The following is a 57671-nucleotide window of genomic DNA, read 5'->3' on the forward strand; positions in this document are numbered from 1 at the left end:
TGTTTCGTCGCGAGGCCTGCGATGAAATATTCGGAGCAAAAAAGCCAATTATTTCAATATACGGGATTTGCGAGACTGCGGACTATGCGGAGGGCGGGAACGAATCTTCGGCTTCCGCGTTCGTGCGCGGCCGAAAATCTCGATGTCGTCCTGGCGAAAGCCAGGACGACGCCATGATGCGATGCGCGCGCTACGCCTTCTCGCCGGCCGGCGAGAACAGATAGCCGCCGCCTCTGATGGTGCGGATCACGGCGGGCTTGGTCGGGTCGGGCTCGATCTTGCGGCGGATGCGCATGATGCGCAGATCGACGGCGCGGTCGAAGGCCTCGGCGTCGCGCGCATTGGCCAATTCCAGGAGACGCTCGCGCGACAGCACGCGCTTCGGATTGGCCGCGAACACTTTGAGCAGCCCGAATTCCGATGCGGTCAGCGGATGCTCGTTGCCTTCGTCGTCGCGCAGCGCCTGTGCTTCGAGGTCGAGCCATTTGGTCCCGAAGCGCACCAGCTGATCCTTGTCGGATTTCGCTGCCGCCGTTTCCGCCGCCACCGCCTTCGCCGGTGTGCTCCGACGCAGCACCGATCGGATGCGTGCCATCAATTCCCTGAGCTCGCAGGGTTTGGCGACATAATCGTCGGCGCCGAGTTCGAGCCCCACGACGCGGTCGATCGGGCTCGCGGTCGCCGTGAGCATGATCACCGGAACGTTGATGCGGCTCTTGAGGTCACGGATGATCGACAGGCCGTCTTCCTCGGGCATGTTGAGATCGAGCACGACGAGATCGGGCATGCTGCCCTGGATCGCGGTGCGCAGGGATTTGCCGCCGTCGCACAGCGTCACGGTGAAGCCGTGCATCTTGAGGTAATCGCCGACCATTTCCCGGGCCGGGGCCTCGTCGTCGACGATCATGATGTGCTGGCTCTGGGTCATGTCATTCAGATCCTGGCACTCAAACTATGGCATTTCGGTCGCGGGTAAAGTGATGGTGAAGGTCGAGCCCTTGCCGGGGCCGCCGCTGGCGGCGGTCACCTCGCCGCCATGCATGTCGATAATACGCTTGACGATCGAAAGCCCAAGGCCTGTCGAGCTCTCGCCCGCGGTCGGTTTTGCGGAAAGTCGCTGGAATCGGCCGAAAAGACGGCCCAAATCCTCCGGCGAGAGGCCCGCGCCCTCGTCGTTGACGCGAATGACGGTGTCGTTGCCCTCATGCGTGACGGTCACGTTGATCTTGCCGCCGATCGGACTGTATTTGATCGCATTGCTGATCAAATTGTCGATCGCCTCGCGGATCCGGTCGGTGTCGCACATGGTGACGATGTTGGCGGGGGCGGTGACGCTGATGGTCTGCTGCTTGTTGACGGCGAGCGGCTGGTTGGCCTCGGCGACCTCCTGCACCAGGGATGCGACGTCAACCGGCTCGCGGCGGATCGTGATGTCGAAAGCGTCTGCCATTGCGTCCGAGATCAGGTGATCGACCATCGTGGTCAGGCGTTTGGTCGCATCACGGATGTGATCGACCTGGGCGATGACGCCGCCGCTCGAGGCGCCCGTGGTGATTAGCTCCTTCAGCATCTCGGTGCGGCCCAGAATGACACCGAGCGGATTCTTCAAGTCATGAGCGACGGTGCCGAGAATCTCGTTCTTGAAGCCGTTGGCGCGCTGGAGCCGCAGCCACTGCGCGGAGAGGCGCCGGTTGGCCTGCATCAAGGCCCGGGTGCGCTGGGCCACACGGTCCTCGAGCTGGGTATTGGCGTCCTGCAGCTGCTGATAAAGGATTACGTTGTCGAAGGCGATCGAGAGCCGGCTGGAGAAGATCTCGACCAGCGAGCGGTCGGTTTCCGAGAGCTCGCGCTCGGCCTGCAAGAGCACCACGACCTCGCGGCCGCTGCCGGTGCGCAGATAGATCACGCTGCGATGGTCGGCGAACTCGTTCTTGCGGCGCTGGAAGGCGGCTTCCACGAGCGCGCGCAGATCGGGGTCGAGCGCTTTCGACGTGGTGGTGCCGATGAAGCGGCTGTAGCAGCCGGAGCCGGCCAGCACCGACAGCTCGGCGCCGGCCGTACCGCCGTTGTCGCGCAGCACCAAAATACCGGCGCAGTCGACGTTGAGCAGCGAGGCGAGCTGCGTCAGCACGCCCTCGGCGAGCCGCTGCATCGACTTGAAGTCGTAGAGGGTGGAGGCGGCGTCGATGATGATCTCGAGCCCGCGCCTCGTCTGCACCATGCGCTCGAGCTGTTGATAGGAGCGCAGCGCCGCAGTCAGCGAGGTGAACAGCTTGTCGGCGGTGAGCTCGGTCTTCGCCTTGTAGTCGTTGATGTCGTACTGGACGATGACGCGTCGCTCCGGCGCCTGACCCGGCTGTCCCGTGCGCAGGATGATGCGGACGGTCTCGTTGCGAACCTCGTTGCGGATGAATTCGACGAGCTCGAGCCCCGCGACATCGGTCTCCATGATGACGTCGAGCAGCACGGCGGCGATGTCGTTGTGCTCACGCATCAGCTTGCGGCCCTCCGTCGCCGAATAGGCGGAGAGGATTTCGAGACCCTGGCCGTTCAGGCTGTAGTCGGAGAGCGCAAAGCGCGTGCCGTCGTGCACGGCCGGATCGTCGTCAATGACGGCGATCTTCCACTTCCGCGCAGTCGTATCCTCCGCCGCGGTGGCGGTGTCGTCGATCAGGTGGAGGACATCGTCCTGTTCGGCCATTGAGAAGTCCCGTCAGTCTCTGTGCTTTGCGCGCCGCCCTTGGCGACCCGGGGCATGATAATGCGAAAAGTGGTGCCTTGTCCCAGCTTGGATTCCAGCATCATCCGGCCGCCGAGCTGCTGGGTAACCAGGTTATAGACGATATGGAGGCCGAGACCCGTGCCGCCTTCATTGCGCCGGGTGGTAAAGAAAGGGTCAAAGGCCTGCCGCTGCACGTCCGGCGTCATGCCGGCGCCGTCGTCGGCAAAGCTGATCTCGATGTCGTCAGACCCGCGAGGCCGTGCCGAGATCGAGATGGTGCCGGCGCGGCCGTCGGCGAAGGCGTGGTTGGCGGCGTTGAGGAACAGGTTGGTCAGGATCTGGCCATAGGAGCCGGGATAGCCGTCGAGCAGCAGCCCCTCGGGCACGTCGACGTTGAGCGTGATCGGCGAGCGCTTCAGCACCGGGCGCAAGCTGGCGATGATCTGGTCGGTGGCCTCGCTCAAGCTGAACTGTCGCCGCTCGGCATGGGAGCGGTCGACCGCGACCTGCTTGAACGACTGGATCAGCTCGCCGGCGCGCGTGAGGTTGGCGACGAGTTGCTGCGAGGCGTCGCGCGAGGACTGCACGAATTCCTCCAGCTGCGAGCGGCGCAGGCCGCCATCGCCTTTGAGCTGCGCCTCGAAGATCTCGCTGCGCCGGGCAAAACTGGAAGCAACCGTGAGGCTGATGCCGATGGGGTTGTTGACCTCGTGGGCGACGCCCGCAACCAGGCCGCCGAGCGCGGCAAGCCGCTCGGCGTCGATCAGGTTCTGCTGCGCGGTGTTGAGCTCGAGGAGCGCGCTCTCGGCCTTCTCCTTCGATGCGCGCAACTCGTCCTCGGTCTTGCGCTTGGCGATCGCGTTCTCGCGGAATACCTCCACCGCGCGCGCCATGGCGCCGACCTCGTCGCGTGCCTTGATGCCCTGCACCTCGCGGTCGAGATCGCCGATCGTGATCGCCCGCATCGCGGTCATGATCTGTTGCAGGGGTAGCCGGATCGACAGCGCGATGAGCACGCCGACGGTGAGGATGATGCCGAGGAAGATCACGGCGATCGACAGCACCCGCCGCGAAATCTCCGACAGCGTGCGGTCGAAGGTCTCCTGCGCCCGCTGCTCGCGCTGGCGCATCTTGGTCGAGAGGTCGTCGATGGCGCCGATCGCCTCCGCCTGGCTCGCGTCGATGGTGTTGCGCAAGAGCTCGGTGCGACTCGTGAGCTGCTCGGAGAGGTTTGCAAATCCCTCGCGCAGCGCCGAGGTGCGGGTGGCGAGGCGCTCCAGCGCCATCCGCTGGAGATCGTTGTCGGCGAGATCCCTCATCACAGGGATGGTCTTCTCGATCGTCTCGGTGTTGCGGCGGGCGTCCTCGGCGGAGGCCGACGCCAGCGAGAGATAGTAGGAATTGGCCGCGACCAGCATGGCGGTGAAGGCCTCGCGGGACTTGCCGAGCGAGGGCCAGATCAGCGCGTCGCGATGGCCGGTGGCGCCTTCGATGATGGAATAGAGCCCGGCCATGTCCTTGGCGGGTCCCAGCACCTGGTCCTCATAGGTCTTGGCGATGGTCGCCTGCACGCTGCGCAATTCGCCAAAACCGTTGAGGAAGCGCTCGGTGGTGCGCTCGAGCTCCTCGACCGAGCCCGACAGCATCGGGTCCTTGGCGGCGCGGTTGGTCAGCGTGCCCAGCACGGCCTCGCGCAGCAGCAGGATCTCGGCGAACAGGTCCGGGCTCGGCTGGTTGATGTAGCGGTGGATGAGGTTTTGCAGGCGCCCGGTCTCGCTTTCGAGCAGCGCCAGGATCTTGTCGGACTCGCGCACCTGGCGCAGATCGTCCCAGGCCGAGGCCAGCACCTGCGCCCCGTTCCAGATCATCGCCACCAGCACCACGACCACGGCGGAGTTCAGCGCAGCGATCGACAGGATGCGCCAGCGGATCGGGACGGCGCGCAGCACGCCGACGATACGGGCGCGCAAGCGTCCGACCGGGCCGGGCGGCCTTTCCTTCTGCTCGCTGTATCCAAGCGCTGCCAAGAGGCCTCACTCCACCTTGCGAATACGTTCGATCAGCTCGGCTGCGGCAGGGTCCTGCGCGGCCTTGGCGTAGATCCCCGCCATCGCGTCCTCGAACGGCTTGCGGTCGATATCCTTGACCACGGTGACGCCGGCGGCCTGTGCCTTGCGCTGTGACTGCTCCTCCAGGTCACGCCACTTCTCGCGCATGAAGTGGCTGGAGCGCAGCGCGGCCTCGCGGAAGACCCGCTGGTCCTCCGCCGACAGGCTTCGCCACGCTTTTAGCGAGATCACCAGCACCTCCGGGCTCATCGTGTGTTCGGTCAGCGTGTAATAGCCGGCATATTTGTAATGGTCCGTGGTGACGAAGGACGGCCAGTTGTTTTCAGCGCCGTCAATCAGATGAGTCGCGAGCCCTGTGAGCACCTGCCCATAGGGCAATTCGATCGGCTCGGCGCCGAGCGAGCGGATCATCGCCGACATCAACTCCGACTGCTGCACGCGGATCCGCAAGCCCCTGAGGTCGGCCAAGCTCTTCACCGGCCGGACGCCGTTGTAGATCGACCGCGCGCCGGAATCGTAGAACGCAAGGCCCACGAAGCCGAAAGGCTCGAAGCTGCCGAGGATCTCGCGGCCGATCGGCCCGTCCAGCACTTTCTGCATGTGCTCGATGGAGCGGAACAGGAATGGCATGGCGAGCACATTCATCGACGGGACGAAGTTGCCGATCAGCGCCACGTTGGTCCGGTTGAGGTCGATCGCGCCGACCCTTGTCTGCTCGATCGTCTCCTTCTCCTCGCCGAGTTGGCGGGAGTGAAACACCTTGACCTCATGCCGGCCGCCAGTGCGTTCCGCGATCAGGGCGCCCATGTAACGCAGCGCCTGGACGGTCGGGTAATCCTCGGCCTGGGTGTCGGCGGCGCGAAACTCGCGCGCAAACGCCCCCGTCGCGCACATCGCGAACAAGAGCACGACGAAAATCACCCCGGTCCGCGAGAGTTCGGCACGGCTCAACACTGGCACACTCAACCCCTCAGTGATGGAGTCTAAGGCGGGAAGAAAAGGTTCAATGCAATCTAGCAGAAGGTCAGGGGAAGGCTATCCTGCTGCGATCGGCAAACGGGCCGATTGTGCAGCGCGGCCGGTTCTTCTTCCCGATTGAAACCTGCCATGCCTCGCCTTAAGCAGGTGCAGGGGCAGAAGTCGTCGCCTTTTGTTCGCGCAAGACGGGATGAACGATGGTGGTTAGAGCCTTGCGTCTTTTGCAGACCGTCGCAGTCACAGCGGCCTTCGCCTTGGTGCAGATTGTCCTGGCCTCGCCGGCCCGCGCCGCGACCGACATCCAGCTCTGGCACGCGATGTCCGGCGAGCTCGGCCGGCAACTGGACAAGCTCGTCTCCGACTTCAACGCCTCGCAATCCGACTACCGGATCGTGCCGAGCTACAAGGGCAACTACACCGAGACGGTGACGGCGGCGATCTTCGCCTTCCGCTCGCGCGGCCAGCCGGCGATCGTCCAGGTCAACGAGGTGGCGACCGCCACCATGACCGCGGCCAAGGGCGCGATCTACCCGGTGTTCAGCCTGATGCAGGATCAGAACGAACCGTTCTCGCCCGACGCCTATCTTCCGGCCGTCTCGGGCTATTACACGGACGCAGCCGGCAATCTGCTGTCATTCCCGTTCAACGCCTCGACGCCGATCCTTTACTACAACAAAACCATGTTCCGTGACGCCGGCCTCGATCCGGAGACGCCGCCAAAGACCTGGCCAGAGCTCGCGGCTGCCGCAAAGCGCCTGCGGGAGCGCGGGGCCGCCTGCGGCTTCACCACGTCGTGGCCGTCCTGGATTCATGTCGAGAATTTCTCGGCGTTTCACGATCTGCCGCTGGCGACCAGGGCGAACGGCTTTGCCGGGTTGGATGCAGAATTGAGGATCAACAACCCGGTCGTCGTGCACCATGTCGCTGAGCTTGCCGAGTGGCAGAAGGACAGGGTGTTCGACTATAGCGGCCGCGGCCAATCGGCCGAGCCGCGTTTCCAGAACGGCGAATGCGGCATCTTCATCGGCTCCTCCGGCACGCGCGCCGACATCAAGGCCAATTCGAAGTTCGATGTCGGCTACGGCATGATGCCGTATTGGCCCGACGTGAAGGGCGCGCCGCAGAACTCGATCATCGGCGGCGCCACGCTATGGGTGCTGCGCGACCGCCCGCGCAACGAGTACAAGGGCGTGGCGCGGTTCTTCGCCTATCTGTCGCAGCCGGGCGTGCAGGCGGCCTGGCACCAGAACACGGGCTACCTGCCGATTACCCGCGCCGCCTTCGAGCTGACCCGCGCGCAGGGCTTCTACGAGCGCAACCCGGGCAGCGCGATCTCCTTCGAGGAGATCACGCTGCATCCGCCGACGGAAAACTCGAAGGGCATCCGCCTCGGCTCCTTCGTGCTGATCCGCGGCGTCATCGAGGATGAGCTGGAGCAGGCCTTTGCCGGCAAGAAGGGCGCCCAGGCCGCGCTGGATTCGGCCGTCGAGCGCGGCAACAAGCTGCTCCGACAGTTCGAGCGCGCCAGCCCGGAGCGGTAACGAGGGATCTGGCCAATTCTGCTTGCGAGCCATAAGGACGGTGCGCTCCCTCCCCCGCTTGCGGGGGAGGGCTGGGGGTGAGGGTTTCTCCGCAATCGAGACTCTCAATGTGGAGAGAGCCCCGACCCGGCGCTTCGCGCCGACCTCCCCGCTAGCGGCAGAGATGAAGCGAGCCCGCGACCAGGCAATCAAACCCATCCTCTACTTAGTCTGCTTAATCCGGAGGCGTTGGTAGAATCGGCCTATTTAATGGGCTGATCAGGTTCTTTGTATGCAATCGAATTGGCGATAGACCAGCCCACGGAATGCGAAATTTTACGAATTTCTATGTTATATCAGTTGGTTATCCATATCTTAGCGTCTCGTTAAGCTTTGGCACGAACCTTGCGACTGCTGTTCCAACCAGAAACCTTTTCGCGTTGGAGCATTGCCATGAAGCGTCGCGATTTCCTGAAATCCGTCTCTGGATTGGCTGCCGGCACGGTGCTCCCGGCTGCGCCTCATGTGATCTCCCAGGCCAAGGCCGATGCGCGCTCCGAGACGTTGCTGATCGTCTCCGAAGGCGGGCCCAACAATCTCGACATCCACGGCGTCGGCACCAACGTGCCCGGCTATGAAGTGTCCTGGAATTGCTACGACCGCCTGATCAGCCACGAGATGAAGAGCGGTCCGGGCGGGGTGCCCTATTACGATCGCGACAAGTTCAAGGGCGAGCTCGCCGACGACATGAAGATCGACGACATGTCGGTCACCTTCAAGCTCAAGAAGAACGCCAAATTCCACGACGGCACACCGGTCACCGCCAAGGACGTGAAGTGGTCGCTCGACCGCGCCGTCAGCGTTGGCGGCTTTCCGACCTTCCAGATGAGCGCGGGCTCGCTGACCAAGCCCGAGCAGTTCGTCGTGGTCGACGATACCACCGTGCGCGTGGATTTCGCGAAGAAAGACCGTCTGACGATTCCCGATCTCGCCGTCATCGTGCCCTGCATCGTCAATTCGGAGCTCGTGAAGAAGAACGCGAGCGAGAAGGACCCCTGGGGCCTTGAATACACCAAGCAGCAGACCGCCGGCTCCGGCGCCTACAAGGTGACGAAGTGGACGGCCGGCACCGAAGTCATCATGGAGCGCAACGAGGAGTGGGTCGGCGGCCCCTTGCCGAAGATCAAGCGCGTGATCTGGCGCATGGTGCCGCAGGCCGGCAATCGCCGGGCGCTGCTCGAGCGCGGCGACGCCGACATCTCCTACGAGCTGCCGTTCAAGGACTTCCAGGAGATGAAGGCGAACGGCAAGCTCAACGTGGTGTCGCTGCCATTCTCCAACGGCATCCAGTACATCGGCATGAACGTGACCAAGCCGCCCTTCGACAATGTGAAGGTTCGGCAGGCGATGGCCTATGCGATGCCGTACCAGAAGATCATGGACGCCGTGCTGTTCGGGCTCGGCAATCCCATGTTCGGTGCGGGCGCCGACAAGGCGACGGAGGTCGCCTGGCCGCAGCCGCACAAATACGCGACCGACATGGAGAAGGCGAAGGCGCTGCTCGCAGAAGCCGGCTACGCCAACGGCTTCGAGACGACGATCTCGTTCGATCTCAACTTCGCAGGGGTCAACGAGCCGCTCTGCGTCCTGGTGCAGGAGAGCCTCGCGCAACTCGGCATCAAGACCACCATCAACAAGGTGCCCGGCGCCAACTGGCGCACCGAGCTGAACAAGAAGGAGATGCCGCTCTTCACCAACGTGTTCTCGGGCTGGCTCGATTACCCCGAGTACTTCTTCTACTGGTGCTATCACGGCAACAATTCCGTCTTCAACACCATGAGCTACAAGTCGGCCGAGATGGACAAGCTCATCGATGGCGCGCGCACTGCCGCCGCCAGCGGCGACAAGGCGGCTTACGATGTCGACGTGAAGGGTTTCGTCGATCTTGCCTACGCCGAGGTGCCGCGCATTCCGCTGTACCAGCCCTTCGTCAACGTCGCGATGCAGAAGAACATCTCCGGCTATCAATACTGGTTCCACCGCAGGCTCGATTATCGCGCGATGGCGAAGGGGTGAGGCGTCATGCTGAGCATGATCGGCAAGCGACTGATGTTCGCGATTCCCTCGCTGATCGGCGTCGTCATCGTCACCTTCCTGCTGACGCGCGCGCTCCCGGGTGATCCCGCCGCCTATTTCGCAGGACCCGCCGCGACGAAAGAGGCCGTCGAGCAGATCCGCAAGAAGCTCGGCTTCGACAAGCCGCTGATCGAGCAGTTCTTCCACTACGCCAATGATCTCGCGCATGGTGATTTCGGCAATTCGCTGACGACCGGCCAGCCGGTTGCGACCGAGATCCGCAATCGCCTGCCGGCCTCCGCCGAACTGACACTGCTCGGCCTCATCGTCTCGATCGCCATCGCCATTCCGCTCGGCGTGCTCGCCGCGACCCGGCCGGGATCATGGATTGACCATCTCTGTCGGGTGACGACGACGGCCGGCGTGTCGCTGCCGGTGTTCTTCACCGGCCTCGTGCTGGTCTATGTCTTCTATTTCCAGCTCGGCTGGTCGCCGGCGCCGCTCGGTCGCCTGGATGTGTTCTATAGCGCGCCGCCTACGATCACCGGCTTCTATCTGATCGACACGCTGATCGCGCGCGATTTCGAGGCTTTTCGTTCTTCCCTCAGTCAACTCATCCTGCCCGCGACCACGCTTGCGATCTTCTCGCTGGCGCCGATCGCGCGAATGACGCGCGCCTCGATGCTCGCGGTGCTCGCTAGCGAATTCGTCCGCACCGCGCGCGCCAGCGGCCTGGCCCCTGGCACCGTGATCGTCACCTACGCATTCCGCAACGCGATGCTGCCCGTCATCACCACGCTGAGCATGGTGTTCTCCTTCCTGCTGGGCGCCAACGTGCTGGTGGAGAAGGTCTTCGCGTGGCCCGGCATCGGCTCCTATGCGGTGGAAGCGCTGATCTCGTCGGACTTCGCGCCGGTGCAGGGATTCGTGCTGACCATGGCGGTCATGTACGTGCTTTTGAATCTCGTGATCGACATTCTCTACGGGGTAATCGATCCACGCGTGCGGCTGGAAGGGTAGCGCATCATGAGATTACGTCCGGTGCGTCGCGAGGACGGTGCGCTCCCTCCCCCGCTTGCGGGGGAGGGTTGGGGAGAGGGTGTCTCCGCAATCGAGAACCCCCAAGAGGAGAGAGCCCTCACCCGCGCCGGGGCCTGTCATCGGGCGCGCCTTCGGCGCGACCCGTTGAGCGCGACCTCTCCCGCAAGCGGGAGAGGCGAAGCGAGGTGGCGGGTCGTCGGTTCAGCTCAAAGTCATAAAGCTCCAGGGGTGAGGTTATGAGTTCCGTTGCGCCTGCTGTTGAGCCCGTGGGGCCCGCCCGGACCTCGGGACTATCAGCGATCCTCGAGCAGACCCGCTACGTCCTTGGCGAGAACAAGGTCACGGGCTTTGCCTTCGCGCTCCTGATCCTGATCCTCGTTGCCGCGATCTTCGGTCCCTATGTGGTGCCCTACGATCCGCTCGCGTCCGATACTGCTGCCGCGCTAAAGCCACCGTCGATGGCGCACTGGTTCGGCACCGATCAGCTCGGCCGCGACATCTTCAGCCGCGTCATCGTGGCGACCCGGCTCGATACGTTCATCGCGATCGCCTCCGTCGCGCTGGTGTTTCTGATGGGAGGCCTCGCCGGCATTGCGGCCGGTTATTTCGGCGGCTGGACCGATCGCATCGTCGGCCGCATCGCCGACACCATCATGGCCTTCCCGTTGTTCGTGCTCGCCATGGGTATCGTCGCTGCGCTGGGCAACACCGTGCAGAACATCATCCTCGCCACAGCCATCGTCAACTTTCCGCTCTATGCGCGCGTCGCGCGCGCCGAAGCGAACGTCCGCCGCAATGCCGGCTTCGTGCAGGCGGCGCGTCTCTCCGGCAACGGCGAATTCCGCATCCTCCTGGTGCACATCCTGCCCAACATCATGCCGATCATGACCGTGCAGATGTCGCTGACCATGGGCTACGCGATCCTCAATGCCGCCGGCCTGTCCTTCATCGGCCTCGGCGTGCGTCCGCCGACGGCGGAGTGGGGCATCATGGTCGCCGAGGGCGCGGGCTTCATGGTGTCAGGTGAGTGGTGGATCGCGCTGTTCCCGGGCCTTGCGCTGATGCTCGCCGTGTTCTGCTTCAACCTGCTCGGCGACGGCCTGCGCGACATCGTCGACCCGCAGCGGAGGACGTGAACGATGACTGTTTCCAAGTACACCGCTGTGCTCCCTCCCCCGTTGCGGGGGAGGGTTGGGGAGGGGGGCAGCCCCGGGCGAGATCAGAATTCGTGGCGACGCCCCTCCCTGCCCTCGAGAGCGAGCTTCGCTCGCCTCGGACCCCACAAGGGGGGAGCGAATGAGACAGCTTTGCCCGCCTCACACGCGGATTCCCGACCAAAATTCTCCAATGAATCCAATGTCATTCTACTGTGCATGGGGTTGTTTTCGAGGTTTTTGGTCAGCGCCCCCGCGCGGAGGCATTCATGACCGCCCAGCCGCTGCTCGACGTCCGGGACCTCACGGTCGAATTCACCACCCGCCGCGGCATCGTGAAGGCGGTGCAGCACGTCAACATCTCCGTCGCCAAGGGCGAGACGCTGGCGATCGTCGGCGAGTCCGGCTCGGGCAAGTCGGTGACGTCATATGCCGTGATGCGCATCCTCGACCGCGCCGGCAAGATCGCCGAGGGCTCGGTGATGTTCTCCGGCATTGACGTGAAGGCCGCATCCGAAGACCAGATGCGCGACCTGCGCGGCCGCGAAGTCTCGATGATTTTTCAGAACCCGCGCGCGGCACTGAATCCGATCCGCAAGGTCGGTGATCAGATCGAGGACGTGCTGCGCACCCATGTGCAGCAAGCGCAGGTCACAGGTCACGGCGAAAAGGCGATCGCGGCACTGGAGCAGGTCAAGATCGCCCGTCCGCGTGAGCGCTACCACGCTTATCCGTTCGAGCTCTCGGGCGGCATGTGCCAGCGCGTCGTCATCGCGCTCGCGCTCGCCTGCAATCCGCAGCTCCTGATCGCCGACGAGCCGACCACCGGTCTCGACGTCACCACCCAGAAGGCGGTGATGGATCTGATCGTCGAGCTGACCAAGCGGCGTGCGATGTCGACGATCCTGATCACGCACGATCTGGGATTGGCAGCCGCCTATTGCGACCGCGTCGTGGTGATGGAGAAGGGCAGGGTGGTCGAAACCGCCAAGGCCGCCGACATCTTCGCGAGCCCGCAGCACCCCTACACGCGCAAGCTGATGCGTGCGACGCCGCGGGTCGGCGTGTCGCTCAGGGATCTGCTGCCTGACGACGAGACGGCGATTGCGCCGGCCGTCACAAGCGCCGTGGCTGTTGAGGCAGCTCCGGCTCCGGCGAGTGTCGACGCAACCAAGCCCCTCCTCCTCGTCGACAAGCTCGTCAAGGAATACCCGCGCCAGGGCGCGACCGCCCTGCTCGGAAAACTGTTCGGCCGCAAGCCACCGGTGGAACCCGAGATGTTCCGTGCGGTCGACGGCATCAGCTTCTCGATTCGCCATGGCGAGAGCGTTGGCCTGGTCGGCGAGTCCGGCTGCGGCAAATCGACGACGTCGATGATGGTGATGCGGCTCCTGGACCAAACCTCCGGTCGTATCCAGTTCGACGGCGAGGAGATCGGCAGCGTCATGCCGAGCGCCTTTGCGCGCCTGCCGTTGCGCAGCCGCATCCAGATGGTGTTCCAGGACCCGACCGACAGCCTCAATCCGCGCTTCACCGCGGCCCGCGCCATCGCGGACCCGCTAATGCAACTTGGCGACATCAGGGGACGCGATGGCTTACGGGCGCGCTGCGAGGAGCTCGCGACCATGGTCGGCCTGCCGCACGATCTGCTCGATCGCTTCCCGCATCAATTGTCGGGGGGACAGAAGGCCCGCGTCGGCATCGCCCGCGCGATTGCGCTGCATCCAAGGCTCGTCATCCTGGACGAACCCACAGCGGCGCTCGACGTCTCGGTCCAGGCGGTGGTGCTGAACCTGCTCCAGGATCTCAAGGCGCGGCTAGGGATGAGCTACCTGTTCGTCTCGCATGATTTGAATGTAGTGCGCCTGTTGTGCGATCGTGTCATTGTAATGCGGACGGGTCGAATCGTCGAAGAGGGGACTTCCGAAAAAGTCCTCGGCGATCCGCAGGACGACTACACCAAGGAGCTGTTGACGGCGATCCCGCATCCGCCGTTGCCGGTGCACTGAGAGCCTTTTTGGGAGCGTGATGGCCGAGCCGCTGGACGACTATATCGACGCCGTCGCGCAAGCACTGGCGTTGCCGATCGAGGAGGCCTGGAGGCCGGCCATTCGCGCCAACTTGGACGTGTCGCTGCGGCTCGCCCGCCTCGTCGACGAATTCGCGCTGCCGGACGAGACCGAGCCGGCGCCCGTGTTCACCGCCTGATGCTGCCATGACGACAGCTCCTGAAGTGACGGCTGCGGACATCGCCAGGGCGGTGACAGGCGGCAAACTGTCCGCGCTCGCCGCGACTGAAGCAGCGCTCGCCCGCATCAAGCAGCATGACACGATCCTCAATTCCTTCACCGACGTCACTGCCGATCGCGCCCGCGCCAAAGCGCGCGCGATCGATGCCGACATCGCGGCCGGCAGAAAGGTCGGCCCGCTCGCAGGTGTCCCGTTCGCGGTGAAGAACCTGTTCGACGTCGCGGGCCTGCCGACGCGCGCCGGCTCGAAGATCAACCGCGACCGCGCACCCGCCGCGCGCGATGCCACGCTGATCGAGCGGATGGAAGCGGCCGGCGCCGTGCTGGTCGGCGCGCTCAACATGGGCGAGTACGCCTACGACTTCACCGGCGAGAACGTTCATGACGGCCCCTCGCGCAATCCGCACGACACGACGCGGATGAGCGGCGGTTCCTCCGGTGGCTCCGGCAGCGCCGTCGGCGGCGCGCTGGTGCCGATCGCGCTGGGCTCGGACACCAACGGCTCGATCCGCGTGCCGTCGTCCTTCTGCGGCATCTTTGGCCTGAAGCCGACCTATGGCCGGCTATCGCGGGCGCGCTCCTTCCCGTTCGTTGCGAGCCTCGATCATCTCGGCCCGTTCGCGCGCTCGGTCACCGATCTTGCGCTCGCCTATGACGCGATGCAGGGGCCGGATGCCGACGATGCCGCTTGCACCATGCGGCCGGTCCAGCCGGTGATGCCGCTGTTGTCCGAACCGACCTCCGGCCTGCGCATCGCGATCGCCGGCGGCTATTTCCAGAAGAACGTATTTCCTGAAGCTGTCGAGGCGGTCAGCCGCGTGGCCAAGGCGCTCGGCGCGACGCAAGTGATCGACATTCCCGAGGCCGCGCGGGCCCGCGCGGCCGCCTATGTCATCACCACGACCGAGGGGGCATCGCTGCATCTCGATCGCTTGCGCAGGCGTCCGAACGATTTCGATCCCGCGGTCCGCGACCGGCTGATCGCGGGCGCCATGGTGCCTGCGACGCTGGTCGACCGCGCGCAAAAATTCCGCCGCTGGTATCGCGCGCAACTCGCCGAGATCTTCAAATCGGTCGACGTGCTGCTCGCGCCGGCGACACCCTGCACGGCGCCAAAGCTCGGGCAGGTGACGTTCAAGCTCGATGGCGTCGAGTTGCCCGTGCGCGCCAATATCGGGGTCCACACCCAGCCGATCTCCTTCATCGGCCTGCCCGTGGTTGCCGTGCCGGTGCCGCTCGAGCCGTTGCCGATCGGCGTGCAGATCATCGCCGCGCCCTGGCGCGAGGACATTGCGCTGCGCGTCGCGCACGCGTTGGAACGGATGGGCGTTGTATCTGCGCCGTCGCCGAGAGGGATTTGAGATGGAGATCGATCTCCCCGACGTGATCGTGGAAGTCACAGCGGCGTTCGAACGCTACGAGAAAGCGCTGGTCACCAACGACGTCGCCGTGCTCGGCGAGCTGTTCCGCGATGACCCGCGCACGCTGCGCTATGGCATCGGCGAGAACCTTTACGGCTATGAGGCAATCTCCGGCTTTCGCGCCGCGCGCTCGCCGGTCGGGTTGAACCGCCGTACCGCGAAAACCGTGATCACCAGCTACGGCCGCGATACGGCGGTCGCCTCAACGCTGTTCTATCGCGACACCATGCCGGGCCGGGTCGGCCGGCAGATGCAGACCTGGGTCCGCTTCCCCGAGGGCTGGCGCGTCGTCGCCGCCCATGTCAGCATCATCGACGAGCCGAAAGAGACCTGATCGCATGACGCTTGACGACCTTCCGCCCGGAGCCCCGCCGCCTGAGACGATGGTGCCGCGCGTTGACCGGCCGCTGCCTTCGGTGGAGAAGGTCACGCGCGCCGAGGAGCTGCGGCTTCAGCTCGCGGACGAGATCGTGCGCGGCACGTTGCCGCCAGGTGCGCCGCTGGATGAGACCGATATCGCGCGACGCTTCAACGTCTCGCGCACGCCGGTGCGCGAAGCGCTGCGTCAGCTCGTGGCAAGTGGCCTCGTCGAGGCGCGCGCCCATCGCGGCGCGGTGGTGGCGCAGCCCTCGATCGAGCGGCTGACGAGCATGTTCGAGGCGATGGCGGAGCTGGAAGCCTTGTGCGCCGGACTTGCGGCCGAGCGGATGTCGGCGGGCGAGCGCCATGGTCTGGAAGCCATTCACGAGGAGCTGCGGGTGCTGAGCTATACCGGCAATCCGGAACGATTCCACGAGGTCAACGAGCGCTTCCACAATGCGATCTATGCCGGCTCGCAGAACGGCTACATCGCCGAAATCACGCTCGCCACTCGCGTGCGCGTGCAGCCGTTCCGCCGCGCCCAGTTCCGCAATCTCGGCCGTCTCGCAAAGTCGCAGGCCGAGCACGATCGCGTCGTCGTCGCCATCATGCGCGGCGACAAGCAAGGCGCCGCCGCCGCCATGCGCGCGCATATCGAGCTGGTGCGCGGGGAGTATGAGATCTACGCGGTGTCGGTGTGATGTCGTAGGGTGGGCAAAGGCGCGCAGCGCCGTGCCCACCACTTTTCTCGCGGTACCAATGGTGGGCACGCTTCGCTTTGCCCACCCTACGAGAGATAGCTACACTGTCGCCACTTCCGCCATATACGCGCGCCAGCCGCCGTAGTTCGTGATGTCGCGCGCTGCGCCCAGCGCCTCCGGCTCCACGATGAAGCCTTTCACGCTGCGGCCGTCGGCGAGCCTGATGCTGCCGACCGACAGCGGCGGCGGGATCGCGTTGACGAACTTGCCGAAGGCCGGCGCCGACAAGGACCAGATCTCCAGCTCGATCGCGGCCCCCTTGCCGGCTTCGACGCGCAGCATTCCGGGCTTTGGTGGCGTCGTGTCGAGTGCGTAGAGTTTGTAGTCCGGCGCCGTCTTCGTTACTTCGATCAGTCGAGCATTCAGCGCCCTCAACTCGCCGTTCAGCGTCATGCCGGACAGATGCGCGCCGACCACGGCAATCGGAATCTCGTCGGCGCTGTTGGCCGGCAGCGGAGCGAGCGGTGCTTGCGCAATGCCCTTCGCGCCGATGCTGAGCTTTGTGTCGGCGTGGAACACGCGGCCAATGCTCGCAAGGAATCCATCGCGACCAGCAGGTGCGAGCAGCGTGATGCCGAACGGCGCGCCATCGGGTCGCATCGATGCCGGTAGCGCCAGGCCGCAGAGATCGAGCAGGTTGACGAAATTGGTGTAGGTGCCGAGCCGGCTATTGAGCTCGATCGGATTGGCGAGCACCTGCGCGGTCGAATAAACGGTCGGCGCCGTCGGCAGCACGAGCGCGTCCAGATGCGCGAAGGCGCGCTCAGCGATCTTGCGCAGCCCTTGCAGGCGGTAGAGCGCGGAGAAGGTCTCGGCCGCGGTGAGCCGCGCACCGGCGGCGGTGATCTCGCGCGTCACCGGATGGATCGCATCTGGCGCGGAGGCGAGGAGATTGCGGATCACGAGATAACGCTCGGCGACCCAAGGTCCCTCATAGAGCAGCCGCGCGGTCTCGTAGAACGGCTCGAGGTCGAACTCGACGAGAACGGCGCCGAGCGCCGTCCAGCGCTTCAAGGCCTCGCCATAGGCAGCCTCCGATTTCTTGTCGCCGAAGAAGATCAGTTGCCCGTTGCGCGGTATGCCCAGACGAACGTTGGCCGGGAACGGCGTGATGGCGCCGAGCGGCCGGTCGCGCGAGAACGGATCGGCCTGGTCCGGCCCCGCCATCACGGAGAGCGCGAGCGCGGCATCGTCCACCGTCAAGGCGAAGACCGAAATGCAGTCGAGCGTGCGGCATGCGGGCACGAGGCCTGCGGTCGAGATCATGCCGAGGCTCGGCTTCAGCCCGACGATATTGTTGAGCATCGCCGGCACGCGGCCACTTCCTGCGGTGTCGGTGCCGAGCGAGAGCGGCACGAGGCCGGCGCCGACGGCCGTTGCCGACCCCGAGCTCGACCCGCCGGGAATGAGATCCTCGCGGATCGGATTTTTAGGAATGCCGTAAGGCGAGCGCACGCCGACGAGGCCGGTTGCGAACTGATCGAGATTGGTCTTGCCGATGATGATGGCGCCGGCAGCGCGCAGGCGCTCGACGGCGGTGGAGTCATGTGTCGGCGTGTAGGAGAAAGCCGGGCAGGCGGCGGTGGTCGGAAAGCCCAGCGCGTCGATATTGTCCTTCACCGCGACCGGCACGCCGTAGAGCGGCAGGCCTGCCGCATCCTTTCGCGCTGCGAGCTTCTCGGCTTCCGCAATCGCGTCCTTCTCGTCGCGCAGGCTGATGAAGACGGCATCATCGCCACAGTTGCGGATGCGCTGATAGCTGCGTGCGATCGTCTGCGCCGGCGTCATCGCGCCCGCGCGATGCGCGGCTAGAATCGCGGCGACCGTCTCTGGCTGGTCAGCCCCCATGGCAATAAAAAACTCCGGCAACGAATCCTCATCAGGCGTGAAGCAAACGATGTGCCATTGTGTACACAATCCGGGCAGGTCGCCTGATCCGGATATTACCGAAAGATCATGCAGTTACGAGAATAAGCGCCCGCCGGCAGTGGTGCGTGGGTAACGCCCGGGTGCGTGCATCTGCTCAAGTTTTGAGCAGATCGCTGGTCTCCCCGTTTGCCTTGCCGATCCTCTCCTCGACATGGCACTGGTGCTGCCCAACATTATCGCCAAAGCGGCCCGCACGAGGCCGCTGGCCAGGAGGACGACCCATGACCATGGCCGCCGCACGCGATGAGGCTTCCAGCCTGTTCGCAACGCCCAAGACGGTCGCCGAGCATCGCGCCGACGGCAGCATCGTGCTGCGCTCGCCCGAGCCCTTGCGTGAGGCCGCGCGCTGCATCGGGGACTGGCTGGAGCAATGGGCGCGGCAAACGCCGGACAAAGTCTTTCTCGCGGAGCGGGGCAAGCCCGATGCGCCCTGGACCACCGTCACCTACGCGCAGGCGCTGCGGCAGGTGCGCTCGCTGGCATCCTGGATCCTCGCGGAAGGCCTGAGCACCGAGCGTCCGCTCGTCATCCTCTCCGACAACAGCGTCGATCATGCGCTGCTTGCGCTGGCTGCCCAGCATGTCGGCGTGCCCTCGGCCGCGATATCGCCGGCCTATTCGCTGATGTCCAAAGACTTCGACAAGCTCAAGAGCATGATCGGCCTGCTTCAGCCCGGCGCGGTCTATGTCAGCGACACAAAGCCGTTTGCTGCGGCGCTCGCGGCGATCAGGCCGTTGCATCAGGCGGAGATCGTCAGCGGCAATCCCGACGACACTGAGGCGTTGTCCTTCCGCGCCCTCGCCGCGACGCCGGAAACTGCCGACGTCGCCAAAGCTTTCGCCGCACTGACGCCGGACACGATCGCAAAATTCCTGTTCACCTCGGGCTCGACGGGCACGCCCAAGGCGGTGATCAACACCCAGCGCATGCTGACCTCGAGCCAGCAGGCCAAGGCGCAGACCTGGACCTTTCTCGCGCAAGGCGGCGACCTCGTGATCCTGGACTGGTTGCCCTGGAGCCATACGTTCGGCGCCAACCACAATTTCAATCTCGTGCTGCGCAATGGCGGCTCGCTCTATATCGACGGCGGCAAGCCGGCGCCTGGCTTGTTCGCGACGTCGCTTGCCAATCTGAAAAGCGTGATGCCGACGGTCTATTTCAACGTGCCGCGCGGTTTCGACATGCTGATCTCGGCGCTGCGCAGCGACGAGGAATTGCGGCGGCGTTTCTTCGGCGAGGTCAAATTCGCCTTCTACGCCGGCGCGGCGCTGCCACAGAATCTCTGGGATGCACTCGAGGAGCTCTCGATCGCGACCGTCGGTCGCGCGCTGGCCATGGTGTCGGCCTGGGGCTCGACTGAAACCTCGCCGCTCGCGACCGATTGCCACTTCCTCGCCGAACGCTCCGGCAATATCGGCGTCCCGATCCCGGGCACCGAGCTCAAACTCGTCACCTCCGGTGACAAGCTGGAGGTGCGCGTGCGCGGGCCGAATGTCACGCCAGGCTATTGGAAAGCCCCGGACCTGACAAAGCAGGCCTTCGACGAGGAGGGGTTTTACCTCATCGGCGATGCCGTGAAATTCGCCGATAGCGCCCGCCCCGAGCGCGGCCTGTTCTTCGATGGCCGTGTCGCCGAGGACTTCAAGCTCAACTCCGGTACCTGGGTCAGCGTCGGCACCTTGCGCGTCGCGGGCATTACCGCGCTCGCGCCCCTGGCGCAAGACATCGTCGTCACCGGCCACGGCGGCGATGAGGTGCGCTTCCTGGTATTTCCCAACATTCCGGTCTGCCGTGCGCATGCGGGGCTTTCGGATACAGCCGCCGTGAGCGAGGTGCTCGGCCACGACAAGGTGAGGAGCGCGATCGCGCAGGGGCTCGCGAAGTTGAAGGCGCAAGGCGCAAATTCCTCCGGCCACGCCACGCGTGCGCTGCTGCTGGCCGAGCCGCCGTCGGTCGACGGCGGCGAGATCACCGACAAGGGCTATATCAACCAGCGCGCCGTGCTGATGCGCCGCGCCGAGGCCATGGCGCGGCTGGACGACGATGCGTCGGCCGAATGGATCGGCTGCGCCAGGTAAACTGAACATCTCGGCACAATCCCGTGCCCCGGACGCGGCGCAGCACCAAACGCGCGTCCACGCGCGTCTTCGACCCGCTATGGTGATGCGCTACAGAGCCGGTGCCCTGTCTTTGAAGACCGCACCTTGGGTCTCTGCTCTGCGTCGCATCGCCAAGGGCGCTGCGCCGCGTCCGCGACTTGTCAAAATATAGATCGTGTGTAATAGTTATCAAATATAATCAAATAGGGAGGCCGCCGTGAGGTCTGGCTTGATTTCGGCAGCCGCGCTGGCTGCCCTTCTTGGATCCACCGCGCTCGCTCGCGCCGAGGGCGAGGGTTGCTCGCCGGTCACCACGGCGTCGCTGTCCGTCGCCGGCGTCGAGATCGTCAGCTCCAAGCTTCAGGAGGCCGGCAACGGCCTGCCCAAGCATTGCATCGTGACCGGCCTTGCCAACCAACGCACCGGCGCGGACGGAAAGTCCTATGCCATCCAGTTCGAGCTGCGGTTGCCGGCCGAGTGGAACGGCCGCTTCCTGCACCAGGTCAATGGTGGCAACGACGGTGTCGTCGTTCCCGCACTCGGCGACAAGCCGGATGGCTGGGCCTCCGGCGGCACGGTGCCGCTCGCGCGCGGTTTTGCGGTGCTGTCGTCGGACAGCGGACATTCCGGCTCCGATCCCGCCAATAAATCGCTCGGGCTCGCCGCAGGTGCGGCCTTCGGGCTCGATCCGCAGGCGCGGCGCGACTACGGCTATGCCGCCGACATCACGCTCTCGCCGGTTGCGAAGAAGATGATCGCGCTGCATTACGGCCGCCAGCCGGATCGTTCCTACATGGCGGGCTGCTCGAACGGCGGACGTCATGCGATGGTGGCAGCCTCGCGCATGCCGGAAAATTATGACGGCTTCCTCGTCGGTAATCCCGGCTTCGATCTGCCGCGCGCTGCGGTCCAGCACGCCTGGGACGTGCAGGCTTTCCTGAAGGCCGATCCGGATCTGCGCAAGTCGATCACCAAGGAGGATGCGCAAGCAATCGCCTCGCGCATCACCGAGGCCTGCGACGCGCTCGATGGCGCCAAGGATGGCCTCACGGCCAATCTCGCCGCGTGCCAGAAGGCGTTGGATCTCAAGACTCTCGTTTGCGCACCGGGCCAGACCAATGCCTGCCTGTCGGAAGCCAAGGTCGACGCGCTGAAGACCAGCCTCGCCGGGCCGAAGAATTCGAAGGGCGAAGCGCTCTATTCGGACTGGCCGCTCGACGGTGGCATCGGCACCGGCAATTGGCGCGCCTGGAAGATCGAGAGCCCCGTCGCGCCCTGGAACAATTTTCCGATTATCGCGACCATGGGCGCCGCGTCGCTGAACTACATCTTCTCGACGCCGCCCGTTGCTGTGGAAGGAAGTAGCGACAAGCTCATCGACGCGCTGAAGGCCTATGACTTCGACAAGGACGCACCAAAGATTTTTGCCAAGGAGGGCACCTTCACGGAATCGGCGATGGACTTCATGACGCCGCCCGACGTCGACGATCCCAAGCTCGCTGGCCTGCAAAAGGCAGGGCGCAAGATGCTGATCTATCACGGCCAGGCCGATCCGGTGTTCTCGGTCAACGACACCATCCGCTGGTACGATCGGCTGAGCAGGAACGCGCAGGGCAACGCGAATAATTTTGCGCGCCTCTTCACCATGCCCGGTGGTACGCATTGTGGCGGCGGCGTCACGCTCGACAAGTTCGATGCGTTGACCGCACTGACCGACTGGGTCGAGCAGGGCAAGGCGCCGGAGTGGATCGTCGCCTCGATCAACCCCGCGAACAAGGAAGTTCCGGCGACGTGGAGCGCGAACCGCACCCGGCCGCTCTGTCCATATCCGTCCTATGCGGCCTACTCCGGCACGGGCAACATCGAGGATGCCGCGAACTTTGTCTGCAAGGCGCCGTAACTGAGAGACGAAGTGCGATCTCGTGCCCCGGACGCGGCGCAACACCAAAAGCGCGTTCACGCGCGTCTTCGACGCGCTATGGTGGTGCACCGTTGAGCCGGGGCCCATGCTGCCTGGTCCCGGCTCTGCGTCGTACGGGACGATGCTTTGCATCGCCCGGAATGCCGTGCCGCGTCCGGGACACGGAACATCGGACATCTTCACTAGGCCAACGCTCCTGTCTCAAAATGCACTTTGAAATTTTTGTTGCTTAAGCAACTAATTTATGCGAGTCCTTCGCAAGCAGGATGATGGCGGAGAAACCGCTGCGCTCAAATGGGAGGATTCATGTTCGGCAGGAATGCTGCCGCCGGCAATCGCCGGCGCATGCCAGGTGAACGCGACACGCCGCGCGCGCGGGGCGCGCCCTCACGTGTCGCCGGTGACCGCGCCGAGATTCTCGTGCAGCCGGCGCAGCAGATCGATCAGCACCTCCTGCTCGTTCTTGGACAGGCACGAGAGCAGCCGCCGCTCGCGCGCGAAGGCGGCGACGATCACCTTGTCATGGGTGGCGCGGCCTTTTGCGGTGAGCGAGATCGAGTGCGTCCTCCCGTCATTGGGATCGCTGCGGATCGCCACCAGCCCGCGCTTGTCCAGGCTGGCCAATGTCCGGCTCACCGGCCCCTTGTCGAAGCCGATGACGTGGCAGATGCGCGAGGCCGGAATGCCCGGCTCGATCGCCAGCAGCGACATGATCCGCCATTCCGTGACGTTGACGCCGAACTCGCGCTGATAGAATGCGGTGGCGCTGTTCGAGAGCTTGTTGGCGATGAAGGTGATGAAGGCCGGAACGTAACGCTCGAGGTCGAGCGTCGGCCCCGCTTCAGCGGGCGTCTTATGGCTTCGGGTCGAGGGCGCGGTCATCTCGGGGCTCGGTTCATGCGCGACAGAAATAAGGACATGCGCGTGCGCTCCACAAGCGCAAAATTGGGAGGATGTAAATGAGTGCAGCCAGCTCCGCTTCGACCGGCGGCCCGCCCGCCATCCCGCATCTCGTTGTCGATCCCTTCGCGATCGGGTTCTTCGCCGATCCCTTCCCCACCCATGACGTGCTGCGCGACGCCGGTCCCGTGGTCTATCTCGACAAATGGAACGTCTACGGCGTCGCGCGCTATGCCGAGGTCCATGCGGTGTTGAACGATCCCACGACCTTCTGCTCCAGCCGCGGCGTGGGCCTCAGCGACTTCAAGAAGGAGAAGCCGTGGCGGCCGCCGAGCCTGATCCTGGAAGCCGATCCGCCCGCGCATACGCGCACCCGCACCGTGCTCTCGCGCGTGCTGTCGCCGACGGTGATGAAGCAGGTGCGCGACCGTTTTGCTGCGGCGGCCGAGGAGCGGGTCGATGTGCTGCTGGAGAAGCGCAGTTTCGATGCCATCGCCGAGCTCGCCGAAGCCTATCCGCTCTCGATCTTCCCCGATGCGCTGGGCTTGAGGCCGGAGGGCCGTGAGCATCTCATCCCCTATGCGAGCCTGGTGTTCAACGCCTTCGGTCCACCGAACCAGCTGCGCCAAGAGGCAATCGAGCGGTCGGCGCCACATCAGGCCTATATCGCCGAGCAATGCCAGCGTGAGAACCTCGCGCCAGGCGGGTTTGGCGCCTGCATCCACGCCCGCGTCGACGAGGGCGAGATCACCGCGACCGAGGCGCCGCTCCTGGTGCGCTCGCTGCTGTCGGCGGGGCTCGATACCACCGTCAACGGCATCGGCGCCGCGGTCTATTGCCTCGCACGCTTTCCCGATCAATGGCAGCGCCTGCGCGATGATCCGACGCTGGCGCGCAATGCCTTCGAGGAGGCCGTGCGCTTCGAAAGCCCGGTCCAGACCTTCTTCCGAACGACCACGCGCGAGGTCGAACTCGGCGGCACCAGGATCGGCGAGGGCGAGAAGGTTTTGATGTTCCTTGGTGCTGCCAATCGCGATCCGCGGCGCTGGGATAAGCCCGATACCTACGACATCACCCGCCGCACCTCCGGCCATGTCGGTTTCGGCTCCGGCATTCACATGTGCGTTGGCCAGCTCGTCGCACGCCTCGAGGGCGAGGTGATGTTGTCGGCGCTGGCGCGACGAATCGCGAAGATAGAGATCACGGGCGAGCCGAAGCGCCGGTTCAACAACACGCTGCGCGGGCTCGACAGCCTCCCAGTCACCGTCACTCCGGCCTGAGGATCCTTGATGCCTGCGATCACCTTCATTCACTCCGGCGGCAAGAGCGAACGTATTGACGTCAGCGATGACGAGAGCGCCATGCAGGCCGCGACCCGCCACGGCCTCGACGGCATTCTGGCCGAGTGCGGCGGCAACGCAATGTGTGCGACCTGCCATGTCTATGTCGACGATGGCTGGCTCGCGCGCTTGCCGGCGATGGCTGATGACGAGGACGCTCTGCTCGACGGCGCCGCCGCCGAGCGTACGGCCAACAGCAGATTGTCCTGTCAGATCAAGATCACGCCCGAGCTCGACGGGCTCGTGCTGCGCCTGCCGGAGCGGCAGATCTGAAGCGGCAAGTCTGAAGCGGCAGATCTCAAGCGGCAGATCTCAAGCGGCAGGTCTCAAGCGGCAGGTCTCAAGCGGCAGGTCTGAAGCGAGTCTGAAGCGGTAGGTCTGGCGTTCGGATCGCCGCCGGCAACGACCGGTGCCGCGAAGCGAAAAGCCAACAGGAGAGGGAACGATGAAGAACTTGAAGTGGACGCGTGCACTTACGCTTGCACTTGCGGCAAGCCTGATGGCCGGAACAGCCAGCGCCGAAATATCCGACAACGTCGTGCGCATCGGCGTGCTCAACGACATCTCCGGCATTTTCCAGGACACCAACGGCATGGGCTCCGTCGAGGCTGCGCGCATGGCGGCCGAAGATTTCAACGGTGGAGGCAAGAACATCAAGGTCGAGATCGTCTATGCCGACCACCAGAACAAGGCCGACGTCGGCGCGGCCATCGCGCGCAAATGGCTCGACGTCGAGGGTGTCGATGCGATCGTCGACGTGCCGAATTCGGCGGTCGGTCTCTCCATCAACACGCTGCTGCGCGACAGCCGCATGACGTTTCTCGCATCGTCCACCGCAAGCGCCGACCTCACCGGCAAGGCCTGCTCGCCCAATACCATCCAATGGGTCAACGACACCTGGGCGACCGGCAACACCACCGCGGCGGCAATGATCTCGCACGGCGGCAAGGAGTGGTACTTCCTCACGGTGGACTACGCGCTCGGCAAGGGTATCGAGGCGGAGGCGCAGAAATATATCGAGGCGCATGGCGGCAAGGTAATCGGTTCCTCGAAACATCCGCTCGGCACGGCCGATTTCGCCTCCTTCCTGTTGCAGGCACAGAGCTCGAAGGCGCAGGTGATCGGGCTCGCCAATGCCGGCGGAGACACCATCAACGCGGTGAAGCAGGCCGCCGAGTTTGGCATCCAGCAGAACGGGCAGAAGCTCGTCGCCTTCCTGCTCTTCATCAACGATGTCCACGGCATGGGCCTGAAGGTCGCACAAGGCCTCCAGCTCATGGAAGCCTTTTACTGGGACATGAACGACGATACCCGCGCCTTCGCAAAACGCTTCGCGGCGCGGCCCGGCATGAACGGCAAGATGCCGAGCGGCAACCAGGCCGGCGTCTATGCGTCAACGCTCGCTTATCTCAATGCGGTCGCCGCCACCGGCAGCGACAACGCAAAGGACGTCGTGCCGGAGATGAAGAAACTCAGCGGCAGGGACAAGCTGTTCGGCGACACCGCGATCCGTCAGGATGGCCGCGTCGTGCACCCGATGTATCTGTTCGAGGTGAAGAAGCCGGAGGAGTCGAAATACCCGTACGATTATTACAAGCTGGTCTCGACGATTCCCGCAGACCAGGCGTTTCGGCCATTGGCGGAGGGTGGGTGCGCGCTGGTGAAGTAAGTGTGGCCGCAAGCGCTGCTGCACCCGCTTTGCGAAGCAAAGCCGGGTGAGCTATCCGCGCACGCAACTCGTGCAGTTGAGTGTGCGGAAACAACCCCTCATCCGGCGCTTCGCGCCACCTTCTCCAAGGGGAGAAGGGAAGAGCCGTCTACCCCACCACCTTGCTGCTGCCCTGCGTGATCAGGCGCGCGGCGCGCTGGTCGCGGACGTAGATCCAGAGCCAGGTGAGCGCGACCGCAAGGCGATGGCGCAGGCCGATCAGGAAGTAGATGTGGGCGATACCCCAGATCCACCACGCGATCGCGCCGCGCAGCTTCACCCGACCGAAATCGATCACCGCGAGGCGCTTGCCGATCTGCGCGAGGCTGCCGGCATGCTTGTAGCGGAACGGGCCGAGCTTCTCGCCGCGCAGCCGTGCCTTGATGAGATCAGCAACGTAGCGTCCCTGCTGCTTGGCCGCCGGCGCGATACCGGGCACCGGCTTGCCGTCCCACGCGGGAATGGTGACGGTGTCGCCGATGGCAAAGACATCTGGATGGCCGGGCACGGTCAGATCTTCCGCAACCTCGACGCGGCCGGCGCGGTCGGCCGGCGCATTCAGCCATTCGGCGGCGGGAGAGGCGCGCACGCCGGCCGCCCAGATCCGGGTCTTCGCATTGAGCCGCTGCCCGCCATAGACCACGCCATCGCGGTCAACCTCGGTGACGGGCTGGCCAAGGACGACCTCGACGCCGATCTTCTCCAGCGAGGCCTGCGCATAGGCCGAGAGATCGTCGGCAAAGCCGGCGAGCACGCGCGGTCCAGCCTCGATCAGCACGACGCGCGCCTTGCGCGTGTCGATGTTGCGAAAATCGCCCGGCAGCGTGTGGTGCGCCATCTCGGCGATGGTGCCGGCGAGCTCGACGCCGGTCGGACCAGCGCCGATGATGACGAAGGTGAGGCGCGCGGCGCGGCGCTCCGGATCGGTCTCGCGTTCGGCGCGCTCGAATGCGAGCAGGATGTGACGACGCAGCGTGGTCGCATCCTCCAGCGTCTTCAGGCCGGGCGCCCACTGCTCCCATTCGTCGTGGCCGAAATAGGCGTGGCGGACGCCGGTCGCGAGCACCAGCGTGTCATAGGGAACTTCGCTGCCGTCATCGAGCAGCACGGCGCGCCGCTCGGCATCAACGCCGCTCACGGTCGCAAACAGCGTCGTCACTTCGCGCCGCGCCCGCATGAGGTGGCGGACCGGCCAGGCGATATCGCTGGTCGCAAGCGAAGCGGTCGCGACCTGGTAGAGCAGCGGCTGAAACAGATGATGGTTGCGGCGGTCGATCAGCGTGATCTCGACGCCCGCGCCACTGAGCCGGTGGGTCGTCTCCAGCCCGCCGAAGCCGGCTCCGACGATGACGACGCGGTGGGGTTTCGCAGTCATGAAAGCTGCCCTCGATTCGTTGGGTGTGCGTCACTCATTAAAGAGCGAAGATCGGGTCGCGGTCCAATAGCCGTCATCAATTGAGGAATAGCGACAGCGTATCGACGGGACCGCGAAAAAGCGCCGCAGCCCTCGCCAAAGTGAGTAGAACTATAGTTCTTGCCATCGGGGATGGGGGCGAATTATGGTGCAGGCGGGCGCTGAGCCATTGACGGCTTTCACGATTTTGCGTCCTAACAGAACGATCCGGAAGCGGGCCATCCGTCAGTCCGGGGCAATGAGAACGAGGAGGGGACTGGGTATGAGGACGGCATTCTGGCTGGCGGGTGCGGCTGCGCTCGCGCTGGCAAGCCCGGCATCGGCCGGCGACACCATCAAGATCGGCTTCGTCTCCACCTTCAGCGGCCCGACCGCGGTGATCGGCAACGACATGCGCAACTCCTTCGAGCTCGCGCTCGACCATCTCGGCCGCAAGATGGACGGCAAGCCGGTCGAGGTGATCTACGAGGACGACCAGCAGAAGCCCGACGTCGGCAAGCAGAAGACCGAAAAGCTCGTGCAGTCCGACAAGGTCGATTTCATCGTCGGCTACATCTGGTCCAACGTGCTGCTCGCCTCGCTCAAGACGGCGGTGGATTCGAAGACCTTCCTGATCTCGGCCAATGCCGGCCCGTCGCAGCTCGCCGGCGAATTGTGCTCGCCTTACGTCTTCTCGACCTCCTGGCAGAACGACCAGACCCCGCAGGCGATGGGCCAGTACATGAACCAGAAGGGCGTCAAGAGCGTCTTCCTGATCGGGCCGAACTACGCCGCGGGCAAGGACATGCTCGCGGGCGTCAAGAGCACCTTCAAGGGCGAGATCAAGGGCGAGGAATATACGGTGTGGCCGAGCCAGCTCGATTTCTCCGCCGAGCTCTCCAAGGCGCGCGCCTCGGGCGCCGAGTCGATCTTCGTGTTCTATCCAGGTGCCGCCGGCGTGCAGTTCCTCAATCAATATGTGCAGGCGGGCCTGAAGACCCAGATCCCGCTCTATACGGCGTTTACCGTCGACGAGCTTTCGCTGCCGCTCCAGAAGGACAATGCGCTGGGCGTCCCCGGTGCGCAGGAATGGGTCAACGACCTCCCGAACGACGAGAACAAACGCTTCGTCGCCGACTACCGCAAGAAGTACGCCAGCCTGCGCCCGACCTACTACGGCGCGCAGGCCTATGACGCGGCCCAGCTCATCAACAGCGCGGTCGTGGCGGTGAAGGGCGACACCAGCAAGAAGGACGCGATGAAGGCCGAAATGGAAAAGGCCAACTTCAAGTCGCTGCGCGGCCCCTACAAGTACGGCAACAACCACATCCCGATCCAGAACTTCTATCTCCAGGATGTCGTGAAGGACGCCGACGGCCAGCTCGCGCTGAAGACGGTCGCCACCATCGTCAAGGACGACCAGGACCGCTTCCACGACAAGTGCCCGATGAAGTGAGCTCGCGCCTTTCCCTCTCTCCGTTCTTACGGGGGCGCGACGAGCTTCGCCCGCGCCCCCTCGCCGGCAATTCCCACGGTGTGTGAATTGCGACTTCTCGCCGCAAGCTGTGAGGAGTTACATCTAACGGCATGCTCGCAGAGACTCAGTGCTCCCGCGACGGCTGTCCGCTCCCAAATGGGTGTAGCCGATCTGACGTCCTCATTCGAATCGCTGCACTCGAATTGACGACTCGGCTTTTGACCTCCCCAGGCTGACACTCCTTGACGTGGGAGAGGTCCGTCCGGTTGCGACGAGGGAGGCGACATGAATTTCCGGTACCCGTCGGACGCGATCGTACCGCTTCATCGCGACCACCATCCCGTTGACGATGATGGCTATGACAGGTTCGCTTCCACATCGAGGGACTCTGCGCCTTCCTCCATGCCGATGTCCGGAGACGACGGAGCCGGCGCCCATAGCCGGCTGTGGGTCGCTGGCCAGGAGGCGCATTCTCCCACCGGGATCATGAGCCGGCACGATGCTGTGTCTTTCGAGCCCGATAGTGGCCACCACGCCACTCCATCCGCTGGACTCGGATCTGGATCGGGCAACCCATCGCTCGGCTGGGGCTCAATCCAAAGCGGAGGCAGCACAGCCGGTAATGGCGGAGATGGCTATTCTTATGGAGGCATCGTTCATGCCTCGATTCTGATCTATGAGCCGATCAACATTTCGGTGTCCGTCGGATACGGCTCCGTTGCCCTGGCCGAGCAAACCAACGACGTGAATGTCGATCAATCCGCCTTTCAGATGGCGGGTGTCGGGGGAGATGGCGGTAACGGCAATTTCGCGTCGGGAGGCAGCGGCAGTGGTGTCGGCAACGGCGGCGCCGGCTATTTCTCCGGCGCTTTGGTCGACGCTCCCATCGTGATCTACCATCCGGTCAATGTTGCGGTGGCTGGCCCAGGCGGCACAGCGTACGCAAGCCAGTCAAATGCGGTGGACATCAATCAGTCGGCCGTTCAGATCGCAGGTGTTGGCGGGAGCGGCGGAAACGGCAACGTCGCCGGCAGCGTCATCACGCTCGATCCTGCCTGGGGATCGAGCAACCAGGCCGGCAATGGCGGAGACGGTTCTTTTCATGGAGAGCTCGTTCATACGTCCTTCGTGCTGTATGACCCGATCAACATTGCGGTCGCGGGTTACAACTCCAGCGCTTACGCGATCCAGACCAATAGCGTGTATGTGGACCAGTCCGCCCTTCAGATAGCCGGCATCGGCGGGTATGGGGGCAACGGAAACGTTGCGATGGGTGGCGGCTTTCTCTCTCAGAGCCTGTGGGGCGGCTCCGATGCGATTGCGACCGGGGCCAACGGCGCCGGCAATGGCGGGAGCGGGCATTCCTCGGGGAACCTGATCGATGTCAGCGTCGCGATCTATGCTCCCATCAATATCGCGATCGCCGGCCCGCATTCGACGGCAGTGGCGGATCAGACCAACGATGTGCACATCGACCAGAGCGCGGTCCAGATCGCCGGAGTGGGCGGCGATGGAGGCCATGGCAATCTCGCACTGGGTGGCGATCTCTCCACGCATCTTCTGTCAGATCTGCACTTGATGGCGTAGCGAAACTTGCGTCGCTCGTCCGATTGCAACGCGGCTGGCCGTCGACCCGCCGCGTATGCAAGCACTCGGGCACACCCTGATGCCTGCGACGTCAAGATGTCATCACGGGGGTCATACTTTCGTGCGTAGGCCCATCAAACCGGATGGTGTCCGATTTGACATCTATCGTCGCCGAGCATGCGAGGATCAGAGTTGCGGAGCGTGTCCATCTGATCGGGATGGATGATGCGTGTAAATCAACAAACGCAGGGAGGCTCAAATGATGCCCAAAGCGGTCCACATTTCGGATTCAATCGGATTCAAATCGATCGACACCGGCGGTCAAAGCGTCGGAAACGGCGGTGATGGCACCTTCAAGGGAGCCATCATCAACAAGCCGACGCTCACCTTCGACCCGACCAACAAGGCGGAAGGTGCCGACGTCCACGTCAACACCGGCGATCACGTCAAGCAAACGGCAGACTGGGACGCCGGCGGCGCGAACGGGACCGCCTCATGGTTTGCAAAGGCCCATGGCGGAACCGCCACGTCGAACGGAAGCCAGAGCTCGGAAAGTGGCTACGATACCTCCAAGGTCTACGCGAATACGGATGCCACCCAGATCAACAAGCTCTGGGTAGACCAGCACCAGGACGTGGCGGCCGGTATCGGCGGTGACGGTGGAAGCCTCAATTCCGCACAAGGTGGAGACGTGCACTTCCACTTCGACGTGCTTTGACCAGCAGCTCGTCGCGTGACGGGGACCGGCGGCGCGTGCCGCCGGCCCCCGATTTGCAGCCAATGCTTCGTCGTCATGCCCGAGCGGAAGGCAGGCGTGAGGCCAAACCAAATCTCCGGCGGTTACGAAAAATGCTGATGCCGCCCCTCCGAAAACCGCTTCTGCCACCGGCCCGGACTTCGCTGGAAGCGGCACTTCGGGCCTGCATGGCCCCGCTTGGCCTCGTGTTCGCTTATAGCTGCAGCTACAATCTGCTGCTATTTGCGCCCTCAATCTACCTGCTTCAGATCTACGATCGGGTGTTGTCGAGCCGGAGCGGCGACACGCTTCTGATGCTCACCCTCATCGTTGCGCTCACAGTCGTAGTCGGTGGAGTGCTCGACGCATTGCGCCGCGTTCTATTGGGCCGCCTTGGCGCGTGGGTTGAAGACAGGCTTCGTCCTTCGGTGCTTTCGGCGTGCCTCGAAACCGCCTTTCGAGGCGATTGGGCCCAGTCGCCGGACACATATCGGGATCTCACGGTTCTTCGCCAGTTCGTCGAATCCAGCGCATGCCCGCTGCTGTTCGATGCGCTTTGGACACCCCTCTTTCTCTGTGTCCTTTTTCTCGTTCATCCGTTGCTTGGGGTGGTCGGGGCCTGCAGCGTGGTTCTGCTGTTCGGCCTCACGCTTGCAGGCGATCTCCTCATGGACGATGCTACGGTCAAGTCCGGCGCCGCATTGTCTAGGAGCTACGGCCGGCTCGCAGCTGCAATCGGCAATATTCACTTGATCCGTGCAATGGGAATGGCGGATGGCACAGCGCGCCTGATATACAACGACGCACAAGAAGCGCGCAGGGAGCACGATGTTGCGCTCTCGCGGCACGCGCTCATCATGTTTGCGACAAAGCCGTTACGTGCGCTGTCGCAGGTCGTGATCATGGGAGCGGCAGCGTGGCTCGTGCTCGACTACGGCAAGAGCCCGGCGATCATTTTCGTGGCGACACTGATGTCTGGCCGTGCCATCGCGCCGGTCGAAGGTGCGATTGCAAGCTGGAAATCATTCGCGGCGGCGATGAAAGCCTATCGGCGACTCGATGCCGTGCTCGCCGCAACCCCGGCGGCGAGGGCGAACACAGAATTCCCGTCCCGGCAGCCGCTGACCGGTCTCGTCGTCGACAACGTCAGCCTGAGGTTGTCCGGGTCCAACCACTTCCCGTTGAAAGGCATCTCGTTCAGTCTCGCGCCCGGCGAATGCCTTGGCATCATCGGTCCGTCCGGCTCGGGCAAGTCGCTGCTTGGCCAAGTCATCGCCGGTCTCACGATTCCAACGCACGGCCGCGTTCTGCTCGACAATGCCGACGTATCGCTGCTCCGCGAGGGGCGAGGCGGTCGCCACCTCGGATACCTCCCTCAAGACATCAATCTCCTTGGCGAAACGATAAACGAGATCATCGCGCGTCTTGACGATGCCGATCCACGCGAGATCGTCGAGACCGCCAAGCTCGTCGGCATCCATGACGCGATCATGCGACTGCCGCAAGCTTACCAGACCGTGGTTCCCAGCGGGGGCGTGGCCTTCTCTCGCGGATATCGCCAGCGTCTCGGTCTTGCTCGGGCCTTTTTCCGCAACCCGCGCCTCGTCGTTCTCGACGAGCCGAACGCCAGCCTCGACTACGCCGGGGAGCGGATGCTGCTGGACGCCATCGAGCAACTGAAGATCGCCAATGTCATGGTGGTCGTTGTGACTCACCGAATGGGTATTCTCGGAGCCACGGACAAGATCGCCATCATGGAAGGCGGCGCGGTCGTCGCGTTCGGCGAAAGCGAGGACATCTTCGAACGGCATCTGAGCAGGCCCCAGGTGATATCGCAAGTCGCGCCAACCGAGAGCGCGCCCGCAACCGCCAAGGTGCCGGGACAACCGGTTCGCCCATGATCTGGAAACCAAAAACGCGCGTTCCGCCGAGCACCCCACCCGCCGGGCGGCGGGTTGGAATCGGCATCACCGCAATCGACGATTACGAGCCCCTTGAGTTTCCGTGGTGCACGGCTCCGACACCGATCTCGCCACGCTCGCGGCTCCGCGGCGTCACGCTCGCAGGCAATCTGCTCGTGCTCTGCTTCATGCTGGGGCTGGGTACGTGGTCGAGCCTGGCACCGCTGGAAAGCGCGGCGATCGCTTCCGGCGTCGTGGAATCGGAATCGAGCCGCAAGACGATCCAGCATCTGGAAGGCGGCATCATCGGGAAGATCCTGGTTTCAGATGGTGACGTCGTGCGCAGCGGTCAGGTACTGATCGCGCTGGACGACACCAGGGCTCGTGCCGAAGTACAAAGCCTTCAGGGCCAACTGTGGGATGCAATGGCACGCGAAGCCCGGCTTGAAACCGAGCAGCGGGGATATGAGAAGCTCTCGTTTTCGGAGACGCTGGAGCAGGCCGCCAACGCGAATCTGGCCGCTGCCACCATTCTGTCGACGCAGCAGACCGTCTTTTTGTCGCGGCGGAAGGTGTTTCAATCGCAGGTGACGGTCCTTCGAGAGAGGCGAGGGCAGGTCGAGAAGGAAATCGAGGGCCTCAAGGCCCAGGAGGCTGCCGTCGCGCAGCGAATCGACATTGCCCGGGAAGAACTCGACATGGTCGCCACCCTCGTCAGCAAGGGCCTCGAGCGGCGACCGCGCCTTTTGAACCTTCAACGGGAAGTGGCTGACATTGAGGGGCGTCGGGGCGAGATCGCGGCACAGATCTCACGTGCCGGGCAAGTGATCGGTGAATCGCAGGCAAACCTCATCAAGCTCGAGAGCGACAGGCAAAACGAGATCGCACAAGCGTTGCGTGAAGCACAGAACCAGATTTTCCAGTTGCGCGAGCGGCTGCCGGCGGCCCAGGATCAGTTGTCGCGAACAGAGATCAAGGCGCCCGAGGACGGCGTAGTAACCGACCTCCGGGTTCATACGCCGGGAGGCGTGATCGGAGCGGGTGCTCCACTGTTGGATCTGGTGCCCCGGCAGGATCGTCTGATTGTCACCGCGCGCCTGAGGCCCGAGGACATCGATGTGGTTCATCCGGGCCTGAATGCGGAAGTGCATCTCCTGCCGTACAATCAGCGTCGTGTGCCGCGGCTGAAGGGGACAGTGACGCATGTGTCGGCCGACCGGCTCCTCGACAAGCGCACCGACCAGCCATACTACGCGACGAGGATTCGCGTCGACGACGCACAGATCGCCGCAAACGATATCCAGATCACCCCGGGAATGCCGGTTCAGGTTTTCATCACGACAGGGCGCAGCACCGTTGCGCTTTACACCCTAAGGCCCCTGCTTGACAGTTTCCATGGTGCGTTCCGCGAGGATTGAGTGCCGCGGGGTGGCACCTAGGCTTCGGGAATCGAAGACGCGTTCGCCTCGGTGTCGCGGCCATGAGCCGACAATCGACCGCTCCAGCGGAGAACCGCTTCGGTGCGGTTGCGGGCGGCGCATTTTCGCATGATGTGCTGAATATGCATTTTGACGGTGTTTTCGGAAAGGTTCAGCTTGGCGGCAATCAGCTTGTTGGGCAGACCAAGCTCAAGCTCCGTCAGCACCTGCTGCTCGCGAGGTGTGAAATCGGTCGTATTCCTGTCGGTCGTGCTCCTGTCGCCATTCGAGTACGTTGATGCAAGCGCGCGCGGATATGGCTGGTCGAGGCCGGGTGCCTTGCTCAACTCGATGACCGGCAGAGGCCTGTAAACCCCGCCGGCCAGAACAAGGCGCAGACCGGCAACGGCGACTTCGATGGGAAGGGAGGTGGGGAAGAAGCCTCGCACACCCCGCTGCAGCGCGGCGAGTGCGGTGGCCTCGTCATCGCGATTGGAGATGAGGGCGATGGAGGCGTTCAGGCAGCACTCCGCGATCACGGCAAGATCGTCCTCGACGGTGCGATCGTCCGGTGGCTTGTCCCCAATGCTCAGCACGACCAGACGAACGTCCTGTGTGGGCACACAATCCAGTCCGTGGGTGGTCGCCATGTCGACAATCTCTAGCGACGCCAGTTCGCGCCTGAGAATGCTCAGGATGCTGGTGCGCGTGAGCGTAAGCGGCTCGATGAGCGCCAGGACAGGCAATTGCAGGGATTCTTTGAGCCGTTCAGCAGAATGAACCTGATCGTGCATAATGTCCTCGAATGTAAAGTACTCTGTAAGCTCACCTCACCAATTCCGCGACCGCAACGCATTGCGCATCGGTAAGCCGATGCTTCAATCCCATCTTGCGGCCCGGCCTACGCATTCTTGAGCCGGGGCAACTGTCAGTTCAGTTGCCAGGAAACTCTTTCCACGCAATTCATCGCACGGCCGCGCCTGATGTCGCGATCGCGCTCCGGTCTTCGGTCGCGCGCAAACCATCGCGACCTTTTCGATTTCACCTCACGCTTGAGTCACAGATGTTGCGATAAGCGATCGCCGCCGCCGAGCTTGCCGGTCCGTCGACGACGTAAGCATCGTTCTCCTTCACGAGATAGAGAAAGGGTCTCTCTCCAGTCTCCTCGCCTGACGCATTCGTCCCTTTGACGCGCCCGCAAATGGTGTCCACGGAACGCCCCAACGTATTCTTCCTGATGGCCCGCTTCATATCGCTGAATTCGGCAGAGTTCGGATTCTCCATCTTTGCTGCGATCGAAACTTTTGCCTTGTTCAGTACGGACTCAGACGCTTCCGCGGTCGAATTGGATGGCGAGACGTGGATCCGTGTCGTCGGAGGCGCTGCCCTGGCCACATTGATGTTGCCGCGCTTCTTCTCGGATGGTTTCTCCAGCGCTCTCTTGTCCGATCTTGCCGCGGTCGCAGGACTTGCTTTTGCAATCAAGGGATCCGGCCCGAGGGCAGCAGGCCTCGCCGCCGCCGGCTGAGCCATTGCGACTCGGTCAAAACAGGGTTGCGCGCCGCAGCCCAGGAAGTAACCCTGGGAGGGGGCAAAGAAGCCAAAGCCGATCAAAATTCCGGCCAGCACGCCAATGAAAAGCAGTCCCATCCGATTCGCCTCCTCGGGGGCGGGGCTCGGTTCGCATTTTATGACTAAGACGTACTTTCGCGCTGGTGACCCATTAGTTGCGCAAAAGCATTAAGCCCCCATTAAGCGTTTCTCTGATCAGAGGTTGTGAACCACCTAAGGTACTACGCAAAGATTGAGCCAATCGGCGGCCCGCGAGACCTTGCGCTGGTCCGATTTCAGACTCAAATCCGCCGGCGAATCAGTGAATTCCTTCGAACACGGCTTGGGGGTGTGTTCCGGGGATTTACCATGAGTAACGAATATTTGCCGCCCAGCGAGAAACAGGAAGTCATTTCAACTGCGGACAATACCGCGTCCAGTGATGCGTTCGGACTCTTGTCGCCACAGCTTCTGGAAGAGTTCGACGACGATGAATCGCCGTCAGATGAAGTTCTGCGGCTCCTCGAGGAGAATGCACGGCTTCGTGCGCTCGCGGTTGAACTCTCGAACTTGCTCGGAAACTTGCCCAATCGAGATTGGGATGCCGCGCTCATGCCTGCTGGAGATCGTCGAAAGCCCGGTGCGTAGTCGGAGCTTGGTTGCTTTCGCCATCAGATGCAGCACCAAACGTGCTGCATCCACTCAGATCCGCGGCATGCTCGCGGGGCGCACCTCGCGCGCCTGCGCTGCGAGGCGGATGGCGGCATTCGCTGCGCCGAAGCCCTGGTAGTTGCGCCGTTCGACGATCTCGAAGAAGAAACGCTCGTCGAAAATGTGGGTGTAGACCTGGAAGAACTCGCCGTCGCCCTCGCGGTCGTAGAGGATCTGGTTTTCGCGAAGCTGCGCCATCACCTCGGGCGCGAGATCGTATTTGGCTTCGATGTCGTCGTAGTAATTGTCGGGGATTTCCAGAAACTCCGCGCCACGCTTGCGCATGGCGGCAACCGTCGCAAAGATATTCTGGCAGGAGAAGGCGATGTGCTGCACGCCGGAGCCAAAGAACTCCGAGATGAAGCGCGCCGGTAGTGTGCGGTTGGCCGAGGAGCCGTTGAGCACGAAGCGCAGGCTCTGGTCGCCATTGATGATCGCCTGGCTCTGCACGAGGCCGCGGGGGTCCGCGATCTCCATCTGTGGCAGCCGGGTCAGATCGAGGATGCCGGTGTAGAACAAGAGCCAGGACAGCATCTCGTCATACGGCATCGACTGCGCGATGTGGTCGACGGCGAGAAGCTGATCGGCGCCGGCATTGCTCGCGACCGCCTCGAAATCGGTGTCCCAGTTCTTGCCGGCCTGGTCGAGAAAATATAGGAGGCTGCCGCCGACGCCGTGGATCGCCGGAATCTCCAGCTCGCCGGGACCAACCGGAGAATAAAAGGTGCGTGCCTTCAGGGCTTCCGCGCGCGCCATGGCGCGGCCGGAATCGTCGACGTCGAGCGCGATGGCGCAGACGCCGGGACCGTGCGTGACGTAGTGCGAATGCGCAAAGCCGTCGGTCTCGCAGTTGATCACGAGCTCGACCTTGCCTTGCGTCCAGCGCTCCACCGCCTTGCTGCGGTGCTTGCCGGTCTTGCGGAAGCCGAGCTGCGAGAACAGGCCGGCAAGCTCCGCCGCCTTGGTCTCGTTGACGGCGAACTCGACGAAGCCGGTGCCGCGGGTCTTCGCCTTCGGTGCGAGTTGCTTGTCGGCGAGCTTCGGCCATTTCGCCGCGAGCCGGTCCTGCAACAGGATCAGCGAGCGGAGGCCGTCGGTTGCCGTCTGCGCAGCGGAGCCGGCGCGGAACTGGTCGTTGAAGATCTCCAGCGACAGCGGGCCTGTGTAACCGGTCGCCGCGATCGCCTCCATGAATTCGCCGACCGGCAGGTCGCCCTGGCCGGGGAAGGAACGGAAGTGGCGGCTCCAGGAGAGGATGTCGAGCTCGAGCCTCGGCGCATCGGCAAGCTGCACCAGAAAGATCTTGTCGCCGGGGATCGAGGCCATCGCGCGTGTCGGGAAGCTCGGCGCCAGCGCGTGAAAGCTGTCGAGAATGACGCCGATCGCGGGATGGTCGGCACGGCGCACGATCTCCCAGGCATCGCGGTAGTCGTTGACGTGACGGCCCCAGGCCAGCGCCTCGTAGCCGACGCGTAGAGAACGCTTTGCCGCGCGATCGCCGAGCTCGCGGAAATCGTCCGCGGCGCGGTCGATGCCACCAAGCGAAGCCGGCGAGACATTGCTACAGATCAGAAGGAGATCGGTGCCGAGCTCCTGCATCAAATCGAACTTGCGCTCGGCGCGGGCAAAGTTGCGCGCGCGCTGCGGCTCCGGCATGCCCTCGAAGTCGCGGAACGGCTGGAAGGCGCAGATCTCGAGATTGAGGTCCTTGCAGAGGCGCGCCACCTCGCGCGGGCTCGCGCCGAACGACAACAGGTCGTTCTCGAAAATCTCGACGGCATCGAAGCCGGCCGATGCGATGGCGCGGAGCTTTTCGTCCAGCGTGCCTGAGAGGGAGACCGTTGCGATCGAGCGCTTGTTCATACTGCTGTCTCCTCCATGGCGCCGCCGAGGAACAATTGTCCGATGCGCGGATCGTTCAGAATTTTCTGTGCCTTGTCGACCATGCGGGTCTGCCCGAGCTCGAGCACGATGCCGAAATCGGAGATCTCCAGCGCCGAGCGGGCGTTCTGCTCGATCATCAGGATCGTCACGCCGCGATCGCGCAGGGATTTTAGGATATCGAAGGTTTGCTGCACCATCAGCGGCGACAGGCCAATCGAGGGTTCGTCGATCAGCACGAGCTTTGGCTCCAGCAGGAGCGAGCGCGCGATCTCGAGCTGCTTTTGTTCGCCGCCCGACAGCGTGGAAGCCTGCTGCGCCGACTTGCGCCGTAGCGCCGGGAACAGATCGAGCGCGGCCTCGATGCGCGTGTGTAGATCGACGTCCTTTGCGGCCGCGACGCCGCCGAGCTCGATATTGTGGCGCACCGACAGCTCGGGAAAAATGTTGCGGCCCTGCGGCACGTAGCAGATGCCGGCATTGAGCAGCGTACGCTGGCTCAAGTTCGTGACGTCGCGATTCGCGAAGCTGATCTTGCCCTCGCGCAGCTTCAAGAGGCCGAAGATCGCCTTGAACACGGTGGATTTGCCGGCGCCGTTGGGGCCGATGATCGTGGTGATGGTGGCCGGCGGCACAGAAAACGTCGTGCCGTTCAGGATCGTCATCTTGCCGTAGCCGCCGACGAGATTGTGAACCGAGAGGATCGGATCGCTCATGGTCTAGTGTCCCAAATAGGCTTCGATCACGGCGGGGTTCCTGCGGACTTCGTCGGGCCGTCCCATCGCCAGTACCTTGCCTTCCGCCATCACCATCACGCGCGAGCACAGCGACATCACGAATTCCATGTTGTGCTCGATCACCACGAAAGTCGCGTTCTTCTCGCGGTTGATTGCGATCAGGCGCTCCTTCAGGTCCGACAGCATCGTCGGGTTGACGCCGCCTGCGGGCTCATCGAGCAGCACCAGGCGCGGCCCGCCCATGAAGGCCATCGCGGCATCGAGCAGCTTCTGTTGGCCGTAGGAGAGGCCGCCAGCAGGTTCAGCGGCGAGATGGTCGAGCTTGAAGAAGCCGATCATCTGGTTGGCGGCGTTGGTCAGGCCGGCATCGGAGCGGCCGACCAGGCGCGATGCCATGTTGCCCTGGTGCTCCTGCCCGGCAAGGATCAGGTTCTCGCGCACCGAGAGTTTTGGAAACACTTGCAGGAGCTGGAACGTGCGGCTGACCCCGAGCTTGTTGAGCTCGGAGGGGCGCAGGCCCGTGACGGTCCTGCCGTCGAGCTTGACCTCGCCACTGCTCGGCATGAGCTGGCCGAGGATGCAGTTGAACAGCGTCGACTTGCCGCAGCCGTTCGGCCCGATCAGGCCGAGGATCTCGCCTTCGCGGACGTCGAAGCTGACGCCATCGACCGCGTTGATACCGCCGAAGTTCTTCTTGATGTCCGTGACTTCGAGCACCGCACTCATTGCGCCGTCTCCAGGCGGGATTTTGCGACGGCCCGCAGCGCCGACGCAGCCTTGGTGCGCCGCGCCGCCATGTAGCGATCGAGGATCCCCAAGATGCCGGTCGGCGACCAGATCAGCAGCAGCATCACCGCGATCGCGTAGAGCATCAGGTAATAGCCCTCGGTGAAGCGCAGCCATTCCGGCAGCAGCACCGCGATCATCGCGCCGAGAAAGGGACCGAGGTAGAAGCCGGCGCCGCCGACGATCACCATCATCAGGAGATCCAGCGAGAGCGACAGGTTGAACGGCACCGGGTCGATATATTGCGTCAGCGGCGCATAGAGCGCGCCGGCGACGCCGCCGAGCGCCGAGCCGATTGCGAACGCCATCAACGTGTAGCGGCGGGTGTCGACGCCGAGCGACTGCGCGCGCAGCGGATTCTCGCGCAGCGCGATGAAGGCGCGGCCCCAGGGCGAGCGAATCAGCCACCACACGGCGAGCGAGACGATGGCAAGCGAGCCGAGACAGACATAGTAGAACGGCAACGGCTTGTTGGTCGCGATGCCGAAAATATGTGGCCGCGGAATATTGGAGATGCCGTAGATGCCGCCCGTGAGCCAGCTCTCATTGCGGAACACCAGGAAGGCGAGGGTGGAGAAGGCGAGCGTGACGAAGGCGAGGTAGTGGTGCTGCACGCGCAGCGCCGGGTAGCCGAGCACCCAGCCGACCGCAAAGCTCAAGCCGATCGCGACGAGGATCGCGGCCGGCAGCGGCCAGCCGTGGGTCGTCATGATCGCCGCGGCGTACGCGCCGATGCCGACGAAGGCGCCCTGTGCCAGCGAGACCTGGCCGGCATAGCCGAGCGTGAGATTGAGCCCCATCGCGGCGATCGTCATCACGGCCCACTGGCTCAGGATGAACAGGCCGTAGCGGTTGAAGTTCATGGGGACGACGATCAGCGCAGCGATGACGATAAGGCCGAGCGCGATCTTCAGGGGTTTGGCGAATCCGGTCATACCGTACGCTCCTCGGCGCGGCCGAGCAGGCCCTGGGGACGGAACAGGATGACGATGATCAGAACGAGCATCGGCACTGCCGAGCGATATTGCGTCGAGACGTAGGAAGCCGCGAGATTGTCGAGCACCCCGATCAGGAGGCCACCCGCAATCGCGCCGCGCACCTGGTTGAAGCCGCCGACGATCGCGGCGATGAAGGCAGCCTGGCCCAGCACCTCGCCGGAGGAGAATTTCGCCAGATAGATCGGCGTGATCAGGAGCGAAGCCAGCGCGACCAGGAAGGCGTTGATCAGGAAGGTCAGGAGGATCATCCGCTCGACCGGTACGCCGATGATGCGCGCCACCGTCGGGTTCTGCGCCGCCGCCTGCATCTGGTGGCCGAGCGAGGTGCGGTTCAGAAGCGCAGTCAGGCCGACCACGGCGAGAATAGCGACGACGAGCACGCCGATGCTTTGCAACGAGACCGCATGTCCAAAGACAGAGACGTCACCAGTCGGCACGATCGAGGGGAAGGGCGAGGCTTCGGCGCTGAAGAACTGCTTCACGGCCTCCTTGATGCCGATTGCCAGCGCCATGGTGGCGATCGCCAGCGGCAGCACGCCATGGCGCAACATCGGATCGACCAGCAGCATCTTGAAGGCGAGGCCAAGCAGGATCATCGAGAGCAAGGTGCCGAGGATGATGGCGAGCCAGAACGGCGCCCCCACATGCATCGCCGCCAGCATCAGAAACGCCGGCAGCATCACGAACTCGCCCTGCGCGAAATTGATGGTCTGCGAGGTCTGCCACAGCAGCGTGAAGCCGACCGCCACCAGCGCATAGATGGCGCCTGTTGCAAGTCCCGCGACCAGAAGATCGAACAGATTGGACATTTTCCCCTCTCCCCGCTCTCACTCTTCTCCCTCTCACCGTTCTTACGGGCCGCGACGAGCATCGCTCGGGCTGAGAGGGTCGGGTGAAGGGCTCGCTCCGCAAATACGGTGATAATTCGCGGAAGCCGCCCCTCACCCCAACCCTCTTCCCGCGAAGAGCGGGGAGAGGGAGTAGGGCGCAAGGTCACTTCAGCTTCGGCAGCACCTGCTTCACCACCTGCTTGCCTTCCACGACCTCGACCAGGAAACTCTGGCGGTCGATGTCGCCGTTCTGGTCGAAGGTGACGTCCATCAGGATGCCCGGTTCGTCCGCGGCCTTGATGGTCAGGCCGTGCAGCGTGTCGGCAAACGCCTTGGGATCGACCTTGCCCATCTTCTCGGTGGTGGCCTTCACCATGTAGACGGCGAGGTAGCCCTTCAGGCCGTTATGGTCGGGCACGTAGTTGTACTTTTTGGAGAACCGATCGCGGAAGCCCTTGATCAGGTCGACCGGTGCGTCGGTGGTGAGGCCGACATGGCCGCGCGCGCCGTTGGCGGCGTCGCCTGCAAGCTCGATCACCTTCTGGCCGATCAGCGTGGTCTCGCCCATCAGCGGCGCGGTGACGCCCTGGCGCTTCAGCTCTTTGAGGATGCGCGCGCTCTCTTCCTCGTTCAGATAGACGAACACCGCGTCCGGATTGGCGGCCTTGATCTTGCCCACGTCGGCGGCGAAGTCGGCTTGGCCGGCTTCGGTCGAGAGATCGGCGACGACCTTGGAGCCGAGGCGGTCGAGCTCCTTGACGATGACGTCGCGTCCGCCGCGGCCGAAATCATTGTTGACCCAGACGACAGCGACCGTCTTCGCCTTCATGTCGTCGTGGATGTACTTTGCGACCTTCGGCATCGAGGATTGCTGGCCAAAGGAGGTGCGGAACAAGAACTTGTTGCCTGCCTGGGTCAGCTCGGCGGCCTCACCGCCCATGATCTGCGCGATGCCAGCTTCGGCCGCGAGCGGCGCGGTGACTTTCACCGAGCCGGAATAGCCGGGCCCGAGCAGCACATAGGGCTCGGCGTCGAGCGCCTTTTGCACTTGCGCGCGCGCCACGCCCGGGTTGGACTGCGAGTCGGCATGGGTGACCTCGAGCTTGCGACCGAGCACGCCGCCCTTGGCGTTGATTTCCTCGATCGCGAGATCGATGCCGTTCTTCCAGTTGGTGCCGACGGTGGCGCCGCCGCCGGACAGCTCGGCGACGTCGGCCAGCTTGATCGGCTGCGCAAAGGCGCTCGTTGCCATGGCAACCGCAAACAGGGCGCCCAGTAATGTCGATTTCATCTCACTCCTCCCATTTCTCTTCAGTTATGCAAGCGGTCTTGTTTCCGGCCGCTTTCCGTCAAGCTACCTGATAGGCGGCGCTGCGCGCTGCCATCACGGCGTCAAAAGCCTCGCCCATGACCTCGGTCGATGGGGCAAGGCCGGTGAACAGTTCGAACGCGTCTGCGGCCTGGTAGATCGCGAGCTCGCGGCCGGTCATGATCCGCGCGCCCTTGGCCTGCGCTGCCGCGAGCAGCGGGGTGATCAGCGGTGAATAGACGGCGTCGGCGACCCAAAGGTCTGCACGCAGCAGCGCCGTCGGCACCGGCGTGTCCCGGTTCGGCAGCATGCCGACCGGCGTTCCGTTGATCAGGCCAGTTGCGCCCTCGAGCGCATCCTCGATGCTGGATGCGACTTTTGCGCCGTTCGTGGTCAGGAGCGATGCGAGCTTCTCGGCCCGCGCCGGTTCGCTGTCGACGATGCGGATGTCGGAGACCTTCTGGCTCGCCAGCGCGAAGGCGATCGCCTTGCCGACGCCGCCGGCGCCGATCACGGCGACCGCATTGCCCGCGGGCGCCAGCAGGGGCGCCACCGCACGGGCAAATCCCGTGGTGTCGGTGTTGTGGCCGATCAGCCGGCCATCGCGAACGACGACGGTGTTGACTGCACCCATGGCGGCTGCGCCGGGCGCAAGCTCGTCGAGTAGCGGCACCACCGCTTCCTTGTAGGGATAGGTGACGTTGACGCCGGCAAAGCCGAGCCGCCGCACCCCCTCGAGCATCATGCTGAGCCCGGCAGAATCCGCGCCGGCGACCTCGATGAGCTGGTAATGGCCGCGCAGCCCCAGCGCCTCGGCGGCGTGCTCGTGCATGGCAGGCGAAGCGGAATGCTTAATCGGCGCACCGATCAGGCCGGTGAGGAGTTTCTGAGGTGCGGCAGGTCGGCGCGTTGACATGATCCGAATTGGTCTGGGTGTGTATGTGTTTCGCCACGCGGTGTTGCGCGGAAATCGGCAAAGCTCAAGCCCGACGATAGCCTGTCCCCCGCCTAACACAATTACCCATTTATCCTACAAACCTAACATAATGTTATTTCCTGCGACCACGAGCCGCGGCGCCCTTCTGGCCGCTGCGCGAGGGCTCGACCGCGCGCATCTCGGCGCGGAGCTGCTCGATGAAATATTCGACGTGGAGCGAGAGCGGTGCGCCGCGTTTCACCGCGATATAGGTGTCGAACCGCGTCGGCTCGGTGATCCTCAACAGCTCGATGCCGGGATAGCCGCCATGGGCGACCGTGAACTGGTCGATGATCGCGATCCCCAGGCCCGCCTTCACCAGCGCGCACACCGTGGTGCCGAAGCGAGCGCGGATGGTGATGTTGTATTCGAGCCGGTGACGGGCAAAGATCTCGGCCATGATCCTTCCGTAAGGATCGTTCGGATCGATGCCGATCAGCGGATAGCGCGTGATCTCGGCCGCCGAGACCTGCTTGCGGCCGGCGAGCTCATGGCCGGGCGGCACGATGCAATAGAGCTCGCCGGAAGCGAGCGGCATGAAATCGAGGCCGGAATGCTCCAGGCGGTAGCTCATCGCGACGCACTCGCCGCGGCCGAGCATGAGATAGTCGATCGCTTCCTCGAGCTTGAGGATGTTGATGTCGATGCCGAGATCCGGATAGCGCCGCCGGACCCGCTCGATCGCACGCGGCACCATCACCTGCGAAATGCTCGGCACCGAGCCGATGCGCAGCTCCGACAATCCGCCGCGGCCGATCTTGGAGATGATCTCGGAGAGGTCATCGACCTTCTTGTAGACGCCGTTGATCTGCTCGAAGATGTTCTCGGCCTCGGGCGTCGGGAAGTAACGTCCGTTCTGGCGCTGGAAGAAGCGGATGCCGAGCGAGCGTTCGGTGTATTTGACGAGACGGCTGATGCCGGGCGCCGATACGTTCAATAGCTTCGCCGCGCCGCCAATGGTCCCCGTCACCATCACGGCGCGGATCACTTCAACCTGGCGTAGCGTCATCATGCTCTGGGACATCCCGACGGACGATCGTGAGTGACGATCATCTCACGACAGGCGTCATGTCATCCAGCCGCAAATGCCTGTCAACGTGAATAGCCCGCGGCGCGCGCTATCTTTGGCCATGAAGGGAGAACGGACTAGGAAGCGAGAACGGACTCAATTTCGCGGTCAGATTGTTTCAGCTAAAACCGGCGCGTTCGAATAGAAGGCCATCGCATCGCGACGTCTCACCCGCGCGATTGCTGCAACTGCGTTCTAGCGTGCCGGCCCTTCGGGTGAGACGCTATCGGGCAGCGCGGCGCGTTCGCTTTCCAGCACCTCGCGCGCGAGCTCGATGATCTTCTGCTTGTTCGCGGTCTCGCGCACGGCGAAGAACACGCGGTTGAGTTCCAGGCCGAGCACGCTGTTGAGGGCGATGTTCTCATCTTCCATCGTGGCTCTCTCGCTCCAGACGACGGAGGTGTATCTTGACCTCCCTTCCTCCACAAGTAGATTAAATCTTCAGAGCCTGCCGCACCGTGAAACTACGGAGGCGATGCATTGAGACGACGCCCGAGTCAGGCTACAAAGCAAGCTACGGAGCGAGGGGGCAGGAACGAACCGATGTCCGCTGTGGACTATGGCCGGGAAGCGCTCGACTTCATCGAAGGCCTGGAAGCTTACAGCAGGGTTCCGGATGCGATGAACGCGCTTGAGGCGGCATTTGGCCGCTTCGGTTTCGAGCACATCATCGTCACGGGGCTACCGAATCCGGAGCAGCACTTCGAACAGATGGTGCTCGCCAAGCGCTGGCCTGCGGAATGGTTCAGGATGTACACCGAGCGGAACTACGTCCGCTTCGATCCGGTGATCCGGATGTGCCGGCAGTCGGTGAATCCCTTCGAATGGTCGGAAGCACCGTACGATGCCGAGCGGGAGCCCGGTGCGGTGGAAGTGATGAACCGCGCCACCGATTTCCGCATGTCGCGCGGCTTCGTCGTGCCGATCCACGGGCTGACCGGTTATGAGGCCGGTGTTTCGCTCGGCGGCGTGCATCTCGATCTCAATGCACGAAGCAAGCCGGCGCTGCACCTGATGGCGATGTACGGCTTCGACCGCATCCGCCGCCTGCTCGATCCGCGTCCGACGCCGCCGGCGCTGCTCACGCCGCGCGAGCGCGAGGTGCTCGCCTGGGCCTCACAAGGCAAATCGGCCTGGGAGATCGGCGAGATTCTTCACATCACGCAGCGGACCGCGGAAGAGCACCTTGCAACCGCTGCGCGCAAGCTCGGTGCCGTCAACCGTACGCATGCAGTCGCGATCGCGATCAAGCACAAAATCATCAATCCATAAGCTCTCACTGGGAAATTTCCCAATATCGAAGCCGCCTCTTTTCAACGAGGCTTCCCCCGTTTCGAAGAACGGGGGATTTCATGATCCATGCAATTTCTTCGGCGAACCGACATCTGTACGAAGACGTCGTCGAGCAACACTTCCGCTTGCGGCACGAGATCTTCGTCGACGAGCGCAAGTGGGAAGCGCTGCGCAAGCCCGACGGCCGCGAGGTCGACGTCTACGACGACGACGATGCGATCTACATGCTCGCGCTGGAGAGCCGCCGCGTGATCGGCGGCTACCGGCTGTATCCGACCACGAAGCCGACGATGATGAGCGAGGTCTTTCCGCATCTCGCTGCGGTGCGCGGCTGTCCGGCTGGCGCGCTGGTGTGGGAATGGTCGCGCTTCTTCGTCGCGCGTGACCGCCGCGATGGAGCCATCAATCTGCAATTGATGGCGTCGGCGCAGGAGTTCTGTCTCGACCAGGGCATCGAGCGTCTCTGCCTCGTCATGGAGACCTGGTGGTTGCCGCGCTTCCACGACATCGGATTCGTCGTCACGCCTCTGGGATTGCCCGCGCTGGTCGACGGCTCTTGGACCATGGCTGCCATGATCGACGTTTGCCGGGAGTCGCTCGATACCGTGCGCGAGCGGATCGGCATGGCGAGCGTCGTACGCCAGGATGGTCCGCGCCTCGACGCCGTCGCCCGTGCCAACACCTGCGGCCTCACCGCCGCGCAACGAAAGACCGCCTGAGATGTCGAACATGATGCGAGACACCCGAACCCTTGCGAAGCTTAAGATGAAAATGAAGGAAGAGAATCTCGGCTACATGTCCGACATGGCGCTCGAGCTGGCGCAGATGGCGGATGATTGCGGCCACGCCACGCTCGCCTATCTGTTCCGGATGGCGGCGCTCGAAGCTTCCACCGCCGACGGCGTCGCGACTGACCGGGATGACTTTCCTCACTCGATGACCTCGCACTGAGCGCGACGATGGCCTGCCTCTCCCTCTCCCCGCACGCGGGGCGAGGTGAAGCGCGTTACTCGGATGAATCGTGAGGCGAGCTGTCGACCTCAGCATTCTTGATGTGAGTGCGCGAGACAATCGCCGGGATGCCGGCAGCAACCTCACCGTTCAACATCTACCCTGCGCCTCGTCTGAGTAGACGTGGGTGCGGCAGCTTGACCCATCCCCCACGCAATCTTCTTGCAAGTCGCACTCAACGCCTGTTCGATGAGATGCAACAAAGTGCATGTCGGGCATAGAATCGCTCTTGCGTCGGAACGATACTGCCGTTACCGATTTTGGCCTTGAAGAGGTAGGGGGAGCTCTTTCACTGATGGCGGCCGTGTTCGAACATCGGCGCAACGTGATGCCTGGCTGAAAGAGCGTCGATGCTGCTCGTCGTCGAACAATTCCTCAACGGATTGCAGTTCGGGCTGCTTCTCTTCCTGCTGGCCGCCGGGCTGACGTTGGTGTTCGGGATCATGGATCTCGTCAATCTCGCGCACGGCTCGCTCTACATGATGGGCGCCTATTTCGCCGCGACCTTCGTCGCCTGGACCGGCAATTTCCTGCTCGGCGCGCTGCTCGCACTGGGCGCGACGCTCGTGCTCGGCATCGTGCTCGAAGTGGTTGCGCTCAGGCATCTCTATGGCCGCGACCATCTCGACCACGTGCTCGCGACCTTCGGCCTGATCCTGTTCTTCAATGAAGCGGTGCGGCTGATCTGGGGCCCGGCGGGTCTCGCGCTGCCGCTGCCGCCCTGGCTCACCGTGCCGGTGCCGATCCTGCCCGGCATCTATTACCCGGCCTATCGCCTTGCCATCATCGTGGTCGCGCTTCTCGTCGCGTTGCTGCTCTATCTCGGCGTGATGCGCACGCGCATCGGCATGCTGATCCGCGCCGGAGCCTCCAATCGCGAGATGATCGGCGCGCTCGGCATCAACATCAAGCTGCTCTATACGCTGGTGTTCGGTCTTGGCGCGGCGCTCGCCGGCCTCGCCGGGCTTATGCAGGCGCCGATCCTCACCGTGCAGATTGGCATGGGCGAGAACATCCTGATCCTTGCCTTCGTCATCATCGTGATCGGCGGCATCGGCTCGATCCGCGGCGCGTTCCTCGCGGCGATCTTCGTCGGCATGATCGATACGCTCGGCCGCGCCTTCCTGCCGAACCTGCTGCGCCAGATCCTGAGTTCAACCGCAGCGTCCACCGCCGCGCCCGCGCTGTCCTCCATGCTGATCTATCTCTTGATGGCTGTCGTGCTGGTGGTGCGGCCGGAGGGGCTGTTTCCGGCCAGTCGTCGATGAAGGCTTTGAGCGTGAGCAAGGCCGTCACGGCCCTGGTGCTGGCAGGCCTCGTGTTGCTGCCGCTCTATTCGCAGCTTTCCGGCAACATCTTCATCCTGACGCTATTCACCCGCATCGTCATCCTGGCGCTCGCGGCCGCGAGCCTCAACCTCATCATGGGCTATGGCGGCATGATGAGCTTTGGTCACGCCGCCTATCTCGGCATCGGCGGCTACGCGGTGGGCATCCTGGCGCAGGAAGGCATCGGAAGCGGCTTCATCCAGTTCCCGGTCGCGCTTGCGGCGTCCGCGCTGTATGCGCTCGTGATCGGCGCGCTGTCCTTGCGCACGCGCGGCGTCTATTTCATCATGATCACGCTCGCCTTCGCGCAGATGGCCTACTACGTCGCATCGGGCCTCGCGCGCTACGGCGGCGACGACGGTCTCACCGTCTACAAGCGCAGCGATTTCTCCGGGCTGATCAATCTCTCCAGCCGTGTGCAGTTCTACTATCTCTGCCTCGGCTGCCTGCTGGGCGTCATTGTCTTGATCTGGCGCATCGTCAATTCGCGCTTCGGTCTTGTCGTGCAGGGCCTGCGCTCGAACGAGCAGCGCATGGAGGCGATCGGATTTCCCGCGAAGCGCTATCAGCTCGTCTGCTTCGTCATATCGGGCACCATGTGCGGCCTTGCCGGTGCGCTGCTCGCCAACAACACCGACTTCGTCAGCCCGGCCGTGATGTACTGGACCCGCTCCGGCGACCTCATGGTGATGGTGATCCTAGGGGGAATGGGTACGCTGTTCGGCCCGGTCGTGGGTGCGGTGGTATATCTGCTGCTGGAAGAATTCCTGTCGCAGATCACCGAATATTGGGCGCTGATCATGGGCCCGCTCCTGCTGCTTATCGTGCTGTTCGGGCGCGGCGGCATCATGGGCCTGCTCGGGAGGGCCGGTCGTGGTTGAACCGCTGCTCCGCGTCGAAAAGCTGGTGCGCCGCTTCGGCGGCATCATCGCGACCGATCACGTTTCGCTCGATGTTGCGGCCGGCGAGCTGCACGCCATCATCGGTCCGAACGGCGCCGGCAAGACCACGCTGATCAGCCAGCTCACCGGGCACCTCTCGCCGCATGCGGGCAGCGTCTTGCTCGGCGGGCGCGATATCACCTATCTGCCGGCCTATCGCCGCTGCGCGCTGGGGCTCGCGCGCTCGTTCCAGATTACCTCGCTGCTGCTCGACTTCACCGCCGCCGACAATGTCGCGCTGGCGGCGCAGGCGCACGCGGGCACGTCGTTCCGCTTCTTTGCCAATGCGCGGAAGGAGCGATCCTTGCGCGATGCCGCGCAAGCCGCGCTTGATCGCGTCGGCCTGTCGCATCGCGCAGATGTCGTGGTGAGCAGGCTCAGCCATGGTGAGCGGCGCGAGCTCGAGCTTGCGGTCGCGCTCGCAAGCAAGCCGAAGATCCTGCTGCTGGACGAGCCGATGGCCGGCCTTGGCGTTACCGAATCCCAGCGCATGGTGAAGCTGCTTCAGGATCTCCGGAAAGAAGTCTCGATCGTACTGGTCGAGCATGACATGCCGGCGGTATTCGCGCTCGCCGACCGCATCTCGGTGCTGGTCTATGGCCGCGTCATCGCCTCCGGCGATCCGGCCGCGATCCGCGCGAACGACGAGGTCAAGCGCGCCTATCTCGGCGATCAGCATGTGGTGAGGCGCCATGATTGACCAGATGGCCGACTCGCTGCTCGACGTCGACGGCATCGAGACCTGCTATGGCCTCTCCCAGGTGCTGTTCGGTCTGTCGCTATCCATCAAGGCGGGCGAGATGGTCTCGCTGATGGGCCGCAACGGCATGGGCAAGACCACGACCATCCGCTCCATCATGGGCCTGACACCCGCGCGCGCCGGCGCGATCCGCTTCGCGGGCTCAGAGGTGCGCCAGCTTCCGCCCTACCGGATCGCAAAACTCGGCGTCGGCCTCGTGCCGGAGGGACGCCAGATATTTCCCAATCTCACCGTGCGCGAAAATCTCGTCGCGGCGGCCGCTGATCGCTTCGGCATCGACAATCCCTGGACGCTGGCCGCGATCTACGTCCTGTTTCCGCGCCTCGCCGAGCGTGCGTCGAACATGGGCAACCAGCTCTCCGGCGGTGAGCAGCAGATGCTCGCCATCGGCCGCGCGCTGATGACCAATCCAAAGCTCCTGATCCTCGACGAAGCGACCGAAGGCCTCGCCCCGCTGATTCGCGAGGAGATCTGGAATTGCCTGTCGCTGCTCAAGAAGCGCGGGCAATCGATCCTGGTCGTCGACAAGAACGTCGACCACCTCGCCCGCATCTGCGACCGCCACTACATCATCGAGCGCGGCAAGACGGTGTGGAGCGGCACCTCGGACCAACTGACGGCCGAGCCTGAGCTGCAGCACCGGTATCTCGGAATTTGACGCGTTCCTCAGTGCGGGCACAACGTCGTCCGTTCTAGCCGCGCTCACGGGGGATCGGCAGCCGTCTTCGACGAAATCTAGTTTCGAAGCCCTCCAAACTGTTCGCACAGCTCTTGAGCGCACCGTCGCTGGTCGTAAAAGTTTGCAGCGTAGTGATGCAAGACTTCTATGATCAAATCGTCGGACGGCGTGGAGACAACGTTGACGCCACACGATCCGGCGCTTCAGCGGCGGCGCAATGGCTGGATTTCCCGGGCTGCCTGTTTGTGAGGGGTGAGTTTCAAGCCGCTGCAGACTGGCCTGCGATCGCGCAGCCGGGATTGTTCATTTCCGTGGCGTTCGACGGTGGGAAGGGCCGCGGCAATCTGGCGCATGGGAGGGGTTGCAGAAAGCAGATCACGGTGATTGCCGTCCGCGAAGCCGCTGCAGTCGCGCGCCCGGTTCAGTGTGATGAAAGGCCTGCGATAGGCCTGGCGTTGCCCAAAGCTTCCATCGACGGTCTCGGTCTCGAGCATGATTTCCGGGCACTGTTTGAGAACGACGAGTCCGGTGCGGTTGTCGTCTCTTTGAAGGCATCGCCGCGCATTCAGGCCATCGCGGCAGAAATGTTCTCGCCGCCGGTCGACGGAAACGCTGCAAAATTGTTGCTGTCGGCGCACGCTGCCGAGATCATCGTTCATGCACTGGCCGGCGAGCAGGGCAGGATCGAGATCGATCCGGTAGCCGATCTCCAGCGGATGCGATTGCAGTCGGTCAAGGCGCGCATGGACGCCGATCTGGCCTACCCGTGGAGCATCGACGAGTTGGCGCGGAACGCCGGGCTGAGCCGCCGGTCCTTCAACCAAAAATTCAAGATGGCGTATGGCGAGAGCGCGATCGATCACTTGAGGGCCCGGCGGCTGGATGCTGCTCGGGCCCTTCTGATTCATCAGCGGTTGTCGGTCACCGAAGCGGCCTATCGGGTCGGCTATGCCCATCCGGCAAATTTCGCAACGGCCTTCCGCAGACGCTTCGGCTATTCGCCGAGCGACTGCCAGTAGCAGAGTTCGACTGAGCTCGCGGGCGTTCTGCACGCAGCTGCATGAGTCTGCACGACGTGTCCATGTCGTCGACGACGAAGGCCTATCCGTTCGCAGACTTGAGAGCCTCCACGTGGAATCAAAGGTGATTTGCGCACGCGCAAAGGCGGTGCGCGCCGCGATCTGATTACTCCCCGATCGTTCGAAGATGGAACTCGGGGACGACGATGAGACGCGACGACGGGCATAAGTTGGTTTGGGAGCGGTTGATGAGATCAGGCCTGGGCCTGGGGATGGCTGGCCTGGGAGTGCTCCTGCAACCGACACCGTCGATCGCGCAGATATCCGAGCCGAGGTCCGGCTCGAGCGCAGGGACCTCATTGCCTCCCGTCACGGTGGATGCACCCGGACAGGCGCGTCCGCGCGCCCAGCGAGCGTCGCAATCGCCGCGCGACCGCAACCTGACACAGCGCAATGCCGGGCCCGTGGATACCAGAAATCAAAACGCGCGTGAGGCCGGTGCCGGTCGCGGCAATGCGTCAAGCGAGAGCAGCTACGTTGCGGGCACGAGCTCGGCAGGCACGAAGACGAGCACGCCATTGCTCGAGACGCCGCAGTCGATCTCGGTCGTGACGCGCAAGGAGCTCAACGATCGCACCGTGCAGACGCTGACGGAGGCGGTCGGTTACGAGCCGGGCGTCCGCATCGATGCTGCCGGCTACGATCTGCGCTTCGAGTCGATCTCGATCCGCGGCTTCGATATCACCTATAACGGCACCTATCTCGACGGACTGCGCCTCGTCGGTGCCGGTCTCGGCGTGTTCAAGACTGAACCTTATGGCATCGACAGCATCACCGTCGTTCGTGGGCCGAGCTCAGCGCTTTATGGCCTCGGCTCCCCCGGTGGACTGATCGATCTACAGAGCAAGCTGCCGACCAGCCAGCCGTTTCACGAGGTGCAGACCCTGTTCGGCGACCGCAGTCGCTTTGAGGGCAATTTCGATCTTTCCGGGCCGCTCGATGCCAGCGGCCAGTTTCTCTATCGGTTGACCGGGGTCGTTCGCGAGGCGGACGTGTTCGTGCCGGGCGGCAAGGACGATCGTGTCTATGTGGCGCCAGCCGTCACTTGGAAGCCTGATCAATCGACGTCTTTCACGGTTCTCGGCGCCTACCAGAAATCGAAGACGCCGGGGTCGATGTTCACCTACTCCTCGGGGACCGGGACGACCAACGACATCTACACCGGCAGTCCGTCCTACAATTCGCTGGATCAGGAGCAGGGGCGCGTCGGCTACATCTTCGAGCATGCCTTCGACAACAGCGTCACGGTCCGGCAGAAGTTCCGTTACACGGATGTGGACGCGGTCACCCGCTATGTCGGCTTTCTCGGCGCTCCGGTGGGCGACGTCGTTTCGCGCTATACCGGCTACGTCCACGACAGGCTGCAATCCGCCATCGTCGACAACCAGGTCGAGGCCAAGGTCGCTACGGGACCTGTGCAGCACACCCTCCTGATCGGCACCGACTACACCTGGTCGAAATTCTCTGACATGCAGGGGTTCGGCTTCGGTGTGTCCGATCTCAATCTGGCAGCGCCGGTCTATGCGCCCGAATCCATTCCTGATCCGGCAATCTCGTCCTCGACGGCACAGCGGCAAATCCAGTCCGGCGTCTATGTCCAGGACCAGGCCAAGCTCGATCACTGGATCTTGACGCTGAGCGGTCGCAGTGACTGGGTGCGCACCACGGGCGAGGATCTGTTCGCGGTGACCCGGCAAGTGCAGTCCGACCAGGCCTATAGCGGGCGAGCCGGGCTGACCTATGTGTTCGATTCCGGCGTTGCGCCCTACGTCGCCTATTCGACGTCGTTCTTTCCCAATCTCGGCGTTGATCCGTCTGGCGCCTTCTTCAAGCCGACCACCGGCCGGCAGACCGAGGTCGGTGTGAAGTATCAGCCGCCCGGCACCAGGAGCTTCATCACCGCCGCTGTCTTCGACCTCACCCAGGACGGCGGGCTCGTGACGACGGGGACGGGGGTCACGGTCCAGCGCGGAGAGATTCAAAGCCGCGGCTTTGAATTGCAGGGGCTCGCGAGTCTGGGTGGTGGTTTTGATATCACCTCGTCGTACACCTATCTCGACATGGTCACCAAGCAGGCTGCAGACAGCTCGACGCTTGGTAAGTTTCCATCCGGCAACCCCCCGCACACCGCGACGTTGTGGGGCAACTATGCCCTGCCGCTGGCCAGTCCGTTCGCAGGACTAAGCGTCGGCGCGGGCGTGCGCTACATGTCCTGGAGCTTTGGCGACGACGAGAATACCTTCAAGAACAGCGCGGTTACCTTGATCGATGCGGCGCTGAAATATGATCTTGGCCAGGCGGCGAAGGAATTGAAGAGTGTGCAGTTCCAGGTCAATGCCAAGAACCTCTTCAATCTGCACTACACCACGTGCCAGGTTGGATATTGCTACCGCGGTGCGCCGCTGACCGTCATCGCGACACTCGGCTACCGCTGGTGAATGGATCCCCGGGGATGACGCGTTTTGCCCTGCAACCCGCGTCATAAGGTCAATCCGTCTTACCTAAGCGTACCTGGCGCTCAGCGTGACAGGCGATGCACGCCGATCTCGATCAGGGTGGTGCGGCAGGACAGACGGTAAATCAGGCTGAACAATTGACCCCACATGACCGAACTCCATCGTCTGATCACATAATCGCACTCTAGCGCTGCAGTCTTTCCGGCGCTTTTCGAGGCATACGGAAAATGGCTTCGTCCGGCGGCAACGTGATGTCGTCGGAACAGGCGGGACGAAGTCGTCTCACAGGAGGGTGAGGTATGCCCGCAGGGCGCCGTGGGGTTACCGTCACCACGGCGAGTAGCCGGTCTCAAAACATCTCGAAATATTCGCGATGCTCCCAGTCGGTCACCTCGGCCAGGAAGCGGTCGATCTCGGCATTCTTGATGTGGGTGTAGTAGTCGACGAACTCCGCCCCGAGCTTCTCGCGGAAGAATGGGTCGTCCTTCAGCGCGCCGACGGCATCGCGTAAGGATTTTGGCAATAGCGGCGCCTTGGTCTCGTAGGGCGCGTCCGCAGATGGGCCGGGATCGAGCTTGCGGTCGACGCCGTCCAGCCCCGAGAGGATTTGCGACGCCATGTAGAGATAGGGGTTGGCTGCGGGCTCGCCGATCCGGTTCTCGAGCCGCGTCGCCGGATCGTTTGCACTGCCGAGCACGCGGATCATCACGCCGCGATTGTCGCGACCCCAGATCGCGCGGTCCGGCGCCAGCGAATAGGAACGGTAGCGCTTGTAGCCGTTGATCGTCGGCGTGGTGAACACGGCTGAGGCGCGGGCGTGGTCGAGCAGGCCTGCGAGCCAGGCGCGGCCGAATTCGCTCAACGGCTGACTGGCATCTTTCGCCATGAACAAGTTCTCGCCGCCCGCGCGCGAGGTGATCGACTGGTGCAGATGCCAGCCGCTGGCGAACACGTTCGGCAGTTTTGGCCGGCACATGAAGGTGGCGTGATAGCCGTGACGGCGCGCGATCTGCTTCACGGCCGAGCGAAACAGCACCATGTTGTCGGCGGGCTCGATGCCCTTCCGCGGCTGGAAGGTGAACTCGCACTGGCTCGGCCCGAACTCGACCTCGACCGAGCGCAAGGGAAGCCCGAGCGCGACGATGTCGCGGCGCAGGATCTCCAGCACCGGCTCCATCTGATCGAAGCGCTGCTCGGTGAGGTATTGATAGCCGTGGCTGAGCAGGCTCACCGAGGGCGGCGTGCCGGGCTGGCCGGCATCCTCCGGGCGCATATGCCCGTCGTCGAGCTTGAAGATGTGGAATTCCACTTCGAGGCCGGCGACGAAATCAAGGCCGCGCGCGCCGAGCTCGTCGAGGACCCGCCGGTAAAGCCCGCGCGTCGCGAATGGCACAGGCCGTCCGTCGTTGAAATGGAGATCGCACAGCAGCCAGCCCGTGGTCGGCGCCCAGGGCAGCACGCGGAAAGTGGTGGGGTCCGCGACCATCAGCACGTCGGCCGCGCCCTCCATCTCCTTCATGCCGAAGCCGCCGCCCGATGTGAACACCGGAAACACCGTGCGGTGCGAAGTGTCCTTGGCGAGCATGGTGGTGGTGATGGAGCAGCCGCTCTCCAGCGAGGCGATCGCCTCGGCCGCGATGATGGTCTTGCCGCGCAAAATGCCGTGCTGGTCGGGGAAGGCGAGGCGGATGACTTCGAGGTTGTTCTCCTCGACCATCCGCCGCACGCGCAGCGCCGCGTCCTTCTGCTCGGCCGACCAGAGCTCATGACGCGCGACGAAAGTCACTGCATTACTCCGTCAGTTATTAGGCGTGAAGTACGCGCCACATACTCCGTCATTGCGAGCGCAGCGAACCAATCCAGAGTCTTGCGCCGGCGACAGTCTGGATTGCTTCGCTGCGCTCGCAATGACGCGGGAGGGGCCTTCACGTTTACTCCACTGCCGTAGGGCGGGCAAAGGCGCAAAGCGCCGTGCCCACCAGCTCTCCACGATATCGACAGAAGTGGTGGGCACGCTTTGCTTCGCCCACCCTACGATTTTCATGATGTGGCCTCACGAGCGCGAGCCTCACTCTGCCGCCGTCAGCCGATGCACCTTGCCTTCAATGTCCTTCGGCACCGGCGCCGTCCAGGGCGCGCCGCGGCGTCGCTTGACGTCGACTTCCATCCAGTAGGTCTCCCAGCCCCGTGTCGGCCCGATGCCGTCCATCGTTGCAGGCCCTTGGATCGAACGTGCGTTATCTTCATCGAGAAACAGCATCGGCTTCTCGCCGCCCAAGACCCTCTCGATCTCCTGCCGCAACAGGCGGCGATACTGCACGATCGCCTTGTCGCTCTGGCCGAGATGCTCCTTGGTACGATCCTGGATCGCGCCCATCGATTCCACCGCCCACTGGTCGTGGACGTTGATGTCGGTGCCCATGCCGGTATAGGTCGCGGTCTGCTGCTCGTGCGGATCGAAGCCGTAGTCGTTGGCCTTGTTCTTGCGCGATTTGTAGTCGGGCAGCTCATAGAGT

At 63.8% G+C, this 57671-nt stretch carries 49 protein-coding genes (1 of these 49 running past the window's edge); 30 read left to right on the plus strand and 19 right to left on the minus strand.

The window, feature by feature from the left end; all coding sequences use genetic code 11:
- Window positions 1-190 precede the first annotated feature (190 nt).
- Genes SO140_RS00850 through SO140_RS00865 form a run of 4 tightly spaced genes read right to left on the minus strand, consistent with a single transcriptional unit; the run spans window position 191 to window position 5751 of the window.
- On the minus strand, window positions 191-928 hold the full coding sequence (locus SO140_RS00850) for a response regulator (RefSeq protein ID WP_449377782.1): 738 nt from the start codon (window positions 926-928) through the stop codon (window positions 191-193).
- A gap of 24 nt (window positions 929-952) precedes the next feature.
- On the minus strand, window positions 953-2701 hold the full coding sequence (locus SO140_RS00855) for an ATP-binding response regulator (protein ID WP_449377781.1): 1749 nt from the start codon (window positions 2699-2701) through the stop codon (window positions 953-955).
- A complete protein-coding gene (locus SO140_RS00860) occupies window positions 2671-4749 on the minus strand; it encodes a sensor histidine kinase (protein WP_449377780.1) in 2079 nt (692 codons plus the stop codon). Before SO140_RS00860 ends, SO140_RS00855 begins: the two co-directional genes overlap by 31 nt.
- Before the next feature lie 6 nt (window positions 4750-4755).
- Entirely contained in the window at window positions 4756-5751 is a 996-nt protein-coding gene (locus tag SO140_RS00865; protein ID WP_449377779.1) for a TRAP transporter substrate-binding protein, read from the minus strand.
- 215 nt (window positions 5752-5966) lie between these two features.
- On the opposite strand from SO140_RS00865, the gene ugpB reads away from it, so the two are divergent.
- From ugpB to SO140_RS00910, 9 genes are all read left to right on the plus strand, one after another.
- Complete coding sequence (gene ugpB / locus SO140_RS00870; protein ID WP_449377778.1) at window positions 5967-7310, plus strand: sn-glycerol-3-phosphate ABC transporter substrate-binding protein UgpB; 1344 nt, start codon at window positions 5967-5969, stop codon at window positions 7308-7310.
- A 432-nt stretch (window positions 7311-7742) separates the two neighbouring features.
- Window positions 7743-9365: an ABC transporter substrate-binding protein gene (locus SO140_RS00875; protein WP_449377777.1), complete on the plus strand. Its 1623-nt coding sequence runs from the start codon at window positions 7743-7745 to the stop codon at window positions 9363-9365.
- 6 nt (window positions 9366-9371) lie between these two features.
- Entirely contained in the window at window positions 9372-10385 is a 1014-nt protein-coding gene (locus SO140_RS00880) for an ABC transporter permease (RefSeq protein ID WP_449377776.1), read from the plus strand.
- Window positions 10386-10642: 257 nt separating this feature from the next.
- Complete coding sequence (locus SO140_RS00885) at window positions 10643-11542, plus strand: ABC transporter permease (protein WP_449377775.1); 900 nt, start codon at window positions 10643-10645, stop codon at window positions 11540-11542.
- 287 nt (window positions 11543-11829) lie between these two features.
- Entirely contained in the window at window positions 11830-13569 is a 1740-nt protein-coding gene (locus tag SO140_RS00890) for a dipeptide ABC transporter ATP-binding protein (protein ID WP_449377774.1), read from the plus strand.
- Window positions 13570-13588: 19 nt separating this feature from the next.
- Window positions 13589-13768 carry a DUF4089 domain-containing protein gene (locus SO140_RS00895; RefSeq protein WP_449377773.1) on the plus strand — a complete coding sequence of 60 codons (180 nt, stop codon included), beginning with the start codon at window positions 13589-13591 and terminating at the stop codon, window positions 13766-13768.
- 7 nt (window positions 13769-13775) lie between these two features.
- Window positions 13776-15170 carry an AtzE family amidohydrolase gene (locus tag SO140_RS00900; protein WP_449377772.1) on the plus strand — a complete coding sequence of 465 codons (1395 nt, stop codon included), beginning with the start codon at window positions 13776-13778 and terminating at the stop codon, window positions 15168-15170.
- Between the two features lies 1 nt (window position 15171).
- Complete coding sequence (gene hpxZ, locus SO140_RS00905) at window positions 15172-15564, plus strand: oxalurate catabolism protein HpxZ (protein WP_449377771.1); 393 nt, start codon at window positions 15172-15174, stop codon at window positions 15562-15564.
- 4 nt (window positions 15565-15568) lie between these two features.
- Window positions 15569-16291: a GntR family transcriptional regulator gene (locus SO140_RS00910; protein ID WP_449377770.1), complete on the plus strand. Its 723-nt coding sequence runs from the start codon at window positions 15569-15571 to the stop codon at window positions 16289-16291.
- A gap of 99 nt (window positions 16292-16390) precedes the next feature.
- Here SO140_RS00910 and atzF read toward each other — a convergent pair whose 3' ends face one another.
- Complete coding sequence (gene atzF, locus SO140_RS00915; protein WP_449377840.1) at window positions 16391-18199, minus strand: allophanate hydrolase; 1809 nt, start codon at window positions 18197-18199, stop codon at window positions 16391-16393.
- Between the two features lie 302 nt (window positions 18200-18501).
- On the opposite strand from atzF, the gene SO140_RS00920 reads away from it, so the two are divergent.
- Both SO140_RS00920 and SO140_RS00925 read left to right on the plus strand, forming a co-directional pair.
- On the plus strand, window positions 18502-20358 hold the full coding sequence (locus SO140_RS00920; protein ID WP_449377769.1) for a feruloyl-CoA synthase: 1857 nt from the start codon (window positions 18502-18504) through the stop codon (window positions 20356-20358).
- A gap of 238 nt (window positions 20359-20596) precedes the next feature.
- Complete coding sequence (locus SO140_RS00925) at window positions 20597-22279, plus strand: tannase/feruloyl esterase family alpha/beta hydrolase (protein ID WP_449377768.1); 1683 nt, start codon at window positions 20597-20599, stop codon at window positions 22277-22279.
- Window positions 22280-22687: 408 nt separating this feature from the next.
- Here the strand turns inward: SO140_RS00925 and SO140_RS00930 are convergent, their stop codons facing one another.
- Window positions 22688-23182 carry a MarR family winged helix-turn-helix transcriptional regulator gene (locus SO140_RS00930; protein WP_449377767.1) on the minus strand — a complete coding sequence of 165 codons (495 nt, stop codon included), beginning with the start codon at window positions 23180-23182 and terminating at the stop codon, window positions 22688-22690.
- A 77-nt stretch (window positions 23183-23259) separates the two neighbouring features.
- On the opposite strand from SO140_RS00930, the gene SO140_RS00935 reads away from it, so the two are divergent.
- From SO140_RS00935 to SO140_RS00945, 3 genes are all read left to right on the plus strand, one after another.
- Entirely contained in the window at window positions 23260-24480 is a 1221-nt protein-coding gene (locus SO140_RS00935; protein ID WP_449377766.1) for a cytochrome P450, read from the plus strand.
- A 9-nt stretch (window positions 24481-24489) separates the two neighbouring features.
- Window positions 24490-24813 (plus strand): 2Fe-2S iron-sulfur cluster-binding protein, encoded by a 324-nt coding sequence (locus tag SO140_RS00940; RefSeq protein ID WP_449377765.1) that lies wholly within the window; start codon window positions 24490-24492, stop codon window positions 24811-24813.
- Between the two features lie 172 nt (window positions 24814-24985).
- Window positions 24986-26209, plus strand: a complete 1224-nt coding sequence (locus SO140_RS00945; protein WP_449377764.1) for an ABC transporter substrate-binding protein — start codon at window positions 24986-24988, stop codon at window positions 26207-26209.
- Between the two features lie 148 nt (window positions 26210-26357).
- Here SO140_RS00945 and SO140_RS00950 read toward each other — a convergent pair whose 3' ends face one another.
- Window positions 26358-27623: an NAD(P)/FAD-dependent oxidoreductase gene (locus SO140_RS00950; protein ID WP_449377763.1), complete on the minus strand. Its 1266-nt coding sequence runs from the start codon at window positions 27621-27623 to the stop codon at window positions 26358-26360.
- A 301-nt stretch (window positions 27624-27924) separates the two neighbouring features.
- Here SO140_RS00950 and SO140_RS00955 point away from each other — a divergent pair, with 301 nt between their 5' ends.
- The 5 genes from SO140_RS00955 to SO140_RS00975 all read left to right on the plus strand — a co-directional run bounded on the left by SO140_RS00955 (window position 27925) and on the right by SO140_RS00975 (window position 34760).
- Window positions 27925-29097, plus strand: coding sequence for an ABC transporter substrate-binding protein (locus tag SO140_RS00955; RefSeq protein ID WP_449377762.1), 1173 nt, complete (start codon window positions 27925-27927; stop codon window positions 29095-29097).
- 507 nt (window positions 29098-29604) lie between these two features.
- The gene (locus SO140_RS00960) at window positions 29605-30705 is read left to right on the plus strand and encodes a hypothetical protein (RefSeq protein WP_449377761.1); all 1101 of its coding nucleotides are present in this window, start codon (window positions 29605-29607) and stop codon (window positions 30703-30705) included.
- A gap of 259 nt (window positions 30706-30964) precedes the next feature.
- Window positions 30965-31423 (plus strand): hypothetical protein, encoded by a 459-nt coding sequence (locus SO140_RS00965; protein ID WP_449377760.1) that lies wholly within the window; start codon window positions 30965-30967, stop codon window positions 31421-31423.
- 131 nt (window positions 31424-31554) lie between these two features.
- Window positions 31555-33342 carry a type I secretion system permease/ATPase gene (locus SO140_RS00970; RefSeq protein WP_474800114.1) on the plus strand — a complete coding sequence of 596 codons (1788 nt, stop codon included), beginning with the start codon at window positions 31555-31557 and terminating at the stop codon, window positions 33340-33342.
- Window positions 33339-34760, plus strand: a complete 1422-nt coding sequence (locus SO140_RS00975; RefSeq protein WP_449377758.1) for an HlyD family type I secretion periplasmic adaptor subunit — start codon at window positions 33339-33341, stop codon at window positions 34758-34760. Before SO140_RS00970 ends, SO140_RS00975 begins: the two co-directional genes overlap by 4 nt.
- Window positions 34761-34777: 17 nt before the next feature.
- Here SO140_RS00975 and SO140_RS00980 read toward each other — a convergent pair whose 3' ends face one another.
- Window positions 34778-35554, minus strand: coding sequence for a LuxR C-terminal-related transcriptional regulator (locus SO140_RS00980; protein WP_449377757.1), 777 nt, complete (start codon window positions 35552-35554; stop codon window positions 34778-34780).
- 392 nt (window positions 35555-35946) lie between these two features.
- On the opposite strand from SO140_RS00980, the gene SO140_RS00985 reads away from it, so the two are divergent.
- Both SO140_RS00985 and SO140_RS00990 read left to right on the plus strand, forming a co-directional pair.
- Entirely contained in the window at window positions 35947-36288 is a 342-nt protein-coding gene (locus SO140_RS00985) for a hypothetical protein (RefSeq protein ID WP_449377756.1), read from the plus strand.
- Between the two features lie 392 nt (window positions 36289-36680).
- Window positions 36681-36959, plus strand: a complete 279-nt coding sequence (locus SO140_RS00990) for a hypothetical protein (protein ID WP_449377755.1) — start codon at window positions 36681-36683, stop codon at window positions 36957-36959.
- A 54-nt stretch (window positions 36960-37013) separates the two neighbouring features.
- Here the strand turns inward: SO140_RS00990 and SO140_RS00995 are convergent, their stop codons facing one another.
- The 9 genes from SO140_RS00995 to SO140_RS01035 form a co-directional block, all read right to left on the minus strand.
- Window positions 37014-38885 carry a bifunctional sugar phosphate isomerase/epimerase/4-hydroxyphenylpyruvate dioxygenase family protein gene (locus SO140_RS00995; protein WP_449377754.1) on the minus strand — a complete coding sequence of 624 codons (1872 nt, stop codon included), beginning with the start codon at window positions 38883-38885 and terminating at the stop codon, window positions 37014-37016.
- Window positions 38882-39619, minus strand: a complete 738-nt coding sequence (locus SO140_RS01000; protein WP_449377753.1) for an ABC transporter ATP-binding protein — start codon at window positions 39617-39619, stop codon at window positions 38882-38884. The genes SO140_RS00995 and SO140_RS01000 overlap by 4 nt, the downstream gene beginning before the upstream one ends.
- A 3-nt stretch (window positions 39620-39622) precedes the next feature.
- Window positions 39623-40366 (minus strand): ABC transporter ATP-binding protein, encoded by a 744-nt coding sequence (locus tag SO140_RS01005; RefSeq protein WP_449377752.1) that lies wholly within the window; start codon window positions 40364-40366, stop codon window positions 39623-39625.
- A complete protein-coding gene (locus tag SO140_RS01010) occupies window positions 40363-41361 on the minus strand; it encodes a branched-chain amino acid ABC transporter permease (protein WP_449377751.1) in 999 nt (332 codons plus the stop codon). The genes SO140_RS01005 and SO140_RS01010 overlap by 4 nt, the downstream gene beginning before the upstream one ends.
- Window positions 41358-42233, minus strand: a complete 876-nt coding sequence (locus tag SO140_RS01015) for a branched-chain amino acid ABC transporter permease (protein ID WP_449377750.1) — start codon at window positions 42231-42233, stop codon at window positions 41358-41360. The genes SO140_RS01010 and SO140_RS01015 overlap by 4 nt, the downstream gene beginning before the upstream one ends.
- 184 nt (window positions 42234-42417) lie before the next feature.
- A complete protein-coding gene (locus SO140_RS01020) occupies window positions 42418-43545 on the minus strand; it encodes an ABC transporter substrate-binding protein (RefSeq protein WP_449377749.1) in 1128 nt (375 codons plus the stop codon).
- Between the two features lie 58 nt (window positions 43546-43603).
- Entirely contained in the window at window positions 43604-44479 is an 876-nt protein-coding gene (locus SO140_RS01025) for a shikimate dehydrogenase (RefSeq protein ID WP_449377748.1), read from the minus strand.
- A 133-nt stretch (window positions 44480-44612) separates the two neighbouring features.
- Window positions 44613-45551 (minus strand): LysR family transcriptional regulator, encoded by a 939-nt coding sequence (locus tag SO140_RS01030; protein WP_449377747.1) that lies wholly within the window; start codon window positions 45549-45551, stop codon window positions 44613-44615.
- 252 nt (window positions 45552-45803) lie between these two features.
- Window positions 45804-45980 carry a hypothetical protein gene (locus SO140_RS01035; protein ID WP_449377746.1) on the minus strand — a complete coding sequence of 59 codons (177 nt, stop codon included), beginning with the start codon at window positions 45978-45980 and terminating at the stop codon, window positions 45804-45806.
- A 171-nt stretch (window positions 45981-46151) separates the two neighbouring features.
- Here SO140_RS01035 and SO140_RS01040 point away from each other — a divergent pair, with 171 nt between their 5' ends.
- The 9 genes from SO140_RS01040 (at window position 46152) to SO140_RS01080 (ending at window position 55137) form a co-directional block, all read left to right on the plus strand.
- Entirely contained in the window at window positions 46152-46880 is a 729-nt protein-coding gene (locus tag SO140_RS01040; protein ID WP_449377745.1) for a helix-turn-helix transcriptional regulator, read from the plus strand.
- 80 nt (window positions 46881-46960) lie between these two features.
- Window positions 46961-47620, plus strand: coding sequence for an acyl-homoserine-lactone synthase (locus SO140_RS01045; RefSeq protein WP_449377744.1), 660 nt, complete (start codon window positions 46961-46963; stop codon window positions 47618-47620).
- Between the two features lie 46 nt (window positions 47621-47666).
- Complete coding sequence (locus SO140_RS01050; protein ID WP_254102280.1) at window positions 47667-47852, plus strand: hypothetical protein; 186 nt, start codon at window positions 47667-47669, stop codon at window positions 47850-47852.
- Window positions 47853-48262: 410 nt separating this feature from the next.
- Window positions 48263-49180: a branched-chain amino acid ABC transporter permease gene (locus SO140_RS01055; RefSeq protein WP_449377743.1), complete on the plus strand. Its 918-nt coding sequence runs from the start codon at window positions 48263-48265 to the stop codon at window positions 49178-49180.
- Window positions 49177-50121, plus strand: coding sequence for a branched-chain amino acid ABC transporter permease (locus SO140_RS01060; protein WP_498542191.1), 945 nt, complete (start codon window positions 49177-49179; stop codon window positions 50119-50121). The genes SO140_RS01055 and SO140_RS01060 overlap by 4 nt, the downstream gene beginning before the upstream one ends.
- On the plus strand, window positions 50114-50881 hold the full coding sequence (locus SO140_RS01065) for an ABC transporter ATP-binding protein (protein WP_449377741.1): 768 nt from the start codon (window positions 50114-50116) through the stop codon (window positions 50879-50881). The genes SO140_RS01060 and SO140_RS01065 overlap by 8 nt, the downstream gene beginning before the upstream one ends.
- Window positions 50882-50885: 4 nt before the next feature.
- Window positions 50886-51599, plus strand: a complete 714-nt coding sequence (locus SO140_RS01070) for an ABC transporter ATP-binding protein (protein WP_449377839.1) — start codon at window positions 50886-50888, stop codon at window positions 51597-51599.
- A gap of 113 nt (window positions 51600-51712) precedes the next feature.
- Complete coding sequence (locus SO140_RS01075) at window positions 51713-52639, plus strand: helix-turn-helix transcriptional regulator (RefSeq protein ID WP_449377740.1); 927 nt, start codon at window positions 51713-51715, stop codon at window positions 52637-52639.
- A gap of 248 nt (window positions 52640-52887) precedes the next feature.
- A complete protein-coding gene (locus SO140_RS01080; RefSeq protein ID WP_498542192.1) occupies window positions 52888-55137 on the plus strand; it encodes a TonB-dependent siderophore receptor in 2250 nt (749 codons plus the stop codon).
- A 367-nt stretch (window positions 55138-55504) separates the two neighbouring features.
- On the opposite strand, the gene SO140_RS01085 is transcribed toward SO140_RS01080, so the two are convergent.
- Both SO140_RS01085 and SO140_RS01090 read right to left on the minus strand, forming a co-directional pair.
- Window positions 55505-56941, minus strand: coding sequence for a glutamine synthetase family protein (locus SO140_RS01085; RefSeq protein ID WP_449377738.1), 1437 nt, complete (start codon window positions 56939-56941; stop codon window positions 55505-55507).
- A 282-nt stretch (window positions 56942-57223) separates the two neighbouring features.
- Window positions 57224-57671 carry the 3' end of an aromatic ring-hydroxylating dioxygenase subunit alpha gene (locus tag SO140_RS01090; RefSeq protein WP_449377737.1) on the minus strand. Its footprint extends 911 nt past the window's final position, so 448 of the gene's 1359 nt are visible here — the last part of the coding sequence; the start codon falls outside the window, past its right edge; the stop codon is at window positions 57224-57226.

It is taken from the genome of Bradyrhizobium sp. UFLA05-108, assembly GCF_059803455.1.

Bases quoted from the DNA above. Each gene is read 5' to 3' on its own strand.
- SO140_RS00850 (WP_449377782.1), bottom strand. From the start codon at position 928: ATGACCCAGAGCCAGCACATCATGATCGTCGACGACGAGGCCCCGGCC.
- SO140_RS00855 (WP_449377781.1), bottom strand. From the start codon at position 2,701: ATGGCCGAACAGGACGATGTCCTCCACCTGATCGACGACACCGCCACC.
- ugpB (WP_449377778.1), top strand. From the start codon at position 5,967: ATGGTGGTTAGAGCCTTGCGTCTTTTGCAGACCGTCGCAGTCACAGCG.
- SO140_RS00875 (WP_449377777.1), top strand. From the start codon at position 7,743: ATGAAGCGTCGCGATTTCCTGAAATCCGTCTCTGGATTGGCTGCCGGC.
- SO140_RS00880 (WP_449377776.1), top strand. From the start codon at position 9,372: ATGCTGAGCATGATCGGCAAGCGACTGATGTTCGCGATTCCCTCGCTG.
- SO140_RS00885 (WP_449377775.1), top strand. From the start codon at position 10,643: ATGAGTTCCGTTGCGCCTGCTGTTGAGCCCGTGGGGCCCGCCCGGACC.
- SO140_RS00890 (WP_449377774.1), top strand. From the start codon at position 11,830: ATGACCGCCCAGCCGCTGCTCGACGTCCGGGACCTCACGGTCGAATTC.
- SO140_RS00895 (WP_449377773.1), top strand. From the start codon at position 13,589: ATGGCCGAGCCGCTGGACGACTATATCGACGCCGTCGCGCAAGCACTG.
- SO140_RS00900 (WP_449377772.1), top strand. From the start codon at position 13,776: ATGACGACAGCTCCTGAAGTGACGGCTGCGGACATCGCCAGGGCGGTG.
- hpxZ (WP_449377771.1), top strand. From the start codon at position 15,172: ATGGAGATCGATCTCCCCGACGTGATCGTGGAAGTCACAGCGGCGTTC.
- SO140_RS00910 (WP_449377770.1), top strand. From the start codon at position 15,569: ATGACGCTTGACGACCTTCCGCCCGGAGCCCCGCCGCCTGAGACGATG.
- atzF (WP_449377840.1), bottom strand. From the start codon at position 18,199: ATGGGGGCTGACCAGCCAGAGACGGTCGCCGCGATTCTAGCCGCGCAT.
- SO140_RS00920 (WP_449377769.1), top strand. From the start codon at position 18,502: ATGACCATGGCCGCCGCACGCGATGAGGCTTCCAGCCTGTTCGCAACG.
- SO140_RS00930 (WP_449377767.1), bottom strand. From the start codon at position 23,182: ATGACCGCGCCCTCGACCCGAAGCCATAAGACGCCCGCTGAAGCGGGG.
- SO140_RS00935 (WP_449377766.1), top strand. From the start codon at position 23,260: ATGAGTGCAGCCAGCTCCGCTTCGACCGGCGGCCCGCCCGCCATCCCG.
- SO140_RS00940 (WP_449377765.1), top strand. From the start codon at position 24,490: ATGCCTGCGATCACCTTCATTCACTCCGGCGGCAAGAGCGAACGTATT.
- SO140_RS00945 (WP_449377764.1), top strand. From the start codon at position 24,986: ATGAAGAACTTGAAGTGGACGCGTGCACTTACGCTTGCACTTGCGGCA.
- SO140_RS00950 (WP_449377763.1), bottom strand. From the start codon at position 27,623: ATGACTGCGAAACCCCACCGCGTCGTCATCGTCGGAGCCGGCTTCGGC.
- SO140_RS00955 (WP_449377762.1), top strand. From the start codon at position 27,925: ATGAGGACGGCATTCTGGCTGGCGGGTGCGGCTGCGCTCGCGCTGGCA.
- SO140_RS00960 (WP_449377761.1), top strand. From the start codon at position 29,605: ATGAGCCGGCACGATGCTGTGTCTTTCGAGCCCGATAGTGGCCACCAC.
- SO140_RS00965 (WP_449377760.1), top strand. From the start codon at position 30,965: ATGATGCCCAAAGCGGTCCACATTTCGGATTCAATCGGATTCAAATCG.
- SO140_RS00970 (WP_474800114.1), top strand. From the start codon at position 31,555: ATGCTGATGCCGCCCCTCCGAAAACCGCTTCTGCCACCGGCCCGGACT.
- SO140_RS00975 (WP_449377758.1), top strand. From the start codon at position 33,339: ATGATCTGGAAACCAAAAACGCGCGTTCCGCCGAGCACCCCACCCGCC.
- SO140_RS00980 (WP_449377757.1), bottom strand. From the start codon at position 35,554: ATGCACGATCAGGTTCATTCTGCTGAACGGCTCAAAGAATCCCTGCAA.
- SO140_RS00990 (WP_449377755.1), top strand. From the start codon at position 36,681: ATGAGTAACGAATATTTGCCGCCCAGCGAGAAACAGGAAGTCATTTCA.
- SO140_RS00995 (WP_449377754.1), bottom strand. From the start codon at position 38,885: ATGAACAAGCGCTCGATCGCAACGGTCTCCCTCTCAGGCACGCTGGAC.
- SO140_RS01000 (WP_449377753.1), bottom strand. From the start codon at position 39,619: ATGAGCGATCCGATCCTCTCGGTTCACAATCTCGTCGGCGGCTACGGC.
- SO140_RS01005 (WP_449377752.1), bottom strand. From the start codon at position 40,366: ATGAGTGCGGTGCTCGAAGTCACGGACATCAAGAAGAACTTCGGCGGT.
- SO140_RS01010 (WP_449377751.1), bottom strand. From the start codon at position 41,361: ATGACCGGATTCGCCAAACCCCTGAAGATCGCGCTCGGCCTTATCGTC.
- SO140_RS01015 (WP_449377750.1), bottom strand. From the start codon at position 42,233: ATGTCCAATCTGTTCGATCTTCTGGTCGCGGGACTTGCAACAGGCGCC.
- SO140_RS01020 (WP_449377749.1), bottom strand. From the start codon at position 43,545: ATGAAATCGACATTACTGGGCGCCCTGTTTGCGGTTGCCATGGCAACG.
- SO140_RS01025 (WP_449377748.1), bottom strand. From the start codon at position 44,479: ATGTCAACGCGCCGACCTGCCGCACCTCAGAAACTCCTCACCGGCCTG.
- SO140_RS01030 (WP_449377747.1), bottom strand. From the start codon at position 45,551: ATGATGACGCTACGCCAGGTTGAAGTGATCCGCGCCGTGATGGTGACG.
- SO140_RS01035 (WP_449377746.1), bottom strand. From the start codon at position 45,980: ATGGAAGATGAGAACATCGCCCTCAACAGCGTGCTCGGCCTGGAACTC.
- SO140_RS01040 (WP_449377745.1), top strand. From the start codon at position 46,152: ATGTCCGCTGTGGACTATGGCCGGGAAGCGCTCGACTTCATCGAAGGC.
- SO140_RS01045 (WP_449377744.1), top strand. From the start codon at position 46,961: ATGATCCATGCAATTTCTTCGGCGAACCGACATCTGTACGAAGACGTC.
- SO140_RS01050 (WP_254102280.1), top strand. From the start codon at position 47,667: ATGAAAATGAAGGAAGAGAATCTCGGCTACATGTCCGACATGGCGCTC.
- SO140_RS01055 (WP_449377743.1), top strand. From the start codon at position 48,263: ATGCTGCTCGTCGTCGAACAATTCCTCAACGGATTGCAGTTCGGGCTG.
- SO140_RS01060 (WP_498542191.1), top strand. From the start codon at position 49,177: ATGAAGGCTTTGAGCGTGAGCAAGGCCGTCACGGCCCTGGTGCTGGCA.
- SO140_RS01070 (WP_449377839.1), top strand. From the start codon at position 50,886: ATGGCCGACTCGCTGCTCGACGTCGACGGCATCGAGACCTGCTATGGC.
- SO140_RS01080 (WP_498542192.1), top strand. From the start codon at position 52,888: ATGAGATCAGGCCTGGGCCTGGGGATGGCTGGCCTGGGAGTGCTCCTG.